This is a genomic window from Mesorhizobium sp. M1006 (genome assembly GCF_040318825.1).
In the GTDB taxonomy this organism is placed as follows: domain Bacteria; phylum Pseudomonadota; class Alphaproteobacteria; order Rhizobiales; family Rhizobiaceae; genus Mesorhizobium.
Window position 1 is genome coordinate 113587 of the sequence record NZ_JAMYMZ010000010.1, and the last position, 57312, is coordinate 170898.

Annotated in this window: 51 protein-coding genes (1 of these 51 only partly in view); 23 read left to right on the plus strand and 28 right to left on the minus strand. The window is 63.2% G+C overall.

Annotated features, from left to right (window positions below; translation table 11 throughout):
• The first annotated feature begins 184 nt into the window (after positions 1-184).
• Both cmk and rpsA read left to right on the plus strand, forming a co-directional pair.
• Positions 185-835 (plus strand): (d)CMP kinase, encoded by a 651-nt coding sequence (gene cmk, locus NKH60_RS12400; RefSeq protein WP_352872264.1) that lies wholly within the window; start codon positions 185-187, stop codon positions 833-835.
• Positions 836-1038: 203 nt separating this feature from the next.
• Positions 1039-2736: a 30S ribosomal protein S1 gene (rpsA, locus tag NKH60_RS12405; RefSeq protein ID WP_023676278.1), complete on the plus strand. Its 1698-nt coding sequence runs from the start codon at positions 1039-1041 to the stop codon at positions 2734-2736.
• A gap of 104 nt (positions 2737-2840) precedes the next feature.
• Here rpsA and NKH60_RS12410 read toward each other — a convergent pair whose 3' ends face one another.
• Genes NKH60_RS12410 through NKH60_RS12420 form a run of 3 tightly spaced genes read right to left on the minus strand, consistent with a single transcriptional unit; the run spans position 2841 to position 6031 of the window.
• Complete coding sequence (locus NKH60_RS12410; RefSeq protein WP_352625129.1) at positions 2841-3548, minus strand: SDR family NAD(P)-dependent oxidoreductase; 708 nt, start codon at positions 3546-3548, stop codon at positions 2841-2843.
• A gap of 57 nt (positions 3549-3605) precedes the next feature.
• Positions 3606-5186 (minus strand): 5-guanidino-2-oxopentanoate decarboxylase, encoded by a 1581-nt coding sequence (locus NKH60_RS12415; protein ID WP_352872266.1) that lies wholly within the window; start codon positions 5184-5186, stop codon positions 3606-3608.
• Entirely contained in the window at positions 5183-6031 is an 849-nt protein-coding gene (locus NKH60_RS12420) for a dimethylarginine dimethylaminohydrolase family protein (protein ID WP_352872343.1), read from the minus strand. The genes NKH60_RS12415 and NKH60_RS12420 overlap by 4 nt, the downstream gene beginning before the upstream one ends.
• Positions 6032-6249: 218 nt before the next feature.
• Here NKH60_RS12420 and NKH60_RS12425 point away from each other — a divergent pair, with 218 nt between their 5' ends.
• From NKH60_RS12425 to NKH60_RS12445, 5 genes are all read left to right on the plus strand, one after another.
• Complete coding sequence (locus tag NKH60_RS12425; RefSeq protein ID WP_023676274.1) at positions 6250-7059, plus strand: ABC transporter ATP-binding protein; 810 nt, start codon at positions 6250-6252, stop codon at positions 7057-7059.
• A gap of 51 nt (positions 7060-7110) precedes the next feature.
• Positions 7111-7905 (plus strand): transporter substrate-binding domain-containing protein, encoded by a 795-nt coding sequence (locus tag NKH60_RS12430; RefSeq protein ID WP_352469896.1) that lies wholly within the window; start codon positions 7111-7113, stop codon positions 7903-7905.
• A 212-nt stretch (positions 7906-8117) separates the two neighbouring features.
• Positions 8118-8783, plus strand: coding sequence for an ABC transporter permease (locus NKH60_RS12435; RefSeq protein WP_352470177.1), 666 nt, complete (start codon positions 8118-8120; stop codon positions 8781-8783).
• Positions 8784-8797: 14 nt separating this feature from the next.
• Complete coding sequence (locus NKH60_RS12440; protein ID WP_352872345.1) at positions 8798-9604, plus strand: ABC transporter permease; 807 nt, start codon at positions 8798-8800, stop codon at positions 9602-9604.
• Positions 9605-9722: 118 nt separating this feature from the next.
• The gene (locus NKH60_RS12445) at positions 9723-10724 is read left to right on the plus strand and encodes an Ldh family oxidoreductase (RefSeq protein ID WP_023676270.1); all 1002 of its coding nucleotides are present in this window, start codon (positions 9723-9725) and stop codon (positions 10722-10724) included.
• A 57-nt stretch (positions 10725-10781) separates the two neighbouring features.
• Here NKH60_RS12445 and NKH60_RS12450 read toward each other — a convergent pair whose 3' ends face one another.
• Positions 10782-11054, minus strand: a complete 273-nt coding sequence (locus NKH60_RS12450; RefSeq protein ID WP_352454720.1) for a hypothetical protein — start codon at positions 11052-11054, stop codon at positions 10782-10784.
• 245 nt (positions 11055-11299) lie between these two features.
• On the opposite strand from NKH60_RS12450, the gene NKH60_RS12455 reads away from it, so the two are divergent.
• Positions 11300-12274 (plus strand): complex I NDUFA9 subunit family protein, encoded by a 975-nt coding sequence (locus tag NKH60_RS12455; RefSeq protein ID WP_352872269.1) that lies wholly within the window; start codon positions 11300-11302, stop codon positions 12272-12274.
• A gap of 20 nt (positions 12275-12294) precedes the next feature.
• Here the strand turns inward: NKH60_RS12455 and NKH60_RS12460 are convergent, their stop codons facing one another.
• Positions 12295-13668 (minus strand): cytochrome P450, encoded by a 1374-nt coding sequence (locus tag NKH60_RS12460; RefSeq protein WP_352872271.1) that lies wholly within the window; start codon positions 13666-13668, stop codon positions 12295-12297.
• 183 nt (positions 13669-13851) lie between these two features.
• On the opposite strand from NKH60_RS12460, the gene NKH60_RS12465 reads away from it, so the two are divergent.
• The 4 genes from NKH60_RS12465 (at position 13852) to NKH60_RS12480 (ending at position 20927) form a co-directional block, all read left to right on the plus strand.
• Entirely contained in the window at positions 13852-14421 is a 570-nt protein-coding gene (locus tag NKH60_RS12465) for an NADPH-dependent FMN reductase (RefSeq protein ID WP_352872273.1), read from the plus strand.
• Positions 14422-14479: 58 nt separating this feature from the next.
• A complete protein-coding gene (locus tag NKH60_RS12470) occupies positions 14480-17146 on the plus strand; it encodes a caspase family protein (protein WP_352872275.1) in 2667 nt (888 codons plus the stop codon).
• 146 nt (positions 17147-17292) lie between these two features.
• Positions 17293-19764 (plus strand): DNA topoisomerase (ATP-hydrolyzing) subunit B, encoded by a 2472-nt coding sequence (gyrB, locus tag NKH60_RS12475; RefSeq protein WP_352453677.1) that lies wholly within the window; start codon positions 17293-17295, stop codon positions 19762-19764.
• Positions 19765-20009: 245 nt separating this feature from the next.
• Positions 20010-20927, plus strand: coding sequence for a hypothetical protein (locus tag NKH60_RS12480; RefSeq protein ID WP_352767297.1), 918 nt, complete (start codon positions 20010-20012; stop codon positions 20925-20927).
• Positions 20928-21015: 88 nt separating this feature from the next.
• Here NKH60_RS12480 and NKH60_RS12485 read toward each other — a convergent pair whose 3' ends face one another.
• From NKH60_RS12485 to NKH60_RS12535, 11 genes are all read right to left on the minus strand, one after another.
• Complete coding sequence (locus tag NKH60_RS12485; RefSeq protein WP_352872279.1) at positions 21016-22536, minus strand: hypothetical protein; 1521 nt, start codon at positions 22534-22536, stop codon at positions 21016-21018.
• A gap of 92 nt (positions 22537-22628) precedes the next feature.
• Positions 22629-24026, minus strand: a complete 1398-nt coding sequence (locus NKH60_RS12490; protein WP_352872281.1) for an NAD(P)(+) transhydrogenase (Re/Si-specific) subunit beta — start codon at positions 24024-24026, stop codon at positions 22629-22631.
• Between the two features lie 6 nt (positions 24027-24032).
• Positions 24033-24455 (minus strand): NAD(P) transhydrogenase subunit alpha part 2, encoded by a 423-nt coding sequence (locus NKH60_RS12495; protein ID WP_036238371.1) that lies wholly within the window; start codon positions 24453-24455, stop codon positions 24033-24035.
• Positions 24455-25729 carry a Re/Si-specific NAD(P)(+) transhydrogenase subunit alpha gene (locus NKH60_RS12500; protein ID WP_352767303.1) on the minus strand — a complete coding sequence of 425 codons (1275 nt, stop codon included), beginning with the start codon at positions 25727-25729 and terminating at the stop codon, positions 24455-24457. Before NKH60_RS12500 ends, NKH60_RS12495 begins: the two co-directional genes overlap by 1 nt.
• An 81-nt stretch (positions 25730-25810) precedes the next feature.
• On the minus strand, positions 25811-26035 hold the full coding sequence (locus tag NKH60_RS12505; RefSeq protein WP_023676259.1) for an aa3-type cytochrome c oxidase subunit IV: 225 nt from the start codon (positions 26033-26035) through the stop codon (positions 25811-25813).
• 173 nt (positions 26036-26208) lie between these two features.
• A complete protein-coding gene (locus tag NKH60_RS12510; protein WP_013528205.1) occupies positions 26209-26358 on the minus strand; it encodes a DUF3096 domain-containing protein in 150 nt (49 codons plus the stop codon).
• Between the two features lie 119 nt (positions 26359-26477).
• Complete coding sequence (locus NKH60_RS12515; protein WP_352469883.1) at positions 26478-27260, minus strand: N-acyl amino acid synthase FeeM domain-containing protein; 783 nt, start codon at positions 27258-27260, stop codon at positions 26478-26480.
• Positions 27261-27410: 150 nt separating this feature from the next.
• Positions 27411-29732, minus strand: coding sequence for a putative bifunctional diguanylate cyclase/phosphodiesterase (locus tag NKH60_RS12520; RefSeq protein WP_352452207.1), 2322 nt, complete (start codon positions 29730-29732; stop codon positions 27411-27413).
• A gap of 152 nt (positions 29733-29884) precedes the next feature.
• Positions 29885-33364: an indolepyruvate ferredoxin oxidoreductase family protein gene (locus NKH60_RS12525; protein ID WP_352872285.1), complete on the minus strand. Its 3480-nt coding sequence runs from the start codon at positions 33362-33364 to the stop codon at positions 29885-29887.
• A gap of 225 nt (positions 33365-33589) precedes the next feature.
• Complete coding sequence (locus NKH60_RS12530; protein ID WP_352452209.1) at positions 33590-34120, minus strand: hypothetical protein; 531 nt, start codon at positions 34118-34120, stop codon at positions 33590-33592.
• Positions 34113-34721, minus strand: a complete 609-nt coding sequence (locus NKH60_RS12535) for a CGNR zinc finger domain-containing protein (protein ID WP_352469881.1) — start codon at positions 34719-34721, stop codon at positions 34113-34115. Before NKH60_RS12535 ends, NKH60_RS12530 begins: the two co-directional genes overlap by 8 nt.
• Positions 34722-34861: 140 nt before the next feature.
• Between NKH60_RS12535 and NKH60_RS12540 the strand changes: the two genes are divergently transcribed.
• From NKH60_RS12540 to NKH60_RS12555, 4 genes are all read left to right on the plus strand, one after another.
• Complete coding sequence (locus tag NKH60_RS12540) at positions 34862-35767, plus strand: branched-chain amino acid ABC transporter permease (RefSeq protein ID WP_352469880.1); 906 nt, start codon at positions 34862-34864, stop codon at positions 35765-35767.
• 204 nt (positions 35768-35971) lie between these two features.
• Positions 35972-36556, plus strand: a complete 585-nt coding sequence (locus NKH60_RS12545; protein ID WP_352452211.1) for a TRAP transporter small permease subunit — start codon at positions 35972-35974, stop codon at positions 36554-36556.
• The gene (locus NKH60_RS12550; protein WP_352470175.1) at positions 36556-38334 is read left to right on the plus strand and encodes a TRAP transporter large permease; all 1779 of its coding nucleotides are present in this window, start codon (positions 36556-36558) and stop codon (positions 38332-38334) included. Before NKH60_RS12545 ends, NKH60_RS12550 begins: the two co-directional genes overlap by 1 nt.
• A 16-nt stretch (positions 38335-38350) precedes the next feature.
• The gene (locus NKH60_RS12555) at positions 38351-39373 is read left to right on the plus strand and encodes a zinc-dependent alcohol dehydrogenase family protein (RefSeq protein WP_352540377.1); all 1023 of its coding nucleotides are present in this window, start codon (positions 38351-38353) and stop codon (positions 39371-39373) included.
• Between the two features lie 65 nt (positions 39374-39438).
• Here NKH60_RS12555 and NKH60_RS12560 read toward each other — a convergent pair whose 3' ends face one another.
• A complete protein-coding gene (locus NKH60_RS12560) occupies positions 39439-40548 on the minus strand; it encodes a TRAP transporter substrate-binding protein (protein ID WP_352540376.1) in 1110 nt (369 codons plus the stop codon).
• Positions 40549-40832: 284 nt separating this feature from the next.
• On the opposite strand from NKH60_RS12560, the gene NKH60_RS12565 reads away from it, so the two are divergent.
• Positions 40833-41606, plus strand: a complete 774-nt coding sequence (locus tag NKH60_RS12565) for a gamma-glutamyl-gamma-aminobutyrate hydrolase family protein (RefSeq protein ID WP_352469877.1) — start codon at positions 40833-40835, stop codon at positions 41604-41606.
• Between the two features lie 14 nt (positions 41607-41620).
• Here the strand turns inward: NKH60_RS12565 and NKH60_RS12570 are convergent, their stop codons facing one another.
• The 5 genes from NKH60_RS12570 to NKH60_RS12590 all read right to left on the minus strand — a co-directional run bounded on the left by NKH60_RS12570 (position 41621) and on the right by NKH60_RS12590 (position 45728).
• On the minus strand, positions 41621-42016 hold the full coding sequence (locus NKH60_RS12570; RefSeq protein ID WP_352469876.1) for a hypothetical protein: 396 nt from the start codon (positions 42014-42016) through the stop codon (positions 41621-41623).
• Positions 42017-42170: 154 nt separating this feature from the next.
• Positions 42171-43151 (minus strand): 2-hydroxyacid dehydrogenase, encoded by a 981-nt coding sequence (locus NKH60_RS12575; protein WP_352872289.1) that lies wholly within the window; start codon positions 43149-43151, stop codon positions 42171-42173.
• Entirely contained in the window at positions 43148-44170 is a 1023-nt protein-coding gene (locus NKH60_RS12580; RefSeq protein ID WP_023676245.1) for a LacI family DNA-binding transcriptional regulator, read from the minus strand. Before NKH60_RS12580 ends, NKH60_RS12575 begins: the two co-directional genes overlap by 4 nt.
• Positions 44171-44238: 68 nt before the next feature.
• Positions 44239-45123, minus strand: a complete 885-nt coding sequence (locus NKH60_RS12585) for a DMT family transporter (protein WP_352872291.1) — start codon at positions 45121-45123, stop codon at positions 44239-44241.
• Between the two features lie 197 nt (positions 45124-45320).
• A complete protein-coding gene (locus NKH60_RS12590; RefSeq protein WP_352818660.1) occupies positions 45321-45728 on the minus strand; it encodes a DUF2000 family protein in 408 nt (135 codons plus the stop codon).
• A 51-nt stretch (positions 45729-45779) separates the two neighbouring features.
• On the opposite strand from NKH60_RS12590, the gene NKH60_RS12595 reads away from it, so the two are divergent.
• On the plus strand, positions 45780-46652 hold the full coding sequence (locus tag NKH60_RS12595; RefSeq protein WP_352872293.1) for an AraC family transcriptional regulator: 873 nt from the start codon (positions 45780-45782) through the stop codon (positions 46650-46652).
• A 1-nt stretch (position 46653) separates the two neighbouring features.
• Here the strand turns inward: NKH60_RS12595 and NKH60_RS12600 are convergent, their stop codons facing one another.
• Both NKH60_RS12600 and NKH60_RS12605 read right to left on the minus strand, forming a co-directional pair.
• Positions 46654-47136 (minus strand): MarR family winged helix-turn-helix transcriptional regulator, encoded by a 483-nt coding sequence (locus tag NKH60_RS12600; RefSeq protein ID WP_352872295.1) that lies wholly within the window; start codon positions 47134-47136, stop codon positions 46654-46656.
• A gap of 202 nt (positions 47137-47338) precedes the next feature.
• Positions 47339-48061 (minus strand): intradiol ring-cleavage dioxygenase, encoded by a 723-nt coding sequence (locus NKH60_RS12605; protein WP_352872297.1) that lies wholly within the window; start codon positions 48059-48061, stop codon positions 47339-47341.
• Between the two features lie 197 nt (positions 48062-48258).
• On the opposite strand from NKH60_RS12605, the gene NKH60_RS12610 reads away from it, so the two are divergent.
• Entirely contained in the window at positions 48259-49332 is a 1074-nt protein-coding gene (locus tag NKH60_RS12610) for a CobW family GTP-binding protein (RefSeq protein ID WP_352872299.1), read from the plus strand.
• 250 nt (positions 49333-49582) lie between these two features.
• Positions 49583-50557, plus strand: coding sequence for a WD40 repeat domain-containing protein (locus NKH60_RS12615; protein ID WP_352872301.1), 975 nt, complete (start codon positions 49583-49585; stop codon positions 50555-50557).
• An 8-nt stretch (positions 50558-50565) separates the two neighbouring features.
• Here NKH60_RS12615 and NKH60_RS12620 read toward each other — a convergent pair whose 3' ends face one another.
• The gene (locus NKH60_RS12620) at positions 50566-51075 is read right to left on the minus strand and encodes a hypothetical protein (protein WP_352872303.1); all 510 of its coding nucleotides are present in this window, start codon (positions 51073-51075) and stop codon (positions 50566-50568) included.
• A gap of 104 nt (positions 51076-51179) precedes the next feature.
• Here NKH60_RS12620 and NKH60_RS12625 point away from each other — a divergent pair, with 104 nt between their 5' ends.
• The 3 genes from NKH60_RS12625 (at position 51180) to NKH60_RS12635 (ending at position 54807) form a co-directional block, all read left to right on the plus strand.
• A complete protein-coding gene (locus tag NKH60_RS12625) occupies positions 51180-52562 on the plus strand; it encodes an aspartate aminotransferase family protein (protein WP_352872305.1) in 1383 nt (460 codons plus the stop codon).
• Positions 52563-52576: 14 nt separating this feature from the next.
• On the plus strand, positions 52577-53998 hold the full coding sequence (locus NKH60_RS12630) for a glutamine synthetase family protein (RefSeq protein WP_352872307.1): 1422 nt from the start codon (positions 52577-52579) through the stop codon (positions 53996-53998).
• Positions 53999-54084: 86 nt separating this feature from the next.
• Entirely contained in the window at positions 54085-54807 is a 723-nt protein-coding gene (locus tag NKH60_RS12635) for a UdgX family uracil-DNA binding protein (RefSeq protein ID WP_352470171.1), read from the plus strand.
• 1 nt (position 54808) lies between these two features.
• Here the strand turns inward: NKH60_RS12635 and NKH60_RS12640 are convergent, their stop codons facing one another.
• From NKH60_RS12640 to guaD, 3 genes are all read right to left on the minus strand, one after another.
• Positions 54809-56074, minus strand: coding sequence for a glycerate kinase type-2 family protein (locus NKH60_RS12640; protein ID WP_352872309.1), 1266 nt, complete (start codon positions 56072-56074; stop codon positions 54809-54811).
• 175 nt (positions 56075-56249) lie between these two features.
• Entirely contained in the window at positions 56250-56756 is a 507-nt protein-coding gene (locus NKH60_RS12645) for a heme-degrading domain-containing protein (protein WP_352872311.1), read from the minus strand.
• 74 nt (positions 56757-56830) lie between these two features.
• Positions 56831-57312 carry the end of a guanine deaminase gene (gene guaD, locus NKH60_RS12650; RefSeq protein ID WP_352830253.1) on the minus strand. Its footprint extends 832 nt past the window's final position, so only the last 482 of its 1314 coding nucleotides appear in the window; its start codon lies off the right edge, out of view; it ends in the stop codon at positions 56831-56833.

Consider the following 57312-nt stretch of genomic DNA (forward strand, 5'->3'; position numbering starts at 1 on the left):
CACAAGGAGGGAGATTGGCAGCTTCGGCGCTCCGCTCAATCCTGCGACGTAGACAATTGGCGAAAGCCGCGATGGCCGCCGATCTCCCCCCGAGTGGGGGAGATGTCCGGCAGGACAGAGGGGGGCGCGAAGGATCGCCACGCCTATCTGGATCATTGCGCTTTTCGATTCCGGTGGGCGGCCAATGACCCCAACCTTCACCATCGCCATCGACGGCCCTGCCGGCGCCGGCAAAGGCACCCTCGCCCGCCGGCTCGCCGACCACTATCACCTGAACCTGCTCGATACCGGCCTCACCTACCGTGCGGTGGCGCATTCGCTGCTCCGGCTCGGCCTGCCGCTCGACAATGTCTCGGCCGCCGAGACTGCCGCCCGCCAGGTCGATCTGGCAAAGCTCGACCGCGCCGTGCTTTCGGCACACGCAGTCGGCGAGGCGGCTTCGAAAGTGGCTGTCATCCCGTCGGTCCGGCGCATACTGGTGGACAAGCAGCGTGCCTTTGCAAAAACCCCGCCGGGTGCGGTGCTCGACGGCCGCGACATCGGCACTGTCGTCTGTCCCGATGCCGACGTAAAACTCTATGTCACGGCCAGCGCCGAGGTGCGGGCAAAGCGGCGGCTGGATGAAATCGAGAGCATCGGCGGCACTGCCAATTTCGATGAAATCCTTGCCGATATCGTGCGCCGCGACGAGCGCGACATGGGCCGCATGGACTCGCCCTTGAAGCCGGCCGCCGATGCGCACTTGCTCGACACGTCGGAAATGGCTATAGAGGCCGCGTTTCTGGCAGCTCAGGCGATCATCGACGACGTCCTGGCTAAGAGAAACGAAGCCTGAGCCGGGTTTTCCTGCCGCCGCCGATTGCCGGCGACAAAAGAATTCCCATATTGGGCGTGAACCAGCCTGCCAGCATTCTTCATGCGCCGGAATTGCCGCTCAAGGGCGGCCAAGGGCTTTTTGCCCGGAACGCCGGCAGGCCAACGCAACGCTAACCCACGGCGCCCGCCCCGCGACAGATGCGGGGCATTCCAGGAGAAACTATGTCAGTTGCAAACCCCACTCGCGATGATTTCGCGAGCCTGCTCGAAGAATCATTTTCCGCCGGCCATTCCGGCGAAGGCCAGGTCGTCAAGGGCATCATCACTGCCATTGAAAAGGACATGGCCATCATCGACGTTGGCCTCAAGGTCGAAGGCCGCGTGCCGCTGAAGGAATTCGGCGTCAAGGGCAAGGACACGACCCTCAAGGTCGGCGACACGGTCGAGGTCTATGTCGAGCGTATCGAGAACGCGCTTGGCGAAGCCATGCTGTCGCGCGAAAAGGCCCGCCGCGAAGAGAGCTGGGTCCGTCTCGAAGAGAAGTTCACCAAGGGCGAACGCGTCGAAGGCGTCATCTTCAACCAGGTCAAGGGCGGCTTCACCGTTGACCTCGACGGTGCCGTGGCCTTCCTGCCGCGCAGCCAGGTCGATATCCGCCCGATCCGCGACGTCTCGCCGCTGATGCACAACCCGCAGCCCTTCGAGATCCTAAAGATGGATCGCCGCCGCGGCAACATCGTGGTGTCGCGCCGCACCGTGCTTGAGGAAAGCCGCGCCGAACAGCGTTCGGAAATCGTGCAGAATCTCGAAGAAGGCCAGGTGGTCGAAGGCGTCGTCAAGAACATCACCGACTATGGTGCGTTCGTCGACCTCGGCGGCATCGATGGCCTGCTGCACGTCACCGACATGGCATGGCGCCGCGTCAATCATCCGACCGAAATCCTCAATATCGGCCAGACGGTCAAGGTGCAGATCATCCGCATCAACCAGGAAACCCACCGCATCTCGCTCGGCATGAAGCAGCTCGAGAGCGATCCGTGGTCCGAGATCGGCACCAAGTTCCCGATCGGTAAGAAGATCAAGGGTACCGTCACCAACATCACCGACTACGGCGCATTCGTCGAGCTGGAGCCGGGCATCGAAGGCCTCATCCACGTTTCGGAAATGTCGTGGACCAAGAAGAACGTGCATCCCGGCAAGATCCTGTCGACAACGCAGGAAGTCGACGTGGTGGTGCTCGAAGTCGATCCGGCCAAGCGCCGCATCTCGCTCGGCCTCAAGCAGACGCTGGAGAACCCGTGGGAGGCCTTCGCGCGCAGCCATCCGGTCGGCAGCCAGGTCGAGGGCGAGGTCAAGAACAAGACCGAGTTCGGCCTGTTCATCGGCCTCGAAGGCGACGTCGACGGCATGGTCCACCTTTCCGACCTCGACTGGACCCGTCCGGGCGAGCAGGTGATCGAGGAGTACAATCGCGGTGACATGGTCAAGGCGCAGGTGCTCGACGTCGACATAGACAAGGAGCGCATCTCGCTCGGCATCAAGCAGCTGGCCAAGGACACGGTCGGCGAAGCAGCGACGTCAGGCGAACTGCGCAAGAACGCAGTCGTCACCTGCGAGGTTATCGGCGTGAAGGATGGCGGTCTGGAAGTGCGGCTGGTCGACAGCGGCATCGAGACCTTCATCAAGCGCTCCGACCTCAGCCGTGACCGCGACGAGCAGCGCCCCGAGCGCTTCACCGTCGGCCAGAAAGTCGACGCCCGCGTCATCGCCTTCGACAAGAAGACCCGCAAGCTGCAGGTCTCGATCAAGGCGCTGGAAATCGCCGAAGAGAAGGAAGCGGTCGCTCAGTACGGCTCAACCGATTCCGGCGCTTCGCTGGGCGATATTTTGGGTGCCGCGCTGAAGAAGCAGGGCAGCTAAGCCAACACCGCGCCTCGCGCGGGTTATAAACGAAACAAAAAGCCCCGCCGGAACGATCCGGCGGGGCTTTTGCTTGTGAGCCTTGCTTGCGACGGACCGCAGGCTCAGGCCCGGCCGTAGAGTGGCACCAGCGTGCCGCTGATCGCCATGTTGGCCGGCGAGGCGAGATAGGCAATGGCCTCGGCGGCCGCTTCAAGGCTGACCCATCTGCTGAAATCTGCGTTCGGCATGTCAGCCCGGTTGGCCGGCGTGTCGAGCGTCGAGGGCGCCACGGCATTGACCAGGATGCCGTTGCCCTTCAGCTCTTCGGCCATCGCCACGGTCATCGCGGCGACTGCCGCCTTGGCGGCGGCGTAGGCCACCTTGCCGGAGCCGCGCCGCGGATCGAGCCCGGCTCGCGCGGTGACATTGACGATGCGGCCCGGCACGGAAGATCCCAGCATCGAGCGTATCGCCGCGCGGCAGCACAGAAAGGTGGTGCGGGCATTGGTGTCCATCATCTCGGCGAAGGAGGCGGGTTCGATCTTCTCGACCGGCGCCGCGGTGAAGCCGCCGGCAAGATGCACCGATGCCCATAGATCTGGAACGCTGGCATAGAAGGCGTCGACCTTGGCAGGGTCGGCAAGGTCGACATTGTGCGCCAGCCTGACGCGGTCATGCGCCGGAAAGGGAAAATGCGCAGGCGCGGCAGCGTGGGCATTGGGCACATGGCAGATCGCGCCCTGCTCCAGCAGTTTTCCTACGACCGCGCCGCCAAGGGCACCGGTGCCGCCGGTCACCACGATATGTCTGCCGTCCAGTGTTTCCGTCATATTCGACCGCTCCGTCATTGCGCGCCGCCGATGCGGAAGGTCGCGCCTTTCGCGCGATCACTCAACCGAAATCTCGATGACGTAAGGTCGTCCAGTCGCCCGCGCGCGCCCAAGCGCGTCCGCCAAGCCGCCGGTGCCGGAAATCCGCTCGGCGGCAATGCCGTACGCTTCGGCCAATTTGCAGAAATCCGGCGGTGCCGGGGAGACGCCGACCGGCTCGACGCCGACGTCGAGCATCGAGGTTTCGATCTCGCGGTAGCCACGATTGTTCCAGACGGCGAAGATCACCGGCGCCGCCGCGTCGAGCGCGGCGCCCAGTTCCGGCAGGGTGAACTGGAAGCCGCCGTCGCCGGTGAGGCAAACGACCGGCGCCTCAGGCCTGGCAAGGACGGCACCGATCGCCGCCGGCGGGCCATAGCCAAGCGCGCCGAAGCCGGTGGCGGCGTTGAACCAGCCGCCCGGCCGGTCGTGATCGTAATAGAGGTTGGCGGCGTAGACCGGCTGGGTCGAATCGCCGACGATGATCGCGCCAGGCAGCGCATCGCGGATCGTCTCGACGGCGCGCAGTTGCGCCTGCATAGCCGGGCCGATCTCGGCAAAGGCCGCTTGCCGCGTCGCGGCGGCGCGAGCGGCGCCGTCGACCGATTGCGCCTGGCCCGTGCCGAGTTCGGCACGCAGCGCCTCGAGCGCTGCACCGCAATCGGCATGGATCGAAATCCGGGCCGGCCGGCGGGCAAGCTGGTCGGCGCCGATGTCGATGCGGATCAGATTGGCAGGCAGGACAAAACCGCCGTCGCCATAGCCATCATAGTCGGTCGGACCGAATTCGGTGCCAGCGGCAATGACCAGGTCGGCGCCGGCCATCAGCGCACGCACCGCCTTCAGGCTGGGGCTGGCCGGCACGCCAAGTGGATGACGATAGAGCAGGCCGCGCGCATTAGCGGTCTGGACGACCGGCGCTCCCAGCCTCTCGGCCAGGTGCTGCAACGGCGCTTCGGCGGCCTTGGCGCCGCCTCCGGCGAGGATAAGCGGCCGGCGGGCAGACGCGCACAGCCTTGCCGCCTCTGCAATCGCCACTACATCCGGCTCGGGCGGCGCTGAATTCCGCAGCAGCGGCACGATGCCGTTGGCCGGCATGGTCATGACATCGGTCGGGATCTCAATATGCACCGGACCCGGACGCGAGGATGAGAACAGCGCAAAGGCGCGGGCGAGCACGCCGGGCAGTTCGCCGGCCTCGGTGACACGGTGCGAAAACAGCGCCACCTTCTCCATCATGCCGCGCTGGTCCGGCAGTTCATGCAGATGGCCAAGGCCTTTGCCCAGCGTCGGCGTGGCGTTGACGCCCGAGATCACCAGCATCGGCACCGAATCGGCGCGCGCCTGACCCATGGCGGTGATGGTGTTGGTCAGCCCCGGCCCGGTGATGACGAAGGCGATACCCGGCCTGCCGCTGGCGCGCGCATAGCCGTCAGCCATGAAGCCGGCGCCCTGCTCGTGGCGCGGCGTGACGTGACGGATCTTCGATCGCGCAAGCCCGCGATAGAGCTCGACCGTGTGTACGCCGGGAATGCCGAAGACGGTGTCGACGCCGTGCGCTTCGAGCAAGGTGATGAGCGCTTCGCCGATGGTCGTCATTGTCTTAACACCGGGCGCGTGAGGCAGGTAGGGCCGCCCTCGCAGGCAATGCACAGCGCATCGGCCTCGAATGTCGAGACCGTACAGCCGGCGGCTTGCATGGCAGCCGCCGTCTTCGGAAAACCGGCAACGGCGATAACCTGGCGCGGCGCGGTCGGCAGCACGTTGAGGCTGAGCCCATTCGAGGCGAAGAATTCGTCGGCGTCGCCCTCGACCAGCCGAATGGCGCGTTCGCGCAGCATCTGGTGGAAGGCGACCGGCAGGAGGGGCGCATAGACCAGCGCCAGATCGTCTGCGAGCGGGCTGATCACCGACATCAGGTGCAGGCAGGCCTCCTCGCCCTGCCAGAGCGGCAGGTCGAAGCCATAGACCTGGATGCCTTTGGGTGAAAGCAGGTTGGAGAGCTGCTGGATGCCGTGCTGATTGGTGCGCACGCCGCGGCCGATGGCCAGCGTGTTTGCATCCACCCACACACAGTCGCCGCCCTCGACCTGGCCGGGAGCCTCGATTCGGCCGAGGACGGGGATGCCCATGCGCCCATAGGCTGCCTCGTGGAGGCTGGGCTCGGGCCGGCGCAGCGCCTTGCCCATGGCAAGGATGACCGCGCCATGATCAGTCATCAGCGAGGGATCGTGGGTAAAAACCGAATCGGCAAGCCCGTCGTCGGCGTCACTCAGCCATTCGATTTTGGCGCCTGAGGCCGAAATCAGCCTGGCCAGCGCATCATGCTGGACCGCCGCTTTTTGCGGATTGAAGCCGGGGCCATAGTGCCACTCCAGCGCTTCGGCCCGACGCATGGCGCCGGCAGCGGAGCGCATCAGCACGCGCTGCAGCGTCCCGGCCATCGACTGCGACCCGTATGCTTTGCCCACTAAATTCTCCTGAAACGCGCCCCTCCTGCCAATAGCCACTCGGCAGGCGGTGATCAATGGTCCAAAAAACTGCGGTTGACGGAGACAAGCGGAACGGTCCATCTTGAGAATCGGAACGCTGTCCAGTGACGGGTAATGGGTAAAAAATTCCAGCAAGGACTGCCTCGGCTGCTCCGCGGGGCACCGCGACGATGACAGCGCCGGCCACTGCCCTGAAGCATACGGCGCAGAACGGCGCTGCCGAAGCCATCCACGTCGAGAACCTGCACAAGAATTTCGGCAAGCTGCATGTATTGAAGGGCGTTTCGCTGTCGGCGCGCGATGGCGAGGTGATCGCCATCATTGGCGGCAGCGGCTCGGGCAAATCGACGCTGCTGCGCTGCATCAACTGCCTGGAGAACCCGACCAGCGGCATTATCCGGGTCAATGGCGAAGAGATAAAGCTGAAGGCCGACAGCTACGGCCACACCGTGCCCGCAGACCGCAAGCAGATCGAACGCATCCGCTCCAAGCTTGGCATGGTCTTCCAGAACTTCAATCTGTGGAGCCACATGACGTTGATCGAGAACGTCATCGAGGTTCCCGTGCATGTGCTCGGCGTCAAGCGCGATGTGGCGATCGGCGAGGCGGAAAAATTGCTCGCCCGCGTTGGCTTGGCCGAAAAACGCGACGTCTATCCTGCCTATCTGTCGGGCGGCCAACAGCAGCGCGCCGCGATCGCCAGGGCGCTGGCCATCAATCCGCGCGTCATGCTGTTCGATGAGCCGACTTCGGCGCTCGACCCGGAACTCGTCGGCGAGGTGCTGAAGGTGATCGGCGACCTGGCGCGCGAAGGCCGCACCATGGTGCTGGTCACCCATGAGATGAAGTTTGCCCGCGAGGTCGCGACGCACGTCGTTTACCTCCATAACGGGCTGGTCGAGGAAGAAGGGCCGCCGGAACAGATCTTCGGCGCACCAAAATCCGAAAGGCTGAAGCAGTTCATCCGCAACATCAGTTAAACTGTGGGCGGACGAAAACCGGGAACAACAACAAAACTGGGAGTCATGACGATGAAGATTATTCTCAAGACCTTTGCCGCAGCGCTGCTGGTTGGCGTTGCCGCCATGGGCGTGGCCAAGGCCGATCCGGTCAAGATCGGTGTCGCTGCCGAGCCCTATCCGCCGTTCACCTCGCCGGATGCTTCCGGCAAATGGGTCGGTTGGGAAATCGAATTCATCGACGCTGTCTGCGCCGAAGAGAAGCTCGACTGCGTCATCACGCCGGTCGCCTGGGACGGCATCATCCCGGCGTTGACGACCAAGAAGATCGACGTCATCGCCAGCTCGATGTCGATCACCGACGAACGCAAGAAGACGATCGACTTCTCCGACAAATATTACAACACCCCGACTGCGATCATCGGGCCGAAGGACCAGAAGTTCGGCTCGACACCGGAGGACCTCAAGGGCAAGATCATCGGCGTCCAGGTCTCGACCGTACACGCCGACTACGCCAAGAAGCACTTCGCCGACGCGGCGGAAATCAAGGAATACCAGACCCAGGACGAGGCCAACCAGGATCTTGCCGCCGGCCGGGTCGACGCGGTGCAGGCCGATTCCATCGCCCTCGACGCCTTCCTGAAATCGGACCAGGGCAAGCAATGCTGCGATCTGAAAGGCATGGTCGCGCCGGATCTGGCCATTCTCGGGCCCGGCGTCGGCGCCGGCGTCCGCAAGGAAGACACCGAGTTGAAGGAAAAGATCAACGCCGGTATCAAGGCCATCCGCGCCAACGGCAAATATGACGAGATTTCGAAGAAATACTTCGACTTTGATATTTACGGCTCCGACACGCAGTCGAACTGACGGCCTCATCCATGAGCGATTAACCACGCGGCCCCGATAGAGCCGCGTGGTTGGTCGAAATCCATCGACGCGAGCTTCCGCGGGCGGAAATCGCCGGCGGTTTTAGCGCCAGCAATTCGAGGGCGACGCTGATCGACGCATTTGTTCCGGCTTGGGCCGCCTCTGCCATCGCGCTTCTCTCGCCCGTGCCGCCGGGCTGGGGTGGAACGCTCATCGTCGGGCTGCTCCATACGATCGAGATTGCGGTCGGCGCCACCTGTCTCGGCCTTTTGATCGGCATCGGCGGCGCCTCCGGCAAGCTGTATGGTGGTCCGGTGGTGCGCGATCTCCTGGCAGTCTATACGACCGTCGTGCGCGCCGTGCCGGAGCTGGTGCTGATCCTTCTGCTCTATTACGCCGGCACCGACCTGATCAATCAGATGCTGACGGCAACGGGCTATCAGCGTATGGACATTAGCGGGCTGGCGGCCGGCATTGCCGTGCTCGGCTTCGTCCAGGGCGCCTATTCGACCGAGGTGATCCGCGGCGCGATCCTCGCCATTCCGCAGGGCCAGATCGAAGCCGCGCGCGCCTATGGCATGTCTCCCGGCCTGCTGCTGCGGCGCATCACGCTGCCGGCGATGCTGCCGTTCGCCATACCCGGCCTTGCCAATCTCTGGCTGATCGCCACCAAGGACACAGCCCTGCTGGCGGTCGTCGGCTTTTTCGAGCTGACATTGGCGACACGGCAGGCGGCCGGCGTGACCAAAGCCTATCTGACATTCTTTATCGCCGCCGGCGCGATCTACCTTCTGTTGACGCTGGTTTCGAACCTGATCATCGGCCGCATCGAGACATGGGCCCGCCGCGGCATGCCGTCGCTCAAGGAGGCCCGGTGATGGCTGGCCCGGCGATGACTGGCGAAGCGGCCGTCGAGATAGCCGCACGCGCTTCGCTGTGGCTGAAGCCGCATCGTATCGCGCTGATCCTGATCGCGCTGGGGCTGGTTTTGGCGGCGGCCGTCTTCATGCGCTGGGACTGGCTGCCGAAATATTACGGGATGGGATTGCTCGGCATCTGGCGCGCGCTGTGGATTCTTGCCGTCACCTGCACGCTGGGCTTCCTGCTCGCCATGCCGCTCGGACTGGCACAAGCCGCAGGCTCTTTCTGGTTCGCGGCGCCCGCCAAGGCCTTCTGCACGGTCATCAGGGGAACGCCGCTGCTGCTGCAGCTCTGGTTGCTCTATTACGGGCTGGGCTCGCTGTTTCCACAATATCCATGGATTCGCGAGTCCTGGATGTGGCCCTATCTGAGGCAGGCATGGCCCTATGGCGTGCTCGGGCTGACGCTGTCCTTCGCCGGCTATGAGGGCGAGGTGATGCGAGGCGCTTTTGCCGGCGTACCGAAAGGCCAATTGGAAGCCGCCCGCGCCTTCGGCATGAGCCGGTGGAGGATTTTCCGGCGAATCTGGCTGCCGCAGGCCTTCTACCGCGCGCTGCCGACACTGACGGGCGAAATCGTGCTGCAGCTGAAATCGACGCCGCTGGTGGCGACCATCAGCGTGATCGACATATTCGCCGTCTCCTCCAAAGTGCGGCAGGATACCTATCTCACCTATGAACCCTTGCTGCTCTTGGCGTTGATCTATATGGCGATCACCGGCATCCTCGTCTTCACCCTGGGCAAGATCGAGGCGCGGATCCCGAACAAGGTTGGTTAGGTGAATAGTGAATGGTGAATAGTCAGTAGTGCGTAGCCCCTATGTTACCGGCTAAGTCCCCACTCACCATTCACTATTCACCATTCACCCATTCCCTCAGATATCCATGGCAATCACAATGCAACTCAGTCTCGACCAGGCGACAGGGCTGTGCCGGATGGCCGCACTTGGCGCTGGCGCCAACGAAGAGGCGGCGCAGTCGCTGGCTGCCTCGATCGTCGCGGCCGAGGCGGAAGGACTGTCGACCGTTGGGCTGTCGCACTTCATCGATTATCTCGAAGCGCTGGAAGCCGGCCGCATCGACGGCAACGCCGATCCGGTGATCACCAGGCCGGCGCTCGCGGTCTATCTCTCCGATGCGCGCGGCGGACTGGCGCATACCGGTTTCGACCGCACGATCGATGACCTCGCCAAGGCGGCGCGGCTGTTCGGCGTCGCGATTTTTTCGCAGAAGAATGCCTATACGTGCGGCGCGCTCGGCTATTTCACCGGAAGGCTGGCCGCGCAGGGATTGGTGTCGTTCGCCGCCACCAACGGCCCGGCCGTGCTTGCCGGCTCGGGCTCGGTCAAGCCGGTCTACTGCACCAACCCGATGTCCTTTGCGGCACCCGCCGCGGACGGGGCGGCGCTGGTCATCGACCAATCGTCGAGCGCCACCGCCTTCGTCAACATCCGCAAGGCGGCCGAGGACGGCAAGAAGATACCCGAAGGCTGGGCACTGGATGCGAGCGGCAATCCGACCACGGACCCGGCAGCTGCAATGAAGGGCGCCATGCTTGCCTTCGGCGGCCAGCGCGGCGCCAACATCGCGCTGATGGTCGAGGTGCTGGCTGCGGGCCTGTCGGGCGCCAACTGGTCGCTCGATGCGCCATGGTTCAGCGGCGGGCCGGACAGTCCGGGGACCGGCCTGTTCGTGCTTGCCGTCGAGCCCAAGCTGCTCGATCCGGACTTCGAAAAGCGGATGAAGGATCAACTCGACCGGCTGCGGCGGCGCTATGGCGTGCATGTGCCGGGGCGTGCCCGGGCCGAGGCCGCGGAGAAGGCGGCGGCGCGCGGCATAAGCGCGCCGAAAGCCGTGGTGCAGCGCATTTCCGAATTCGCCGCCCGCTATTCGTCCTGAAGAAATTCGTTTGTCCGATGAGCGGCTGAGAACGCCTGCCGATCCGGCAGCGCGAGCCTACTTCCCGCAATAATGATCGTTGATGACGTTCGCCGCATTCGCGTCCGGCCCTACCCTGTTGTAGGAGCAGGGTTCGGCGGCCGTCGTGAACAGGTGGTTGTCATAGTAGCGCGGGCCACCGAACAGAATGTCGATGATGTTGCCGTTGGCCGGAACGTAGCGTTCGGGTTGAGCTTGGTGGTGATGCCGGTTTGCCGCGAATGCCGAGGCACCAATGCTGCAGCCTGTTGCGAAAGCCAGAGCGAAGATCGCAACGCGTTTTGTCGTCATCGGCAATATCCTCCATTCGGAATCAAACCATACATCCTAAAATCGCCGGCCGGAACAAAGGTTCCTGTCCCGAATGGAGTTACCCTAAAGCCCGGCGTCGGCGGGTTTTCTGCCGTTTCCAACGGATACTGGAAATCATGCTTCAACAATGCCGGGCGACCGATGGTCACCCTTTGCCTTTGGCGCGAAACCGACTATGAAACGGCTTCAAACCAAACCATCTGGATAGCCCGCCGGAGCCAGCCATGACCGAAATCCTGCAGACCCCAAAGCTCGTCGTCGTGTTCGGCGGCTCCGGCTTTGTCGGTCGTCATGTCGTGCGGGCGCTGGCCAAGCGCGGCTACCGCATCCGGGTTGCCTGCCGTCGGCCCGATCTCGCCGGCCACCTGCAGCCGCTCGGCAATGTCGGGCAGATCCAGCCGGTGCAGGCCAATGTCCGGGTGCGCTGGTCGGTCGACCGCGCCGTGCAAGGCGCGGACCATGTCGTCAATCTGGTTGCGATCGCGCATGAGGCCGGCCGGCAGAAATTCACTGCCGTCCACGAATTCGGCGCGCGCGCTGTCGCTGAAGCGGCGCGCGCCGTCGGCGCCGGCCTCACCCACATCTCGGCTCTGGGAGCGGATCTCCACGCGCAATCGGACTACGCGCGTACCAAGGCGCTCGGCGAAAAGGCTGTTCTGGAGACGGTCCAAGACGCCGTGATCTTGCGGCCATCGATCAATTTCGGGCCGGAGGACGGTTTCTTCAACCGCTTTGCCAACATGGCCCGCTTTTCCCCGGTGCTGCCGCTGATCGGCGGCGGGCAGACGAGATTCCAGCCGGTCTATGTCGGCGACGTCGCCGAAGCGGTGGCGCATTCGGTCGACGGCAAGGTCCAGGGCGGCCGGATATATGAACTCGGCGGGCCGCAAGTGCTTACCTTCAAGGAATGCATGCAACAGCTGCTTATCATCATCGGACGCAAGCGGTTTTTGCTGCCCGTGCCATGGTGGCTGGCGAACCTCCAGGCATCAATTCTCGGGCTGTTGCCCAATCCGTTGTTGACCAAGGACCAGGTCCTGCTGTTGCGCCAGCACAATGTCGTGTCGGAAGCCGCCGTCAAGGACAACCGGACGCTCGCCGGCCTCGGGATCCAGCCACGGTCGATCGGAACCATCCTGCCCAGCTATCTCTGGCGCTACCGCGCCGCCGGCCAGTTCCAACGCAAGTCCGCCGCATAATACAAACGGACGTCGGTTGCCTACGAGGCGCGCCGGGTGACCTGCATCGGCAGGCCGCCTTGCGGCTGCGTCGTCAGCTTCTGCACCGGCCAGGGGCGGGTTTCCGCGGTGGCGTCGAAACGGTAGCGCGACAGCATGATCGCCAACGCGATGATTGCCTCCTGCATGGCAAAGCTGGCGCCGATGCAGACGCGAGGCCCGGCGCCGAACGGCAAATACTGGAAACGGTCGATCTTCTCGCGGTTTCCCGGATGGAAGCGTTCCGGCATGAAGGCGTCGGGCCTGTCCCACAGCTTGCGATGGCGGTGGACGACCCACGGCATCACCAGCACCGCGGCACGTCGCGGTATGTAGAGGCCGTTCCAGGTTTCGGGCTCGATCGGTTCGCGGTTGATCGATGGCGCCGGCGGATAGAGCCTGAGCGCCTCTTCGAAGGCGGCACGGGTGAGCGGCATGGCGTCGAGCCATTTCGTCGGGTCGGGCTCACGCGCCAGCACGGCATCGATCTCGTGCTCGATCTTTTCGCGCTCCCACGGCGCTTCGGCAAGGCAGTAGAGCGTCCAGCCGAGCGCCCTGGCCGTAGTCTCGTGGCCGGCGCCGATAAAGGTGATGATGTTGTCCTCGACCTCGGCCCGGGTCAGCCCGCCCGGTCCCTCCGCTTTCAACAGCAGCGTGAGAAAATCCTGCGGCACCGTGTCCGGATCACGCTTCAACCGCGCCTCGCGCATCTGCACCGTGTCGGTGACGATCTTGCGGAAGTAGGCCATTGTCTTGCGGCCGCGGATGCGGGTCAGACGCGGCAGCCAATCGGGTGCCCGCAACAGGTCGAGCGGATCGACCCGACCCATGGTCTCGAACAGGCGGTCGATCTCCTTGGCAAAGCTGCCCGGCTCGCCTGAAATCTCACCGGAAAACAGCGTCTCGGCCAGGATGTCAAAGGTAAGCAGCGTCATGTCGTGAGCGATGTCGAACGTGCCGCCGCCCTCGTAGCGCGTGACGAACTCCCGCGTGCGCCTCAGCATCGGCTCGGCAAAACCGAAGATATGGCGCGGCGTGAACACCGGCGCCATGGCCTTGCGTGAACGCCTCCACACCTCGCCCTCGGCGGTCAGCAAGCCGTCGCGCAGGATCGGCCGCAGGATCAGCTGGCGAACCGTCGCCATCTTGTAGTTCTTGGCGTTATCGACCAGCACGTGGCGAATGAGACCGGGGTCGTTGGCGATGACCAGCGGCCCGCCGATGCCGGTCACCGAAATCCAGGGCTCGTTGTAGGTCGGCTCGCCCCACAGTTCGAGCGGATTGCGGTAGACGATGCGGATCATCTCCAGCGTCGAGGGCGGCGCGGTGCGCGGCTTCGGCGCCGGCGGGACGAAGGGGACGGGCTGACTGTCCATGACTTGCTCCGCTGACACCTCAATGTAGTGGCGGGCAAGGCAGGCGTCCATGTGAGCGGACGACAAGGTGATGCATCCGCTGTCTGGAATGTGACCCGGGCACCGGAAAGTGCCTGCTTGCTGTGTCCGGCTGCGTGTCTTAGGTGGCAGCACCACAGATGTCAGAACCGGCGGGAGCCTGCCTTGAAGCACCAGTTGAACGTCATCATCGGCAGCACGCGGCCGGGCCGCGCCGGGCCCGCTTTCGCAAAGTGGCTGGAGAGCTTTGCGCGCGAGCATGGCAAATTCGAGCCGGTGCTCACTGACATCGCCGCATTCAACCTGCCGGTGCTGGACGAGCCGCATCATCCGAGACTCGGCAAATACGAAAACAGCCACACGAAAGCCTGGTCGAAAGCAATCGACGCAGCCGACGCATTCGTCTTCGTAGCGCCGGAATACAATTATTTCACCGCTCCCGCGATCGTCAACGCGGTCGACTACCTGCTCAGGGAATGGCGATACAAGCCGGCCGCCATCCTCAGCTACGGCGGTGTCTCCGGCGGTTTGCGAGCGGCGCAGGCGGTCAAACCGTTGCTGACCGCCGTCGGTGTCATGACGATTCCGGAAGGCGTGGCGCTGCCGATGTACCAGAAGCTGCTCGACGAGACCGGCGCCTTCCTGCCCAGCGAGCAGGTGCTCGGCGGGGCCAGGACCATGCTGGACGAGCTGTTCCGCTGGAGCGAAGCGCTGAGGCCGATGCGCGCCAGCTAACAACGCGAACGGCCGAACTGGCCGATGCCATAACTTGCTCATGCCATAAAGAGATGGAATGCTCCGGCAAATGACCGGGCCGGGGCGGTTCGATTTGCGTTTTCTGTTTGCCTTGCTGCTGATCCTCTCGACGGCCTCCGCTGCAATGGCGGAACGGCGCGCTGCGCTGGTCATCGCCGAGAACGACTACCGGCTGATCCGGCCGCTCGCCAATCCCGTCAATGACGGCGAGATCATGGAAACGGTGCTGAGGAAGCTCGGTTTCGAGGTCTTCCTCGAAACCAACCGCGACCTGCGGCGCATGCGCCGGGCGCTTGACGATTTCCGCGAGGATGCCAAAGGCGCCGACGTGGCACTGGTGTTCTTCTCCGGCCACGGCGTCGAGATAGCCGGCGAGAATCGGCTCCTGCCGGTCGATGCAGACGCGTCGTCGCTCGCTACGCTGGAACGGACCAGCCTGCCGCTGGAGGAGATCCGCGCGACCGTCGCCGCCACCAGCAAGGTCGGACTGATCGTGCTCGATGCCTGCCGCAGCGATCCGTTTGCGGCTACGGGCGGCGAAGGCCGCGGCGCAACGGCGCTGGTAAAAGAGGTCAGCGACAAGGTCCGGCCGGGTCTTGGCCGCATCGGGCGGGCAGAAAACATCCTGTTTGCCTTCTCGGCGGCGCCCGGCGAGACCGCCGCGGATGGGACGGACCAGAATTCGCCGTTTACCGCGGCGCTGACGAAATACCTCGGCACCGAAGGTCTCGAGATCCGCTCCGTGCTGACGCTCGTGCAGCAGGAGGTTTACGACCTCTCGCGTGGCAAGCAATTGCCCTATGTCGAGAGCGGCCTGCCGCAGCTGTTCTTTGCCGCCTCGGCCAAGGAGAAATTGCCGGAACGCGAACGCCTGTTGCTGGCCATGGCCGAGGTGACGCCTCAGATGCGCGGCGAAGTGGAGAAGATCGCCAGCGACGCCGACATGCCGCTGGCACCGCTCTATGGCGCGTTGATCAGTTCCGATGCCGGCCACCTCTCCGCGGACAGTCTGAACGCCAGGCTGCGTGAGGCAGCCGACGCCTTCGTCAAGGTGCGGAGCGAAATGCAGACGCTTGGATCCGACGATCTCAGAGTGTCGGCGTTGCGCCGGCAGGCCGAAGAGCAGCTTTCGCTGGGAGCGTTCGATGTGGCGCGGAAAAAGCTCGCCGAGGCAGCCGAGATCGACAGTGTCTCTCGCAACGCTTTGAAGGCCAATTTCGTCAGCCGCACGCTCTCCGAGGCCGCAACGCGCTATTTGTCCGGCGGGGCGGCGCGCGCCGACCTCGACTACGCCGCAGCCATCAAGGACTATGAGTCCGTGCTCGCGCTTTATGGCGAAGCCGGACAGGTGGTGCTGTCGCTCGACGATGCCGACCGCTTGATCCGCACGCTGGACGAGCTCGGCAAGCTCTATACCACGATCGGCAATATCGATGCGGCCGGCCGCGCCTTCGAGGCGCTGCAAGCCGATCTTGAGCGGCGGTCGCATCATGAAACCGATCCCAACGTGAAGCGCGACTTCGCCGTCAGCCACGTCAAGCTCGGCAACGTGCGAATGGCGCAAGGCAATCTGCCGACAGCGCTGCAGAATTATGAGACGGCCAAGACCATTCTGCAGGGCCTGACCGAGGCAGAACCGGCTAATCTGGAGTGGTTCGGCGACCTCGCCATGACCGACGACAAGATCGGCAACGTATTGGCGACACAAGGCGACCTGGCCGGCGCCGCAGAGGTCTACCAGGAAAGCCTGTCGATCAAGAAACAGCTCGCCGCCGGAGAGCCAGACCGTGCCGAACTGCAGCGCGACCTGACCATCACCTACGATGAGATCGGTCACCTTGCCCATATCGCAGGCCAACTGGACAACGCACAGGCGGCCTATGAAGAGAGCCTGAAGGTGCGGCTGGCGCTGGCGGCGGACAGACCGGGAGACGCCGACCGGCAGCGTGACGTCTCGGTCAGCCACGATACGATAGGCGACCTGCTGCGCGAACGCGGCGACGCCGCCGGGGCGCTGGCGGCCTACAAGGAAGGTCTGGCGATCGTCAAGCAACTGGCGAAACGCGATCCGGACGACACCGAGTTGAAGCGCGACCTGTCGGTCGGCAACGCCAAGATCGGCAATGCGCTGAGCGACCAGCAGAATTGGCCGGCGGCACTTTCGGCTTATCGTGAGGCACTTTCGCAGGCCAGCGCGCTCGCCGCCGGCGACCCGAACAACACCGAATGGCAGCGTGACCTGTCCGTGTGCATCGAGAAAGTCGCCGGCATCCTGGCCATACAGGGCGACCACAAAGGCGCGCTGAAAGCCTATCTGGACAGCTACGCGATTGCGCAGAGGCTGGCCAAGCTCGATCCCGCCAATTCCGACTGGCAGCGGGACTTGTCGATAACGCTGTCCGAAGTCGCCACGCTGCGCCTCAGGCAGCGCGACGTCAGGGGCGCCCGGCAAGCCCTTCAGGACAGCCTGGCCATTCGCGAGAAACTTGCCCGGTCCGATCCGGACAACGCCACCTGGCAGCGCGACCTGGTGGTCGCCTATATCGACTACGCCCAAGTCGCAAAGGACCCGAAGGCTGTGCTTTCCAAGGCGCTCGACATGACGCTCGAGCTCGACCGGAGCGGGCGGTTGGCACCGCGCCACAAGTTCATGATCAAGTTTTTACGTGAGCGGCTGGCCAGGATCGAAGCCAGGCGCCGATAGCCTGCTCACGCGATGGTCATTCCGTTCCGAAATGCCTGCAAACCTTGGAAAAACCGCCTTTTGCGCCTATATCTACGACATTAGGAATGCGCGATTCGAAGCCGATTTTTCGCGCTCTGCACACGGCATCAATCAGACAGGTTTTCATGAGCGACCAGACCGACATCGCCAACGGCGTTGAAGCCGAATACGGCGCCGATTCCATCAAGGTTTTGAAGGGCTTGGATGCCGTTCGCAAGCGGCCGGGCATGTATATCGGCGATACCGACGACGGCTCGGGCCTGCACCACATGGTCTATGAGGTGGTCGACAACGCCATCGACGAAGCACTGGCCGGCCATGCCGACCTGGTGACGGTGACGCTCAATCCGGACGGATCGGTGACGGTCATCGACAATGGCCGCGGCATTCCGACCGATATCCACACCGGCGAAGGCATTTCAGCGGCCGAAGTGATCATGACGCAGCTGCATGCCGGCGGCAAGTTCGACCAGAACTCCTACAAGGTCTCAGGCGGCCTGCACGGCGTCGGCGTGTCGGTCGTCAACGCCCTGTCGGCCTGGCTGAAACTGAAGATCCGCCGCAACGGCCAGATCTACGAGATGAGTTTCACGCATGGCAATGCCGACGCGCCGCTGCGGATCACCGGCAGTTATGAACAAGACAAGGTCCCCGGCACCTATGAAGGGCGCAGCGGCAGCGAAATCACGTTTTTGCCGTCGTCCGAGACGTTCACCATGGTCGAATTCGACTACGGTACGCTGGAGCATCGGCTGCGCGAGCTCGCCTTCCTGAACTCCGGCGTGCGCATCGTTTTGACCGATGCCCGCCATGCCGACATCGTGCGCCATGAACTGCACTACGATGGCGGGCTGGAAGAGTTCGTCCGATATCTCGACCGGACGAAGAAGCCGTTGCTCGACAAGCCGATCTCGATCCGCGCCGAGCGCGACGGCATCACGGTTGAAGTCGCCATGTGGTGGAATGACAGCTACCACGAGAACGTGCTGGCCTTCACCAACAACATCCCGCAACGCGACGGCGGCACGCATCTGGCAGGCTTCCGCGGTGCGCTGACGCGCCAGATAACCGGCTATGGCGACTCCTCGGGCCTGACCAAGAAGGAAAAAGTGGCGCTGATCGGCGATGATTGCCGCGAAGGGCTGACCGCGGTGCTGTCGGTCAAGGTTCCCGACCCGAAATTCTCCTCGCAGACCAAGGACAAGCTGGTGTCGTCCGAGGTCCGCCCGGTGGTCGAAGGGCTTGTCAACGAAGCGCTCGGCACCTGGCTCGAGGAGCACCCGACCGAGGGCAAGGCGGTCATCGAGAAGGTCATCCAGGCCGCTGCCGCGCGCGAAGCCGCGCGCAAGGCACGCGACATCACCCGCAAGAGTTCGCTCGGCGTCACCTCGCTGCCCGGCAAGCTGGCCGATTGCCAGGAGCGCGATCCGGCGAAATCCGAGATCTTTATCGTCGAGGGCGACAGCGCCGGCGGCTCGGCCAAGGGCGGCCGTTCGCGCCAGAACCAGGCCATTCTTCCGCTGCGCGGCAAGATCCTCAATGTCGAGCGCGCCCGCTTCGACCGCATGCTCGGCTCCGACATGATCGGCACGCTGATCACCGCGCTCGGCACCTCGATCGGCAAGGACGAGTTCAACGCCGACAAGCTGCGCTACCACAAGATCATCCTGATGACCGACGCCGATGTCGACGGCGCCCACATCCGCACCTTGCTGCTGACCTTCTTCTTCCGGCAGATGCCGGAACTGATCGAACGCGGGCATCTCTACATCGCGCAGCCGCCGCTCTACAAGGTGACGCGCGGGAAGAGCTCGCAATACATCAAGGACGAAGCCGCCTTCGAGGAATTCCTGATCGGCTCCGGGCTGGAAGAAGCGTCGCTTGCGCTCAGCACAGGCGAGGTGCGGGCTGGACAGGACCTGCGCAGCGCCATCGACGACGCCTTGGCTGTCCGCCAGCTCATCAACGGATTGCACACGCGCTATAACAGAGGCGTGGTCGAGCAGGCAGCGATTGCCGGCGCGCTCAACCCGGAGATCTTCACCGACCTCCGCCGCGCCAACGAAACGGCCGAGCGTGTTGCCCGTCGTCTCGACATTATCGCCGAGGACACCGAGCGCGGCTGGATCGGCCGCATGTCGACCTCGAACGAGGGCATTGGCGGCTATGTCTTCGAGCGAACGGTGCGCAGCGTCAAGGAGTTCGCGCATCTCGACCTGGCATTGATCAATTCCGCCGACGCACGCCAGCTCGACCGCTATGCGCCGCGCCTGGCGGAAATCTACGGCGAGCCGCCGGTGCTGCGCCGCAAGGATGTCTCGGAAACCATTTCGGGGCCGCTGGCACTGCTCAATGCCGTGTTTGCCACCGGCCGCAAGGGCCTGACCATGCAGCGCTACAAGGGCCTTGGCGAAATGAACGCCGAGCAGCTCTGGGAAACGACGCTCGACCCGAATGTGCGCTCGCTGTTACAGGTCAAGGTCAATGACGCGACTGATGCGGACAGCTTGTTTTCACGGCTGATGGGCGACGAGGTCGAGCCAAGGCGCGAATTCATCCAGGAAAACGCGCTGTCGGTTGCCAATCTGGACATCTGAGCCGCCATCCAGATACCCAGCCAGCAGGCATGAAGTGTATTGGTGCGCCTTGGCGCACCAATACGACTGCTGCAACGCAACAAAGATCACCAGGACCGCCGGAACGGAAAGGCTTTCAAGGCATTGTAGTTGATCACAATCGCCGCAGGAGGCATCCATGGGACGTGGCATTTTGCTCTGGCTTCTCGGAGTCCCAATTCCGATCATTATTCTGATCATGCTGTTCGCACGGTAGGGAGGCTTCGATGCAGTCCACCGTAACAGCTGTCGACGTTTCCGCCCCGACGGAATCCGCTTCCACTGCTGTCAGCTGGGGGCCAATCGTCGCCGGCGCCTTTGCTGCGTCAACGCTTACCTTCATCTTGATGCTGCTCGGCTCCGGGCTTGGGCTGAGCATGGTGTCGCCATGGTCCGGCTCGGGTGCGTCAGTCACCACTTTCGCCGTTTCCACCGCCGTCTGGCTGATCGTCGTGCAGTGGCTGTCGTCGGCCCTGGGCGGCTACCTCGCCGGACGCCTGCGCACCAAATGGGTCGGCATCCACACCGATGAAGTCTTCTTCCGCGATACCGCTCACGGCTTCCTGGCCTGGGCGCTGGCGACGCTGCTCGTCGCCGGCGTGCTCGGCACGGCGCTTTCGGCCGCGATAGGTACCGGTGTCCAGGCTGCTTCGACTGTGGCATCGGGCGCGGCAATGGGCGCTTCGGCAGGCGCTGCTGCAAACGCGGGTAGCGCCTCGACCGACAACGCCACATGGTATTTCGTCGATACGCTGTTCCGCCCGGCCGATCCGGCAAGGCTCGCTGCCGCCAACCCGGAGAGCGACGCCGCGGCAACGGCGCAGGCATCGCGCATTCTAGTCGCGAGTGCCGCAGCAGGCGAAATATCGGCCGACGACAAGACCTATCTGTCGCGGCTGGTGGCCGCCCGCACAGGCCTGTCCGAAGCGGATGCCACCGCTCGCGTCGATGCGGTAATCGCCAGAGCGCAGGACGCCAAGGTCAAGGCCCAGCAGGCGGCCGACACCGCCAGAAAGGCAGGCGCGACCTTCTCGTTGATTGGCGCGCTGTCGCTGGTCGTCGGGGCCTTCATTGCCAGCGCGGCTGCAGCACTTGGCGGCAGGCAGCGCGACGACGAGGAAGCGATTTTCCTGACCAATCGTTGATCGGTGACTAAGCGAACTCGGTCCGCTTCGGGAAGATTACGCCCGAAGGGGACCTTGCTTTGAACTGCCGCCGCGCATTGCTTGCCGCCTACAGCTCAGCTTCCAGTTTGCGGCCGAGATCGACCGCATCGCGCAGCACGGCAAGGTGCGAGCGCGGCTGTACGCCGGCCGGCGCGTTGACCTCGACGCCGCTCGCCGTCAGCGACCAGTAGAGCCTGTGCGTGAAGACGCGGCCGCCCGAGCCGCGCAGCTCGACCTGGATGTTTTCCACGCCGGGACCAAAATTTTCCGTCATCCGCCCTGAAATCGGGTCGCCGGTCAGCCAGCCATTGCCCCTGTCGAAAATATTGGTCCAGCGTGTCGCGGCAAACACCGCGCCATGATGCACCGCCCGCTGCGGCTTGCCGGAATGGCTGCGCCCTTCCTGGTAGAGCATGGTCCCGCTCGCCGCCCTGTCGGCGATCGGCGGGCATGCCGAAAACAGGCGCTCGGCGATGCCGCGCCTGAATTCGGCGAGGTTGTAGGTCACCAGAAACTCGCTGTGGGTCAGCGGACTGCCGAGCGTGACGAAATCGCTGATCTTCCACGGCAGCGGATGATCGGCGTCGCCGACGCGAAGCTGCCGGTAGAGCTCCCATTGGCTGCGCCGGAATGCGGGGAGGTCATCGAGGCTGTCGGGCCAAGCGGAGGCATCGGCGGCCAGCGTCGCCTTGTCGACGGCGTGGATCGCCTTCAGCCTCGCTTTGTCGCGAATGGCTTCCAACTTTCTAGGCCTGAAATCGGCCCACAATATCTGCAAGAGATCATAGGCGATGATCGACCCGAGGCTGTGCGAGACCAGCACGATGCGGTCATAGGCATCGTCCATCATGAGACGCTTCAGCAGCTTGAGGCCACGCTCGCGGACCAGCGCCCGCTTCTCGACCGTTGCCGCTTCGGCCCGCACATAGGCGGCGACGTCGCCGAAATAAGGCAAGCCAAACTGGTCCACCGACCAGATGACGAACGACGCCAGAACCGTGACAAGCACACCGGTCGTCCAGGAGATGTAGCCTTGCCAGGTCGACGTTGCGAGCGCCAGCGCCGCGCCGAGGACGACGATGGTGGCCAAAAGCGTGACGACATAGAGTTTGAGCACATCGCGCGGAATATCGGCCGGCTTGCGCCAGAGCAGGGTCGTCACCCAGGCAGCAAGGCGGCTTCGGGTCGTGCCCTGGGTGATGTCGGCCCAGTAAAGCTCGTAGAAATCGGTGCGGCGGCCATCGACATCATAGGGCGTGGTGATCCGGCGGAGTTCGTGCGAATTGGTCCGGCTGTCGGGCGTGATCCAGCTCTGGTTGATCTTCGCACCCATCGGGTCGGCCGGATCGGGGACATGGGCATAGAACGGTGCACGGGCCGGATCGTGGCTCCATACGGCCTGGACAAACTCCCTCAACGTGTCCATGGGACGCTGCTCGCCCATGCCGTGCACGACCACTACCGCCTGGCTGCGCTTGCGTGGCGCCTTCTCTGCTGCGGTCAGATCGGCGGCCGGCAATGCAGCAGAACCAGGGTCGGGCACCAGCACCTCCACGATGACGCCGTTAGCAAGACGACGGGTCGGCATCGTAGCTTCAGAACCGGTAGCAGCCAAGAAAAAGCCCGGTGCGGAGCCGGGCTGTATTCGACGATCGGCAGTGAGTTGGCAGCGACGCCGTTTCAGTGATCTATCGCTTTGACGATCTCCTCGGTCATCTTCTTGGCGTCGCCGAGCAGCATCATGGTGCCGTCCTTGTAGAACAGCGTGTTGTCGATGCCGGCATAGCCGGAGCCGAGCGAGCGCTTGACGAACAGGCAGGTGCGGGCCTTGTCGACATCGAGGATCGGCATGCCGTAGATCGGTGACGACTTGTCGTCACGGGCCGAGGGATTGGTGACGTCGTTGGCGCCGATGACATAGGCGACGTCGGCCTGCGCGAACTCAGAGTTGACGTCCTCCAGCTCGAACACTTCGTCATAAGGCACGTTGGCTTCGGCCAAGAGCACGTTCATGTGGCCGGGCATGCGGCCGGCAACCGGGTGGATGGCGTATTTGACGTCGACGCCGTTGGCCTTGAGCTTGTCGGCCATCTCGCGCAGCGCGTGCTGCGCCTGGGCGACGGCCATGCCGTAGCCCGGCACGATGATGACCTTTTGCGCATTCATCATCAGATAGGCGGCGTCCTCGGCCGAGCCCTGCTTGACCGTGCGCTCGATGCCGTCATTGGCAATGGCTGATGTCTCGCCGCCGAAGCCGCCGAGGATGACCGAGATGAAGCTCCGGTTCATGCCTTTGCACATGATGTAAGACAGGATGGCGCCCGACGAGCCGACCAGCGCGCCGGTGATGATCAGCGCCAGATTGCCGAGCGTGAAGCCCAGGGCGGCGGCGGCCCAGCCCGAATAGGAATTCAGCATCGATACGACCACCGGCATATCGGCGCCACCAATCGGGATGATGAGAAGCACACCCAGCACCAGCGAGGCGGCAACGATCAGCCAGAACACCACCTTGGACTCGGCGGTGACGAGCAGGACGATCAGCACGATCAGCGCAATGCCCAGGGCCGCGTTGATGAAGTGGCGGCCACCGATCATGATCGGCTTGCCCGACATGCGGCCGTCGAGCTTCAAAAAGGCGATGACCGAGCCGGTGAAGGTGATGGCACCTATGGCAACGCCGAGGCTCATCTCGATCAGTGCCTGGGCATGAATATCGGCGACGGTGCCGATGCCGAAGCTTTCCGGTGCGTAGATGGCGGCGGCCGCCACCATGACCGCGGCAAGACCGACCAGCGAGTGGAAGGCGGCGACCAGCTGCGGCATCGAGGTCATGGCAATGCGCCGTGCCGTGACCGCACCGGCCGAGCCGCCTATCAGCAGCCCGAGCACTATGAGGCCGAAGCGCCCGGCCGAAGGGGTCGCCAGCGCCAGCGTCGTGGCGATGGCGATGCCCATGCCGATCATGCCGTACATGTTGCCCTGGCGGCTGGTGGTCGGATGCGACAGGCCGCGCAATGCGAGGATGAACAGGATGCCGGAGACCAGATAGAGAAAGGAGGCGAAGTTGGCGTTCATAGCGGCCTACTTTTCCTTCTTCTTGTACATGGCCAGCATGCGCTGGGTGACGAGGAAGCCGCCGAAGATGTTGACCGATACCAGCATCAGCGCAACGAAGCCGAAGCCGGTGGCAAGCCCTGAGGCCGAGATGCCGACGGCCAGCAGCGCGCCGACGACGATGACGGAGGAAATGGCGTTGGTGACCGCCATCAGCGGCGTGTGCAGTGCCGGCGTGACGGACCACACGACGTAGTAGCCGACGAAGATCGCCAGGACAAAGATGGCGAAGCGAAAGACGAAGGGATCGATGGCACCGCCGGACAGCGCGTGAGCGGCGTCACCCGCCGCCTCGGTGCCGGGCGCGGCCGCCAGGTTCTGCACCGCGAGCCGCACGGCAGCTGTCGCCTGGTCGAGCTGGTCGAGGGCTTTCTGCAGGGTCTGGTCCATCACGCGATCCCTCCGGTGGTCTTGGGCTTCCTCGAAGCGGCCGTTTTCTTCGCAGCCGGCTTCGCCGAAGCCTCGGCAACCATCGTCCTGGCCGGAATGGCCGGTGGCTCGACATATTGGCCCTTTGGCGGCTCCTGCTCAGCCTTTGCGAAAGCCGGATGCACGATCTTGCCAGCATCGGTCAGCATCGTCGCCTTGACCAGTTCGTCATCGTGATTGATGGCAAGCGTCTTCGCCGCCTTGTCGACCAGCGTCTCGAGGAAGGCATAGAGGTTCCTGGCATAGAGAAGCGAAGCGGAGGCGGCGACGCGACCGGGAACATTGAGATGGCCGACGATCTTTACCCCGTTGGCGGTGGTCACCACCTTGCCGGCTTCGGCGCCCTCGACATTGCCGCCGCGCTCGACCGCGAGGTCGACGATCACAGAGCCGGGTTTCATCGAGGCGACCATCGCCGCCGAGACCAGCTTCGGCGCCGGACGGCCGGGGATCAGCGCCGTGGTGATGACGATGTCCTGCTTGGCGATGTGCTCGGCGGTCAGCGCCGCCTGCTTGGCCTGGTATTCCTTCGACATTTCCTTGGCGTAGCCGCCGGCCGTCTCGGCCGCCTTGAACTCCTCGTCCTCGACGGCCAGGAATTTTGCGCCGAGCGAGGCGACCTGCTCCTTGGCGGCCGGGCGCACGTCGGTGGCGGTGACCACGGCGCCGAGGCGGCGCGCGGTGGCGATGGCCTGCAGACCGGCGACGCCGACGCCCATGACGAACGCCTTCGCTGCCGGTACGGTGCCGGCCGCCGTCATCATCATCGGTAACGCCCGGTCATATTCGGCAGCCGCGTCGATCACCGCCTGATAGCCGGCGAGGTTGGCCTGGCTGGATAGAACGTCCATCGACTGGGCGCGGGTGATGCGCGGCATGAACTCCATGGAGAAGGCAGTAACACCGGCCCTGGCAAGGGCTGCGACGGCAGCGTCGTTGCCGTAGGGATCCATGATCGCGATGACAGCGGCGCCGGACTTGTAACCCTTCAGCTCGGCGTCCGTGGGCCGGCGCACCTTCAGCACGACATCGGCCCTGGCTGCATCGCCGGCCTTGCCGATCGCGGCGCCCACCCGGGCGAACTCCTCGTCGGGAATGCGCGACGCAGTGCCGGCGCCGGTTTCGACAATCACGTCGAAACCCAGTGCCGCCAGCCGCTTCACCGTGTCGGGGGAGGCCCCGACGCGCGGCTCGTTTGCGTCGAGCTCACGAGGGATGAAAACCGTCTGTCCCACCGCATGATCCTTTCGGCCGGAACCCTGTTACCGCAAGACATCGACCGACCCCGGCGGCGCCTTCGACAAAGGTTGGAGGAGTTATCGGAGAATAAAGGCGCCGATGGCCAGGATCAGCACGAATAGGATAGTCCCCGAGAAGAAGCCGCCCACAAAGAAGCCGAACGCCATGGCAAGAAGCACGGCGGCGCAAAATAGCGACCCATATTTGGCCAGCATCACAAAGCCGGCATAGGTGCGGTCGTGCTCGGCATAGTCCATCTTCGCGCCTAGTTCGACAGGACCGGTCGGCGTGTGTTCAGCCATTGGAATACCCCTTCGAAGACATCTTTCAGGCACATAGCGAAAAGCCGCGTTAAGGGCAATGGCGCTATTGCCGCATCGCCGCAGCCAACAATCTCAAGCAAAACTTGAAATCGCTGCGCGAAGCGCGGCGATACCAATCACAATGGATGGCAGGTCCGCTATTGCCTATATCGTTAGCCGGCGAGATGCGGGAACAGACCGAGCAGGCCGACAACGATCAGATAAAGGGCGACGATATAATTGAGCAGCCGCGGCATCACCAGGATCAGCACGCCTGCAATCAGCGAGATAAGCGGGGTAAGGGCGAGCGTGGAAATGGTCATGTCGGTTCCTTTGATCGGATGGCTATCGAAGCGATGCTTGGTGGATGCCGGCCATGCCGACCTACCACCAGCACCCTTGCCCAGAACGCCGAAGCGACCGGAAGGCTCCATGGGCTCGTTCAGGCGGCTTCGCGAAAATACTTGGCGGTGGGCAGGATGGTCAGCGGGGCGAGTTCGCCGGCACCGGGCGTATCGAACAACATGCGCTGCTCCATTGGCGTCGAACGGAAGAACGGAAAGCGAGCGTAGGTTTCATTCTTGATCGCCAGGACATCGGCTTGATAAAGCAGCGCGAAACAGTTGATCACGCCGGCATAGGGCCGCGCATCGCCAATCGGTCGCGCCCGATAGATGCGCTTGTAGAAAGCCGCATGGTCCTCGCGGATCATGGATATGCAATAAGGCGCGCCGAAATGGAAGCAAGCCATGCCCGCAAGGCGCAGCGTCACATACGGGATCTGCGGGTAAAGCCGTGACCATTCGGCGTCCACGGCAAAACGGCTCGGGTCGATAAAGACTTCGCCGGCCGCCAGACGCGGCATCAACAAGTCCTTGTAGACGCTGAGCGCTGGTGATGTGGCGTTATCAGCAGACACGTTATGCAGGCGCATTGTGCTGACCAGCCGCCCCTCGATATAGATTCCGAACGTATGGCAATTGGGCAGTTCGTCAAACTCGTCATGGACCTGACGAGACGCATTCTCGGGCACCAGATCGTTCATCCGATAGGAATTGTAGCGCAGCCTGTAAATGTTTTCGAAGTCCTCGCCGCTTTCACAGCGTCGGTACTCCGTCCGGTCAAGCAGCGCATAAACATGTTGCGCGAAGCTGGACATGGTCTCGGACGCATCTTTCCCACCAGCGCCCGCCGCATGGCCGAGCGAACTCAACTGGGCACACATGAACTCTATTCCCCGCGATTACCGCCACCAGCCGACACTACGGACGGGTCATGAGATGTAAAGATGAAAATAAGTAGGAGCTCGTTTACCGCTCGTTAAGGTTAACAATTAATAAAATTATACTAAAATACGCGGGTTTTCAGCGCGAAGTCAGCGCCGCGGCGCCTTCCTTGCCGTCTGGATGTCCTTGGCAAAGGGCCAGACGGTGCTCGACATCGTCTCGATGCCGGACGCGCTGAGTGCCGACCCGAACAGAAAGCCCTGGACCAGGTCCGGCTTGACCTGCAATGCCAGGATCTTGAGCTGTTCGAAGGTCTCGACACCTTCGACGGTAACCGAAAGTCCCAGCGGCCGTGACAGGTTGACGATGCCCTTGAGCAATTCGAGCGACCGGCTGTTCTGAGTGACATCCATCAGGAACGAGCGGTCGATCTTGATTTTGTCGAGCGGCAGTTTGTGGAGATAGCTGAGGCTCGAATACCCGGTACCGAAATCGTCGAGCGCAATGCGCACGCCGAGCCGCTTCAACTCCTCGATATATTGGCGTGTCAGCGACTTGTCGTCGAGCAGCGCCGTCTCGGTGACCTCAATCTCCAGACGTCCGGCGGAGAGACCGGATTCAGCCAGCGCGTCGCGAACCTTCTGGATGACATCACGGTTGCGGAAATCCTTGGCCGAGAGATTGACCGACACGCTGGTCTGGGCCGGCCATTTGGCGCATTCCGTGCAGGCCGCATGCAGGACGAAGGTGCTGATGTCGGAAATAATCCCCATTTCCTCCGCCAGCGGAATAAAGATACCGGGGGAAATCGGCCCGAGATCGGGATGATCCCAGCGGCACAGCGCTTCGCAACTGGCGATACGCATCGTGCTCATCGCGACGATCGGCTGATAGACCACCCGCAATTCGTTGTTTTCCACGGCGCTGCGCAGGTCCGCCTTCATCAGCTGACGGCTGCGGAAGGCAGCATCCATGGAGGCCTCGAACAGCCGCCAACCGTTCTTGCCAAGCTCCTTGGCCTTGTAGAGTGCAAGGTCGGCTTTGACGATCATGGCGTCAACGTCGGTATCCTTGACCCGCGACAGCACCGCGCCGCCGGAGGCCTGGATGCGTAATCCGTGGCCGGCGACATCGACCTCGCCCTGTAGATTGACAAAGATCTCGTCAACCTGGCCGGTCAGGTGGCTTTCATCCTCGATGCGCTCGAAGAAGATCATGAACTCGTCGCCGCCGAAGCGGCTGACGGTGATGCCTGGCCCAGCGACTGCCGCCAGCCGCTCGGCAACGGCGTAGATCAATCCGTCGCCGACCGGATGGCCGAGCGTGTCGTTGACGCTCTTGAAATCATCGAGATCGAGCACCACCAGCCCGCAGAGACGCTCGGGATCCCCTGAGGCCATGGCTTCCACCACCAACTCGTGGAAGTAGGCGCGGTTGGGCAGGCCGGTGAGACTGTCGTAGCGCGCCATGAAGCGGATCTTGTCTTCCGCCTCGACCCGGGCGGTCACATCCTCGAAAGTGACGACGCCCAGTTCCTGGCTGCCTTCGCGCGCCGAAAATTCATAGTGCTGGCCGTTGGTGAGCGAGACCAGGACCTTGCGGTCGCGGCCCTCGCGCAACGCACGCGTCAGCTGGGCTTCGATGTAACGGCAATCTTTCGGCGCCAGCATGCCGCCTGCAGCGCCGCGCATCAGCAGACCGTGGATCGAGCGGCCTAGCAGCGCATCGGCCGATTTGAGCGACATCAGGTGCGCGGCTTCGGCATTGGCCACCGCCACCCGGCCGTCGGGACCAAGCATGACAAGGCCATGCGACATGGTGTTGAGCGCGCGGTTGAAACGCTGCGCGATGCGGTTCGCCTTCTTTTCCTCCGACAGGGCGGTAAACAGGACTTCGCGGACGATGTCGGCGAACCGCTTGATCGCAAACAGAAAAGGGGCCGACATCAGACCGAGGATGATGTGGTAGATATCGCCGCGCAGGATAAAGCCAAGCGATATGGGCCATGTGGTGGTTATGATAAAAATCATGACCATCCGCGGCGACCCATAATTGCGGCCGGCAATCGACGTGACCGATGCCAGAGTGACGCAGACAGAGGCTATTTCGGCATAATTGTCGTGGCTGTCATTTGCCAGATAGATACTGACGAAACAGAACGCGCCAAGCATGAAACCATGCATCGAACCGAAAATTATGTAATCGTTTTCGCGATCATGGGCTTCTTCCCACGTCGTCGGGGAAGGAAGTCGCCCGTATTTTCGGATGTTGCGAAGGCGCAGAGTACCGACAATGATGAGCCCAGCGGCAACTAGAAGATACGCCAAGTCCATGGTCTTCCAATAGACCAGAATGACGAGGAGTGTCTGCGCAACAAGGCCGATCGACAGCGTGAACCCGTCGCGAAACAGCGTTTCCACGAACGGAATGTAAACGTCGACCGGAATCTCGTTTTTTCGTCTCAGATTCACGCCTGGATCCCAACCCTGGGGAACCCAGCAGTGTCACATTGGCCTTAAGAAAGGTTTAGAGCGGCGTTTCGAACCCTGCCAGCATCCATTGGTGACGCGGCGGAAGCAGGGAAACTACCGTTCAGGTAAACAAGGCGTATCACAGCGCTGAATTATTCGGCGGCTTGAAGTTGCGGCCGCAGCGGCGCCGTTGAGAGGCGGTCGAGCAGTCGCTGGCGTTCGCCGGCGGCTTTTTCGGCACTGGCCTGCTTGACGTAGCCAAAGCCGCGGATGAGCGCCGGTACCGAAACAAGCGCGGCAGCAACCTCGATCTTGCCCGGCGCCAGCGCGCCGGCGACAAGTTCCAGGTCGGCTTCATAGAGGGCAAGAAGCTGCCGCTCCATACGCCTCTCGGCGCTGTAGCCGAACAGGTCGAAAGCGGTGCCGCGCAGGCCCTTCATCGCCGCCAGCAGGCGGAACCCGTTCATTATCCACGGGCCAAAGCTCGATTTCTTCGGCTTCCCGTCACTGCCGCGCCTGCCCATGATCGGCGGTGCGAGATGGAATTCAAGCTTGCCGTAGCTCTGGAACTGCTTTGCGAGCTCTGCGGCAAAGGAGCCGTCCGTATAAAGCCGCGCCACCTCGTATTCGTCCTTGATCGCCATCAGCTTGAACAGGTTCTTTGCGGCAGCCTCGGTCACCACGGTCGACCCGGGCACAGCATTGGTTTCGGCCTTGCGCAGCGCCGCCAGTCTGTCGGCATAGCGCTTGCCATAGGCGGCGTTCTGGTAGGCGGTCAGGAAGCCGACGCGGCGAGCAATGATATCGTCCAGCGTCTCGGCAATGGCGGCATGCTGCGTGGCCTTGCCCGGCTGGGCGAGAAGGCTGCGGACGAAATCCGGCTGGTGGGCGGCGCGGCGGCCCCAGCGAAATGCCGCGACATTCATCGCTACCGCCTCGCCGTTGAGCTCGATCGCCTTCTCGACCGCCTCCGCCGACAGCGGCAAGCCGCCATGCTGGAAGGCGAATCCGAGCATGAACATGTTGGCACCAAGCGAGCTGCCGAACAGGGCAGTGGCGGTGCGGGTAGCGTCGAAGAAATGCGTCCTGTCGTCGCCCGCGGCCGTTCTTATCGCCTTCTTCAGCCGCTCGACGGGCAGCGAGAAATCGGCCGAACGGGCGAACTCGCCCGGCATGATCTCGGCAGTGTTGGCGAGGAAGATGGTATGGCCTTCGCGCACCGCGGCCAACACCTTCTTGGCACCTGAAACGACGAGATCGCAGCCGAGCACGAGATCGGCCTTGCCGGCCGATACCCGAATGGCGTGGATGTCGTCCGGCGTGCGGGCGATGCGGACATGGGTGAACACCGAGCCGCCCTTCTGGGCGAGGCCGGCCATGTCGATCATGCCGCAGCCCTTGCCTTCCAGGTGCGCGGCCATGCCCAGCACCGCGCCTATGGTGACGACGCCGGTGCCGCCGACACCGTCGATGATCGCCGCCCAGCCTTGTTCACCGAGCGCAAATTGCGCCGGCGCCGGCACCCCCGCGAGCGGGTCGGCCGCGCCGGCTATGCCTTCGGCTTTCCTGATTTTGGCGCCGTGAACGGTGACGAAGGAGGGGCAGAAACCGTTGACGCAAGAGAAGTCCTTGTTGCAGCTCGACTGGTCGATCTTGCGCTTGCGGCCGAATTCGGTCTCGACCGGCTGGATCGAGACGCAATTCGACTGCACGCCGCAATCGCCGCAGCCTTCGCAGACCAGCTCGTTGATGAAGATACGCTTGTCCGGATCGGGGAAGGTGCCGCGCTTGCGGCGGCGACGCTTCTCGGCGGCGCAGGTCTGGTCGTAGAGCAGCACCGAGACGCCTTTGACCGAACGCAACTCGCGCTGGACGAGATCGAGGTCGTCGCGGTGATGGATGGTGGCGCCGGCGGGAAATTCCACCTTGCCGGTATACTTGTCCGGCTCGTCGGTGACGATGGCGATGCGCTCCACGCCCTCGGCGCGCACCTGCCTTGCGATCATGTCCACCGTCAGGCCGCCCTCGTGCGGCTGCCCACCGGTCATCGCGACGGCGTCATTGTAGAGGATCTTGTAGGTGATGTTGGCGTCGGTCGACAGCGCGAAGCGTATCGCCAGCACACCCGAGTGGTTGTAAGTGCCATCGCCCAGATTCTGGAAGATGTGCTCGCGCTTCGAGAACGGCGCCTGGCCGACCCACTGCGCGCCCTCGCCGCCCATGGCGGTGAAGCCGACGGTGTTGCGGTCCATCCACAGCGCCATGAAATGACAGCCGATTCCGGCGGCGGCGAGCGAGCCGTCCGGCACCTTGGTCGAGGAATTGTGTGGGCAGCCGGAGCAGAAGAAGGGCGTGCGCGAGGCGATGTCTGACGTGTCGGCCAGCATCGCCTGGAACTGGCGCAACTTCGCCACCCGCGCGGCGATTTCTTCCGACGGGCCGATCGTTCGCAAAATCCTCTCGCCGAGCGCGATGGCAATATCGTTGGGGTCGAGTGCGCCCTTGGCCGGGAACAGCCAGTCGCCGCGCTCGTCCTTCTTGCCGACGATGACCGGCTGCGTCGCGGTGCCGTAAAGGTTCTCGCGCAGTTGCACCTCGATCAGCGAGCGTTTCTCCTCGACGACGACGATGGTATCGAGGCCGCGAGCAAAGTCGGCGATGTGCTGCAGGTCGAGCGGCCACGGGCAGCCGACCTTGAACAGCCTGATACCGATGCGACTGGCGGCCGCTTCGTCGATGCCGATATCCTCCAATGCCTGGCGAACATCGAGATAACTCTTGCCGATGGTGACGATGCCAAGCTTGGCGCTGCTGCCGCCCGAATAGACGATCCGGTTCAGCCCATTGGCGTGGATGAAGGCCGAAGCGGCGGCGCGCTTGTGTTCATGCAGCCGCTCCTCCTGGCCGAGCATGTCGATCTCGTTACGGATATTGAGGCCGCCGGGCGGCATGTCGAAGTCCGGCACGATGATGTTCAGCCGTTCGAGCGCGGCATCGACCGAGGCCGTCGATTCGATGTTGTCCTTGACGCATTTGATCGCCGCCCAGGTGCCGGCAAAACGCGACATGGCAAAGCCGTAGAGGCCGTAGTCGATGATCTCCTGGACGCCGGCCGGATTAAGGATCGGCACCATGGTGTCGACGAACAGGAACTCGGTGGCATGCGCGTTGGTCGAGGATTCGGCCATGTGGTCGTCACCCATCAGAGCCAGCACGCCGCCATGTTTCGACGACCCGGCGAGATTGGCGTGGCGGAACACGTCGCCGGAGCGGTCGACGCCCGGACCCTTGCCGTACCAGACCGAAAAAACGCCGTCATGGGTACCCTCGCCCAGCAATTCGGCCTGCTGCGAGCCCCAGCAGGCGGTGGCGGCGAGCTCCTCGTTGAGACCGGGCTGGAAGACGATGTCCGACTGCGCGAGCTGGTTCCTGGCCTTCCACAGCTGCATGTCGAGGCCGCCGAGCGGCGAGCCGCGATAGCCGGAGACGAAACCGGCGGTGTTCAGGCCAGCCCGGCGGTCGCGCTCGCGCTGCATCAGAAGGATGCGGATGACTGCCTGGGCACCCGACAGGAAGATCCGCTCCTTTACCAGGTCGAACTTGTCGTCGAGCGCGACATTGTGCAGCGTCATCAGGCATTTCCTGTGCGGAGGCCGCGCCTGGAGGTGCGCGGCCAACGTCGGAGTCGAGTGCCCACAGTCTTTCTTCCCTTGCCGGGGAGGTCAAACAAAATCGAAGGTGCCAGGCGGTCCGCAACAAACGATCCGTGCGCGGCCGTGTGGCGCCACGAAACGCCTGTCGGGGAGGATGGCCGGGCATGAAAAATTCCGGCGGCGGTCAGTGCCGCTGGTGATGCATCATGCAGCCTTTGGGCAACTGGGCTTCGGTTCACCGGGCAGCTTGCCGTCGACATGGCCGGCCAGGTCCTTGTTGAGCTCGTAGACTGGCCCGACCACCAGAGGCCGGTCGGGCAGGACCGACTGGTCGAGTGAGGACGTCAGAGTGGTCGCGAAACTCTGCAGCAACTTGCCGCTGGAATCCTCGATGCGGATCGACACCGCATAGGGCTTGTCCTTGACAACGCAGGTAAGCGGCGGGCTGGTGAGCGTCACATGCGGCAGCTTCGGCCATATTTTCTGGGTGACGATGATCGGATCACCGCCGGCCGGGTTCTGGAAGGAGACCACAGCGACCTGCCCCTCACCCACCGGCCGCAGCGGATTGAGAGTGATGACATAGGTGGCGATACCCAGCCGGTAGTTGAACTCGAACAGCTTCCCGGAAATGGCGAACAACTGGTCCTTGCCGGAATCACGGCAGGCGCCGAGCGCGGCCGCCGCGAACAACGCCGCGACGACAATCATCGCGCGTGAGAATCTTCTAGACATTGGTGACCTCCCTGGCCGCGGTCCGGCGGCGATAGTGTCGGTTTGCCTTCTGGCGGTTGCCGCACACCGCCATGTCGCACCAGAGGCGGCTGGAATTCCGGCTTTTGTCGACAAACAGCCAGCTGCAGTTCGGACATATCCTCAGCCTGGCAATGGTGTCGCTACGCAGCAGCGACAACGCCGAGACCGCAAGCGCGGCCTCGAAGGCAATCGGCGTCGCCGGATCACCGAACGGTTTTCCAGGCGTGCCGATTTCGGTGCGGCTATGAGCGAGGCCATCGGCGCAGGCTTCCAAGAATTTCGGCATATCGCCGGTCGCGATCGCACCTTTCGATACCGCGCCGCGAAACAGCCGATCGGTCGTCTCCCGGATCGACAGCACCACCGGTGCGATCTTTTCAGGCGCCGGCGCTACGAGCCGCCTGCCACCGAGCTCGGCGGCGCGAAAGGCACTCGCGGCTTCGGCAAAGCGGGCGATCTCGGCCGGATCGTCGAAACGGTCGAAAGTTTTCTCCGGATCGTTCCGCAAAACGACGGTGTTCGCCGTATCGAGCGCCAGCATGCCACCGGTAAAGCGGTGCGGAGTCCAGGATACTGTCATATGGCGAATCTAACTGATAACTCGCGTTTGACAAGTTAGATTCCGGGTGCAACGCTTGTCACTGAGGCGATCGCCGTACTGAGAATATCGTTCGTCCCAAACCTCTGCCCCGATTGCGGGGCATGCATAGAGGGTCTTGCATGCTCTATTTCTTCCAGCAGGTTCTGAACGGGCTGCATTCGGGCGCGCTCTACGCATTGCTTGCATTCGGCTACGTGCTGACCAACGGCATCCTGCACCGTACCAATCTTGCCTATGGCGCGCTGTTCGCCTTTTGCGGGCATACGATGATCCTCACTGCGGCGTTCGGCTATCAGGCGCTGTGGTTAACGCTGTTTGCATCGGTCGCGCTCGGCGTAGCTGCGGCATTCCTTTATGCGGCGCTGCTCAGCCATGTCCTGTCGCGAAGTATCTTCGAACCGCTGGCCGACCGCTCGCCCAACGCCATCGTGGTGACGACGCTCGGCATATTGCTGGTCTTGTCGGAAGCCAGCCGCATCGCCGCCGATACCCATGACCTATGGTTGCCGCCAATGCTGGCCCAGACCATCGTCTTCGCGCAGAATGCCAGCTTCAAGGCGACGTTGACGCTGATCCAATTGCTCGATTGCGCCGCCGTACTGGCGGCCATAGCGCTGGCTGCCTGGGGCTTCGCATATTCGAGCTTCGGCCGGAGCTGGCGCGCCGTATCCGACGATCCCAAGGCGGCTGCGATGTGCGGCGTCGATGTTCGTGCGGTGTTTCGGCACGCGGTGCTTTTCGGCGGCCTTTGCGCGGCACTGGCCGGCGTGCTCGCCGCCTTCTACTACGGTAACATCAGCTTCGGCACAGGGTTGGTCTACGGGTTGAAGATCCTGTTCGTGACCGCAGTGGGCGGCTATCTCTCGCCTTTGCGGGCGGCACTGGGTGCCGCCGCTTTCGGCATGGCCGAATCGCTATGGGCCGGCTATTTCCCGCTCGAATGGCGGGACGGCTGGATGTACCTGTTCCTCGTCGCCATGCTTGTGCTGATCGGCGCCGGCCGCGACCAACAGAAGATCGCCTGAGCCGCACCCGACTTTGCTTGGATGAAAGCGCCGCATGTCCTTGGACATGCAAAGGACGCGGCAGCATTTTGCCGCCCGTCATCTCACAACTGTGTTTATGCGGGCTATCCCGTGTTGACCAGCCGGACCACGCACTGCATACCGTTGGTCCACAGCGACACGACGGACAGGGAACCGCCGCGCTCTGACACAAGGGAGGAATGCATGGCAGGGCTTCTCGCTCTTTCCAGAACCATTGACCGTTTGAACGAATTCATCGGCAAATGGGTTTCGTGGCTGATCCTGCTGGCGATCCTGGTAAGCGCCGCCAACGCCGTCATCCGCAAGGTGTTCGACATGTCCTCGAACGCCTGGCTGGAATTGCAATGGTATCTGTTCGGCGCCGCCTTCATGCTGGCCGCCGCCTACACGCTGAAGCAGAACGACCATATCCGCATCGATATCGTCTACGGCATGTTCTCGCGCCGCGTGCAGCACTGGATCGACCTTTTCGGTCACGTCTTCTTCCTGATGCCGTTCGTGACGTTGATGGTGGTCTATTTCGTTCCCTATGTGTCGCTGTCGTATCGCAGCGGGGAGATGTCGAACAATTCCGGCGGGCTGATCATCTGGCCGGCGAAGGCGATTTTGCTGGTCGGCTTTTTTCTGCTCGCGCTGCAGGGCATTTCCGAAATCATCAAGAAAATCGCCATCATGCGCGGTCAGATGGACGATCCCACTCCGTTCATATCGGCGCATGAGCAGGCCGAACTCGAAGCCAAGGCGCTCGCCGAAGAGGTGCGCTCGTGATCGAGTTCATCGCCCAGAACATGGCGCCGATCATGTTCGCCTCGCTGGTCGTCTTCCTGCTGATCGGCTACCCCGTCGCCTTCTCGCTCGCCGCCAACGGCCTGATGTTCTTCTTCATCGGCGTGCTTCTGTCGCCCTATTCGGGCGGTTCGATCAATCTCGCCTGGCCGTTGCTGCATGCGTTGCCGGATAATTTCTATGGCAGCCGGGTGATGTCGAACGACACGCTGCTGGCGATCCCGTTCTTCACCTTCATGGGCATCGTGCTCGAACGATCCGGCATGGCCGAAGACCTGCTCGACACGATCGGCCAGTTGTTCGGACCGGTCCGTGGTGGCCTCGCTTATGCCGTGATTTTCGTCGGCGCGCTGCTCGCCGCGACGACCGGCGTGGTGGCGGCCTCCGTCATTGCCATGGGCCTGATTTCGCTGCCGATCATGCTGCGCTACGGCTACGACCGGCGGCTGGCATCCGGCGTCATTGCCGCGTCCGGGACGCTCGCCCAGATCATCCCGCCGTCACTGGTGCTGATCGTCCTGGCCGACCAGCTCGGCCGCTCGGTCGGCGATATGTATAAGGGAGCGCTGATCCCCGGGCTCATTTTGACCGGCATCTACATGCTCTACATCCTGCTCATGTCGATCTTCCGGCCGAAGTCGATGCCGGCCCTGCCGCTGGAGGCCCGCACGCTCGGCCACGGCGTGCTGTCGCTGCTGGCAGCGCTGCTGGCGGCGGTGGTGGTTTCCTATGCGGCGTATCGCTACCTTGCGCCGAACCACGGCGGCAACGCCGATATCCTCGGCGCCACCATCGGCGTCATCTTCATCTATGTCGTGGCGATCGTCGACCAGCGCCTGAAGATCAACCTGATGTCCAGACTGGCACAGCAGGTGATCATCGTGCTGATCCCGCCGCTGGCGCTGATCTTCCTGGTGCTGGGCACCATCTTCCTTGGCATCGCCACGCCGACGGAAGGCGGCGCCATGGGCGCCGTCGGCGCGCTTGCAATGGCGGCGGTGAAGGGGCGGCTGTCGCTCGACGTGGTCAAGCAGGCGCTGGCCTCGACGACCAGGCTGTCGTCCTTCGTTCTGTTCATCCTGATCGGCGCGCGGGTGTTCTCGCTGACCTTCTACGGCGTCAATGGCCACATCTGGGTCGAGCACCTGTTGACGTCGCTGCCGGGCGGTGAAGTCGGTTTCCTGATTGGCGTCAACATCCTCGTCTTCGTGCTCGCCTTCTTCCTCGACTTTTTCGAGCTTGCCTTCATCATCGTGCCGCTTTTGGCGCCAGCGGCTGACAAACTCGGCATCGACCTGATCTGGTTTGGCGTGCTTTTGGGCGTCAACATGCAGACCTCCTTCATGCATCCGCCCTTCGGCTTCGCGCTGTTTTATCTGCGCTCGGTCGCCGCGCGCGTGCCCTATCTCGACCGACTCACCGGCAAGCAGATCGCGCCCGTCACCACAGGGCAGATCTATTGGGGCGCAGTGCCCTTCGTCTGCATCCAGGTGATCATGATCGGCCTGACCATCGCCTTCCCGCAGATGGTGATGCACTACAAAGGCACTGTCGTCGATCCTGGCACCATCAACTACCAGGTGCCGGAAACGCCTGGCATCGGCTTGTCGCCGCTTGGCACGCCGCCGGCCAACGGCGGCACTGCCCCGGCCTCACCTTCCCCACCGGATTTGTCGCAGCCGCCGAGCTTCGACGAAAAGCCGCCCGCGAAACCGGCGGCGCCGGCAATCGATCTGTCGCAACCACCGAGTTTCAACTGAGGAAGGCCCGGCAGCCATGAAGGCGGTTCGGTTGGAGCGAGTGGGCAGCCTCGCCGTGTGCGAGGTCGAGAAACCGACCGCCGGGCCGAACGATCTGCTGGTGCGCATCGAGGCGTGCGGCGTCTGCGGCACCGACAGGCATCTTTTCCATGGTGAATTCCCGTGCACGCCGCCGGTGACGCTCGGGCATGAATTCTCCGGCATCGTCGAGGCGGTCGGACCTGCCGTATCCGGCTTTTCCGTCGGCGACCGCGTCACCGGCGATCCCAACATTGCCTGTGGCCGATGCGAGCATTGTCAGGCCGGCCGGGTCAATCTCTGCGGCAATCTACGCGCCATCGGCATCCATCGCGATGGCGGCTTTGCCGAATATCTTGTCCTGCCCCAGAAACAGGCCTTCGTCTTGCCAGGCGATCTGAAGCCTACGCATGGTGCTTTCTGCGAGCCGCTCGGCTGCTGCCTGCATGGCGTGGACCTTGCCGCGATCAAACCAGGCTCGTCGGTCGCGGTGCTCGGCGGCGGCGTGATCGGCCTGCTCACCGTTCAACTGGCAAAGCTCGCCGGTGCGACGACCATTATCTTGTCGACCCGTCAGGCCTCGCGGCGGGCTCTTGCCGAGCAATTTGGCGCAACGGCGACGCTCGATCCCAGCGCCTTCGATGTCATCGATGCGATCGTCGGCCGGTCGGGTTTGATGCCGGGCGGCGTCGACGTGGTGTTCGAATGCGCCGGCGTGAAAGACACTGTTGAGCAGGCGATGCGGCTGGCCAAAGCGGGCGGCACCGTCGTCGTCGTCGGCGTGATGCCGCAAGGCATGAAAGTGGCGTTCGAACCGTTCGATCTGCTGTTCCGTGAGTTGAAGGTCCTGGGTTCCTTCCTCAACCCCTTTACCCATCGCCGGGCCGCCAATCTTATCGCCTCGGGGACGATCGAAGTAGATCGGCTGATATCACGACAGGTCAGCCTCGACGAGGCGGTGGCGATCATTGCCAACCCGCCGGCGCCAGGCGAGGTCAAGGTCGTGGTGGTGCCCGACTGATCGCAAATGAATGCGCTACGGCGCCAGTGTTCCGAAAGGAACACTGGCGCCGCGAAGCAACAGGATCAGAGCTTGGCATTGCGCTGCTGGACCATCATGAAGGTGTCATAGTTGTACTCGGCCACCTGCGCCCAGAGATAATGCTCCTTGCGGAACGCCTTGATCGAATCCCAGATCTTCTTGAACGGCGCATTCGAGGCTTCCATCTCGGCATAGACTTCGTTGGCCTTTTCGAAACAGGCTGCCATGATCTCCTGGCTGAACGGGCTCAACTTGGCACCGCCGGCAACCAGCCGCTTAACCGCCGCCGGATTGAGATAGTCGTATTTCTGCAGCATGTTGGCGTCGGCCGCTTGAGCGGCAGTATGCACCAGCGACTTGTAAGCCGGCGAAAGTTCGTCGTATTTCGCCTTGTTGAACATCAGATGGACGGTCGGTCCACCTTCCCACCAGCCGGGATAGTAGTAATAGGGCGCAACCTTGTAGAAGCCGAGCTTCTCGTCGTCGTAAGGGCCGACCCATTCGGCGGCGTCGATCGTGCCTTTTTCCAACGCCGGATAAATGTCGCCACCGGCGATCTGCTGCGGAACCACCCCGAGCCTTTGCACCACTTTGCCGGCAAAACCACCGATACGCATCTTGAGGCCGGAAAGGTCGGCGACCGTTTTGATCTCCTTGCGGAACCAGCCACCCATCTGCACGCCGGTATTGCCGCCCGGCAGCCCGAACAGACCTTGCGTCGCCAGGAACTCGTTGAACAGATCGATGCCGCCGCCATGATAGTGCCAGGCGTTGATGCCGCGCGCGTTGAGCGAAAACGGAACCGCCGCTCCCAGCGCCCACGTCGGGTCCTTGCCCCAGTAATAGTATGCCACGGTATGGCAGGCCTCGACCGTGCCGGCTGTGGTGGCATCGGCGGCCTGCAGGCCGGGAACGAGTTCGCCGGAGGCGAAGACCTGGACCTGGAAGTTGCCGTCAGTCGCCTCCGACAGCATCTTGGAAAACACTTCGGCGCCGCCATAGATCGTATCGAGCGACTTCGGGAAGGACGACGCCAGTCGCCAGGTCACTTTCGGATTGGACTGGGCGATGGCCGGCGCAGCAAGTGTCGCGGCAGCGGCCGCAGCGCCGAAACCGGTGGTGCCGGCCTTGCGGATGAACGAACGACGATCCATGAAGTTCCTCCCTTTTGGATCCACTGACCGACATTCGGGACACTTCGGCGCCCGGATCGGCTTCGAGCCGACAATACACAGGCAAGGAGTCGAGTCCAGCACGGCAGCCCGGTTTGAGTGGCGCATTTCGGGGAAATTCACGGCGTTGGGGCAGATCTTGCAACTATAGTCTAAGGTCGATTAACTGGCCTACGCGACACGCCGAAACTTGCCATGGAAATGCGCCTTCGGATCGCCTATTTTGCAGGCAGATAATTCGTTGCACCCGATGGGATCCGGACCAAATGCACCAGCCGCTCGTCGCCGTATCGACCGATGTCCGCCAGTTCGACAATTACACCTGGCATGCCGCGCCACAGCAATATCTCGAAGCGGCGCTTTCGGGTGCAGGCGTGTTCCCGCTGCTGGTACCGTCCTTCGGCGACCGGCTCGACTTCGACGAACTGCTTTCCGCCGTCGACGGCGTCATGGTCACCGGCTCCAAATCGAACGTTCATCCCTCGCTCTATGGCGGTGACGCCAGCGAAGCCAATGGTCCTTACGACTCCGCCCGCGACGCGACGACGTTGCCGCTGATCCGCCGGGCGGTGGAGCGCGGGGTGCCATTGCTCGCCATCTGCCGCGGCATCCAGGAGATGAATGTGGCGCTGGGTGGCACGTTGGCCACCGAAATCCAGGAACGCGCCGGTTCGCTCGATCATCGTGCGCCGGCAAGCGACAATCAGGACGAACGCTTCGCCATCCGCCAGAGCGTGGCGATAAAACCCGGCAGCTGCCTGGCCGGGGTCTTCGGCGCCGGCGACATCATGGTCAATTCGGTGCATCGCCAGGCCATCGACCGGCTTGGCCCAAAGCTGCAGGTCGAAGCGGTCGCCGCCGACGGCACTGTCGAGGCGGTTTCGGTGCGCGATGCACGGGCTTTCGCTGTCGGCGTCCAGTGGCATCCCGAATACTGGGTCAAATCGGACAGTATCTCGGTAAAGATATTTCGCGCATTCGGCGATGCGGTGCGCCTGCATCAGGCGGCGAAATCGGGTGCGCGCGCAGCCGCGGAATAGTCCTGCCGCGCTCGCTAGTTGCCGGCTGACGCCAGCGTCAGCAGCGGCAGCGCCGGCGCGTAGGATTCGTAACCATCGCCGTCGGCGACTGAGAACATGACGATCGGATCGGTGCCGTTGGCGCTGAAGGTGACCGTGCCGTCATCCTGCTCTCGCCAGAACTTCGCCTGCTCGACGCCGGGCAACACCCGGCGGCAATTTGCTGCGACCGTCAACAGCGACAGGCCTTGCGAAATCTCGGCGCCGCGGCTGACCGCACAAGACCCCTCGTTGCCATGGGCTACCAGCCTGTAGTTGCCGGATGAAAGCGGTGACTCACTGGCCGCACGGCTTTCACCGCTACCGGCGTAAAACAGCTGGGCGCTGCCGAACAGCACAGCGACTGCCATCAATGCAGGAAGCGTCTTCATCCTGGTTCTCCGCGCATTTCAAGCGCGCCGGTTCGAAGAGATCAGGGAGGCGCGCTTCATCTTGCTGTCATGTCCTGTCAGGCGGACATACACTGCGAGGGGACCAGAATGATTCCGAAGGGTTAAGCTGAAGTTAATAGATATGGCAGCCCGCTTACGGCCTTGCCTTGACATTTGCCGTCTCCGGCACCGGCGTCAGCGCCTTGCGCTGCGAAAACCACGAGACCAGATTGTCGACGCAAAGGTCGGCCATGGCGCGGCGCGTATGCTCGGACGCCGAGCCGACATGCGGCAAAAGCGAGGTGTTGGGCGCGGCAAGCAACGCCGCTGGCACATTCGGCTCGTCGGCAAAGACGTCTAGCCCGGCAGCGGCGATGCTGCCGCTGGCAAGTGCGGCGGCAAGGGCTGGTTCGTCGACCGTGCTGCCCCGGCCGATATTGACGAAGACGCCGTTCGGCCCAAGAGCCGAGAGAATTTCGGCATTGACGGCCTTTTCCGTCGAGGCCCCGCCGGGCGCCACCGAGATCAGCGTGTCGACCGCCTCGGCGAGACCTTTCAGCGTCGGGTGATAGTCATAGGACAGGCCTTCGACACGGCGCCGGTTGTGATAGGCAATGGGCAGCCCAAAAGCGTCGAGCCGGCGGGCAATGGCGAGGCCGATGCGGCCCATGCCAAAGATACCGACATGGCGCCCGCGCAAGGTCAGCCGGCTCAGCGGATAGTTGCCGTTGCGCAGCCAGCTTCCGTCGCGTAGCCAGGCCTCGGCGCGCGGCAGTTCGCGGATGGTATTGATCAACAGGCCGAGCGCCGTATCGGCGACCTCTTCGGTCAGCACATCCGGTGTGTTGGTGACAATGATGCCGCGCTGTGCGGCGTGGCGGACATCGACCGAATCATAGCCGACACCGAAATTGGCGATGATCTCGAGCTTTGGCAGCGCGTCCATCAACGCGGAGCTTATGCCGCCAAAGGCGGCGATGCCGCGCACCGTATGACGCATCTCGTCGGTGACCAGCGACGGATCGGCGCGTTCGATCCGGACGCGGCTGAACGCCCCGTCGATACGGCCGACCGCATGATCGTTGAACTGGCCCGGCACCAGAATGGCGACAGTCTGCTGTTTGGTTTTTGTCATGCACGTTCCACCGGTTTGCCGGTCGACTGGCGCACATGCAGTTCCGGCTTGATCAGTTCCTGCGACGGCCGCACCGTCTGTCCGTTGAGTTTGTCGAGCAGCGCGCTGGCGGCGCGGCGGCCAACCTCGCGCTGGCCGTTCCAGACGGTGGTTAGCGCAGGCGTCGCGATCGCCGCCTCCTCGAGGTCGTCATAGCCGGTAACGGAGATGTCGATGCCCGGCACCAGCCCGGCGCGCGCGATGCCGTTCATCAGGCCGATGGCGACGAGGTCGTTCCAGCAGCAGGCCGCGGTCGGCCTGTCCTTCAGCGCCAGGAACTGCCCGGCAGCCTCGAACCCGGCCTGCTTGGTGCGCGGGCCGGCGATACGCCAGGACGGCCTGACCTCAAGCCCCGCCGCCTCCATGGCATTGACATATCCCTGATAGCGGTCGCGGCCGGTCGACGTCTGATCGGTACCGCCGATCATTGCGATGCGCTTGTGGCCAAGCGAGATCAGATGGTTGGTGGCAAGCCCGGTGCCGTAGGCATCGTCGCCGCGAAACACCGGCACGTCGGCACCTTCGACGGTGCGTGCAATCAGCACTGCCGGGAGACCGTTCTCCTCGGCCATGATTATGTCTTCGGGCGGCGTGCCGATGGCCGGCGACATGATGACGCCGTCGGCGCCGAGTTGCAGAAGGGTGTCGATGAAGGTGCGTTGTTTCTCGAGTTGGTCGTAGTGGTTCGACAGGATGAAGGTTTGCCGGCTGCGGTCGAGTTCGCTCTCGATCGAACGCAATATCTCGGCAAAGAACGGGTTCATGATGTCGTGGACGACGACGCCGACAATGCCCGAGCGCGAGGTGCGCAAGCTGGCGGCGCGGCGGTTGTAGATATAGCCGATGGCGCGGGCATGTTCCTTGATGCGATCCCGGGTGCCGCCGGCGACCAGCGGGCTGTCGCGCAAGGCCAGCGAGACCGTGGCCGTGGACACGCCGAGCGCATCCGCGATGGTGGAAAGCTTGATCTTCTGTGCCAGCTCCCTGCGCTCCCGAAGCAATTTAAACTGTTTAAAGGCCGGCTCTTATGCCATCGATCCCGCGCAAATCAAAGTTTTTTTGCCAGCGCTTCCGCCTCCGCGTCCAGCGTCGCGCGGTTGCGCACACGAAGCCGGTGCTCGCGGTGAACGATGTAGAGGCCGCTGGCGACGATGACTGTGGCACCGACCAGCGTCCAGCGATCGGGAAACTGGTTGAAGACGATCAGGCCGGAGATGATCATCCAGATCATCTGCGAATAGGGATAGGGAGCCAGGGCCGTGGTGGTGGCAAGGCGATAGGCCTGCACAAGAAGCCAATGACCGATGGCGCCGAAGACGCCAAGCATCAGCAATATGAACCAGTGCCAGCCATCCTGCGGCAGCGAAGGCGAAAACGGCAGTGTCGGCAGCAGCAGCACGGCCGGCGCCAGCGCCGAAAACAGGATCAGGCTTTCCGAGGTTTCCGTAGCCGACATGCGGCGCGTCATGATGACGTAGAAACTGTTCGATAGCATCGAGCCGAGCGCAAAGAGATGGCCGACGCCAAAAACGCCGACGCCCGGCCGGGTGATGATGAGGACGCCGACAAAGCCGCTCATGATGGCCAGCCAGCGCCGCCAGCCAGCCCATTCGCCGAGCAACGGACCGGCAAGCGCGGTGATCACCATCGGGCCGAAGAAGTAGATCGAGGTGGTTTCCGACAGTTGCAGCGTCCGCAGCGCGAGAATGTTGCATATCGTCGATCCGAACAGGAGCAGACCGCGCGTGAGATGCGCCGGCAGGTTGGCGGGACGAAAGCGCAGCGGCTCACGCCATCCGCGCAGAAAGACGCCGACGATCAGCACATGGACCGCGAAGCGGGTCCAGGCGACGATCAGCGCCGAGACGCCGGCCAGCACAAGGTACTTGCTGCTGGTGTCGAGGAAGGTGAAAAACACATAGACGGAAAGCATGCACAGGATCGCCGCCGGCGATGTCGCGCTTTCGTCTTGTCTTGGGGGAGCATTCAATTTCAGGCCGGACGGGAAGCAAGGCAGTCCCTCACCAATGCGGCAATTGTCGCCTGCGGGCAAGCCAAAACAGGCTGGCACAACGACAGCCGCCGGCAGGCTCAGTTTGTTTCCCAGTGGCCGACCTAGTGGCCGACGACTCAGGCGTGCATGCGGGCGCCCTTGGTGATCTTGTCGACGAGCTTCTTTTCGGCGCGAAGCGCGATGCCGACCACCTTGGCATGCTCCGGCGCAAATTCGGCAAAGACGGCGCGGTTGGCCAGATCATACCCGGTCGAAAACATTTCCTCGACATAGAGCGAAACCGTCACACCACGCTCCAGCGCCCGCCGCTGGATCGCGCCGAGCGTCTGGCCGTCCGCCGAAAGCACGATAACCGGCTGGATCGACAGCGGGTTGTAGATATTGCCGGCGCGATCACGGTAGGGGTCGCCGATAATGTCGGGAAATTGCGCGACGATGCCGCTGGTCAGAAAGGCGGTGACATTGAGCTTTTGCCAGACGGGAAGATCATCCTTGAGCACGATTGCAAATTTCGTATCGAACATGCGACAGTTTCCATCCGAAAAGGGGGCCAATCCGAGGCTGCGAGTGAAGCGATGGCGCACGATCTGGACCGGGAAGCCTTTCAGGGTCTTGGACGTTTGTGCGTGGATGCAGCCGAGAACTGCATCGTACCGGCACCCGGTGCTGCCGGGATGGAACGCATCGAGGCCCGGTTCCACGGCAATGCCTTCGATCTCCATCGCCACGACACCTATGCGATCGGGGTGACGCTTTATGGCGTGCAGCGCTTCCGCTATCGCGGCCAAACGCATCAGAGCCTGCCTGGCCAGATCATTATCCTTCATCCCGACGAACTGCACGATGGCGGTGCCGGCACCGAAGACGGCTTGCGATACAGAATGCTCTATTTGGAGCCGTCCCTGATGCTCGATTGTCTCGGCGGCGGATCACTGCCATTCGTCGGGAATGCCGTGGTGACAGACCGCGATCTCCGGGCGACGCTGCTTTCCGCGCTCGGGCCGTTGAATCAGGAACTGGACGAGCTGTTTGTCGTCGATTTCATGACGCAGCTTATGCAAAGCTTGGCCCGGCACGCCGGTCAGCCGGCGAAACCGGTAGCGAAAACTGCGTGGCGCGCCGCCAGCCTGGCGCGCGACTATCTGGAGGAAAATGTCGCGCGGATTGTACGTTCAGACGAATTGGAGGCGATAACCGGATTGGACCGTTATGCCCTTTCGCGGCATTTCCGCGCCACCTTCTCCACCAGCCCGCACCGGTTCCTGGTGATGCGCCGGCTTCAGCGGGCCCGTCGGATGATCGAAGCCGACGAGCCGCTGGCGCAAATCGCCATCGCAGCCGGCTTCAGTGATCAAAGCCATTTCAATCGGCATTTCAAGAAGGCGTTCGGCGTCACACCGGGACGTTGGTCGGCACTGACGCGGCGGCCGTCAGCGGCGAACGCGTGAGCTATTCAAGCATCTTGTCTTCGATATCCAGTTCGTCATCCGGGAGCACCAGTTCGCCGTTCGACAGGTTCGCCTCGACGCGGGCAAGCAGCTTGAACAGCGCTTTTTGGTCCTTCTTGTCGAGACCCTTCAATGCCTGCTTTTCGGTCTTCTTCACCGACTTCTCGATGGCGTGGATGATTTCGCGGCCGGTGTCGGTGAGGAAAATATGCGCCTGGCGGGCATCGGCGGACGAGGCCCGCTTCTCCAGAAAGCCCTGCGCCTGCAGCCGGTTGATGGTCTTGGTGATGGTTGGCGGACGCACGCCGAGGCGGCCGGCAAGCTTGCCGGGCGTCTGCCCGTCCTCGCGGTCGAGCGCCAGCATGATCTGGTCCTGACCGGCATAGAAACCATGCGCCAGAAGCCGGGCGGCGAGCGCCGTGCGCGCCAGCCGCGCCGCCGAATGCAGCCGGCTCATTGTTGCAGTCTTGTCCGCCTTGGCCATGCTCATCCCTCCTCGGCCGAACCGGAACGGGCAGCATAGAAGCAGGCCGCCGATTGGCAATGACGATCGAAACATTCCGGCTCGGAAAATAGCTTTGCCGGCAAGCTTCGCGGTGTTCGCCGTGGCTAATGCCAGATGTTTATTTCAGTTAGATGACAAACGACTTTCCGCAATGGCTGGATGGGGACGTGACGAGGTGTTCTCAACCAGGTTTCACCGCGACCACCATCAACGCCTGATAGGCGTCCGCCATTTCCCGCAGCGCTGCCTGCGACAGCGGCCCGGCCTGCCGCGCAATGCCGTCCCGCGCGTTCGATGTATCGCGTTTGCCGGGGCGATCTTTATAGGGCGCGACGGTGGTGAATATCTGCTCGCTGAGGCTGTCGGGGAAGAACATCTGGCCGGTCATCACCGAGCGGTCGTCGGGGAAGATCTTGAAATGGATGTGGGTGGTGCGGCCGCGATACCAGCCGGGATAGATGGTGGCGAAAGAAGCGATGCCGCTTTCATCGGTTCTCTGCCAGCCGCGGAGAAAGCTCTGGCCGGACGTGTCGATATCCTGCCCGTCGCCCTGTCCGGGATATCCGGAATAGGTGCCCTGGGCATCGCAATGCCAGATATCGACGCGTGCGCCGGGAAGCGGCCGGCAGGCGGCGTCGACGATTTGCAGCCGCACATTGAGGGCGATGCCCTTCTTGCCCTCGGTGATGTCGGCGCGTTCGAGCTTCGGGTCGAAATAGAACGGCCCTTCTGTGACCTCGGGCGTGATGGTGCAGACACCGGCACCGGCTTCAAACAAAGCAAGCCCGGCATAGGGCGAAACCTGCCCGGCCCTTGCACCGGCGGGCAGGAATATGCCGCCAGCGGTAACCGCAACGAGACCGAGCGCCTGCCGACGGCTCAGTGGCAAGGACTTGTCGGACATCTGGCGCCTCTTCAACGCGAACAGCTCCGTAAATGACCCCGCCTGTCTAGGGCCCGCTGTCAGGCGGCGCCAATGAGAGTTCGGTAATGTGAGGAAAGTTCGGCAATACCAGCCCCTCTTTGGCCCACCGGTTTGCCTCGTGCAAAAGCCGAGCACACATCCTATATGGAGCCGACAATCCCTATTCGAGGCACAATATGAGCGACGCACAGACGCAGATCCCCGTAACCGTCCTCACCGGCTATCTCGGCGCCGGCAAGACGACACTGCTCAACCGCATCCTTTCGGAAAACCATGGCAAGCGCTACGCCGTCATCGTCAATGAATTCGGCGAGATCGGCATCGACAACGAGCTGATTGTGGAATCCGACGAGGAAATATACGAGATGAACAATGGCTGCGTCTGCTGCACCGTGCGCGGCGACCTGATCCGCGTCGTCGAAGGCCTGATGCGCAGGCCTGGCCGCTTCGACGCCATCGTCGTCGAGACCACAGGCCTCGCCGATCCCGTGCCGGTGGCGCAAACCTTCTTCATGGACGACGACGTGCGTTCCAAGACCAGGCTCGATGCGGTGGTGGCGCTGGTCGACGCCAAGCACTTGCCGCTGCGCCTCAAGGATTCCCGCGAGGCCGAGGACCAGATCGCCTTTGCCGATGTCGTCGTGCTCAACAAGACCGATCTGGTCACCCCCGAAGAGCTGAGCAAGGTGGAGGCGACGATCCGCGCCATCAACCCGGCGGCACGAATCCACCGCACCACACGCGCCAGCGTGGCGCTGTCCGAGGTGCTCGATCGCGGTGCGTTCGACCTGTCCCGGGCGCTGGAGAACGATCCGCACTTCCTCGAGGCGCATGACGATCACGACCATCATGATCATGATCATGATCATGACCACCATCACCATGATCGCGACGGCCATGATCACCACGATCATGACGGGCATCATCATGCGCACCCTTCCGACATCCATGACGTGACTGTGCAGTCGGTGTCGCTGCGCGGCGGCGAGATGGACCCGAAAAAGTTCTTCCCGTGGATCGAGAAGGTCACCCAAATGGAAGGCCCGAACATCCTGCGGCTGAAAGGGATCATTGCGCTGAAAGGCGATGACGAGCGCTATGTCATCCAGGGTGTGCACATGATCATCGAGGGCGACCACCAGCGCGCCTGGAAGGACGACGAGAAGCACGAGAGCCGGCTGGTGTTCATCGGCCGCGAACTCGACGCCGAGCGACTGAAGACAAGCTTCGAGGCCTGCCAGGCCGCTTGATTTCCGGACTTTATAGCGCTAGCGCTGCCCCTTCTCTCCTTCTCCCCTTGTGGGAGAAGGTGGCCGAGCGAAAGCTCGGTCGGATGAGGGGTGTTCCAGCTTGGCAAGGACGGCACTCCGTCCAGCACCCCTCATCCGTCTTGGCGCTGCGCGCCAATCCACCTTCTCCCACAAGGGGAGAAGGCGGAGCCTCGCCGACAGCCCGGCGGGGTTAGATGACAAGCAGAAATCTCGAACGGAATGATCTCTCATGCCGACAGTCGCCCCGCTCGATCTCGAAGGCCACTGCCTCGCCGCCGTGTTTCTCGGCGACGTGCCGCATTTTGCGCTGGCCGACGGCACAATCCATCGGCTCGACCACGGCCACAAGACGGTGCAGGCCAATGACGGAATGCTCGCCGCCTTCCATGATGCGGCAAACGATCGACTGATCACCGGTGGTGAGGACGGCAGGATCTTTGCCGTGACCCCAGGCGGCAATACAATGGAATTGGCGACCGCAGGCAAAAAATGGATAACCAGCGTCGCCGCCGGGCCGCAAGGCGCTGTTGCCTATGCTTCGGGCAAGATTGCCTATGTGCGCTTTGCCGACGGTAAAACCAGGGAATTCTCGCATTCGCGCTCGGTCGAGGGGCTTGCCTTCTCGCCCAAGGGCATGCGCTTCGGCGTTGCCCGCTATAATGGCGCGACGCTGCATTTCCCGGCCGCCGACGGCAAGCCGGTCGAACTCGAGTGGGCCGGCGCCCACACCGGCATCACCTTCTCGCCGGACGGCGGCTTCGTCGTCACCTCCATGCAGGAAAACGCGCTGCATGGCTGGAAGCTCGCCGACGGCAAGCACATGCGCATGTCCGGCTACCCCGGCAAGGTGAAAAGCCTGTCGTGGAGCGCCAAGGGCAAATGGCTGGCGAGTTCCGGCGCGCCGGCGGCGATCGTCTGGCCGTTTTCCGGCAAAGACGGGCCGATGGGCAAGGCGCCGCTGGAACTCGGCACGCGCGGCAATGCGATGGTCACCTCCGTCGCCTGTCACCCGAGCCAGGACGTCGTTGCTATCGGCTATGATGACGGGATGGTGATGGCGGTGCGCTTCGCCGACGCCAAGGAAGTGCTGTTGCGCCGGCCGGGCAAAGGCGCCGTCACCTCGATGATGTGGGACAAGGAAGAGCGCCGCGTCGCCTTCGGCAGCGCCGCCGGCGATTGCGGCGTCATCGATATTTCGGCGTAGCCTGTTACTTACTCGGCTCCGCAGGATACTTTGCCGGTCAATTCAGCCTGCTTGCCGTCCTTTTCGGCATCGGCCGTTACATCATAGATTGAGAGCAAATAGCGACCGTCATAGACGCCTTCGTCGCTGGCCTTGGTCAGGATCGCCAGTTCGACATAGCCGTAGGCGTTTTCGACCTGCCGTTCGTGGTAGACGAGCAGCCGCAATTCCTTGTTGTCGAGCCAATATTGCGTGAGGTTCTGATCCTCGAACACCGTCTTGCGCAGACTGTCGGCAGCCGGCCTGCCCAGAATCTCGAGCTCACCGCTAAAATTGAAGGTCGGCCCGCCCATGCCTCTGGTGACCCCGGCACCGACCTGAAATTTGACGGCTGCATCCTCGGCGGAACACCAGATGCCGCCCGACCCCAGAGCCGCACCAACCGACGACAGCAGCGTTGCTGCGCAGACGATCGCCCGCACCATCTTGTCCCCTCCGGCCGAAGTACCATTCGGCGCCCGAAGGCGGCTCGCGGTCAAGCGCCTGTTTCCATTTAAATGACCGCTGACCCAACACAGGGCAGCCGCCCGGCCAATTGCGGTGGCGGATGCCGATTGTCTAAAGTGCGACTGAGAGGGACGCCATGAACGTCATGAACCATGCAAAGACTTCCATCGGCGGCATCGGCCCGACTCGGATCGCCGAGTTGCGCGCGACCGAGGCAGAAGTCTTTCGCCGGGCGCGGCCAAAATCGATGGCGAAAATCGGCAATGGCCTGCCCGGCTTCTTCGGCGGCGTGCCGATGCATTGGATGAACGACTGGCGGACGCCGTTCCCGATCCTTGTCGATAGTGCCAGGGGCGCCATCATCAGAGATATCGACGGCAACCGGCTCGACGATTTCTGCCTTGGCGACACCGGTTCGATGTTCGGTCATTCGCCGCCGCCGGTCGCACGCGCCATTCGCAGGCAGGCCGGACGCGGCCTGACCTACATGCTGCCTGCCGAGAACGCGCTCGCCATCGGGCCGCTGCTGCAGCAGCGTTTCGGCTTGCCGTTCTGGCAGATCGCGACGACGGCCACCGATGCCAACCGCTTCGCGCTGCGGGTTGCCCGCGCCGTTACCGGCCGGGAGAAGATACTGGTCTTCAACGGCTGCTATCATGGCTCGGTCGACGAGACGATGGTGCGGCTGGTCGCCGGGAAAGCGGTGAATCGACCGGGACTGGCCGGCGAGTTCCGCGACCTGACGCGGGCGACTGATGTCGTCGAGTTCAACGATCTGCCGGCGCTCGACGCGGCACTCCGGGGCAACGATGTCGCCTGCGTCATCGCCGAGCCGGTGCTGACCAATTCCTGCATGGTGCTGCCCGAAGCCGGCTTTCATGATGGCTTGCGGCGTCTCACCCGTGCGACCGGCACGCTGCTTCTAATCGACGAGACGCATACAATCTCGACCGGTCCCGGCGGCTATACAAGCAAATACGGGCTGGAGCCGGACCTGTTCGTGCTAGGCAAGCCGATTGCCGGCGGCGTACCGGCGAGCGTCTGGGGCATGAGCGAAGACGTTGCGGCCCGCTATGCCGCTTATATCAGCCGGAAAGAGCCCGGCTACTCCGGCATGGGGACAACGCTGTCGGCCAATCCGCTGCAATTCGCAGCGATGCGCGCCACGCTCGAATACGTCATGACCGACGAGAACTACAGCCATATGGACAATCTGGCGCGGCGGCTCGACGCCGGGCTGACCGCCGTCATCGATCGCTATCGTCTGCCCTGGCATGTTGCTCGCGTCGGTGCCCGTGTCGAGTTCATCTGCGCGCCGGGCCCGCTGAGGAACGGCGGCGAAGCGGAGGCTGCGCACGTGCCGGAGCTCGAGGCGGCAATCCATGTCGCGCTGGTCAATCGCGGCGTGCTGATCGCACCCTTCCACAACATGATGCTGATCTCTCCTGCGACCAGCGCCGCCCAGGTGAACCGGCTGATCACTGCCTTCGGCGCGGTTGCGGCAAAGCTTACGGCGTGAGACAAGCTTGCGGCATGAAACAAGCGCCCAAGCAAAGTTTGAACCTGGTCACGGCATCCCCTTCGGGCTCGACGCCCGCCGAGGCGCAGGCCTTTCTCGACGCTCATCCCGAGATCGAAGCGTTCGACATCGTGCTGACCGACGCCAATGGCGTCGGGCGCGGCAAGATCGTGCGCCGGCATGAGTTGATGAGCATCTTCGATGGGGGCCGGCACATGCCGATCTCGATCCTCGGCCTCGACATCACCGGCGAGGATGTTCACGAGACCGGGCTGATCTGGACGACGGGCGACGGCGACCTGCGGGCGTGGCCGATCCCCGGCACACTGGTGCCGCTGTTCGGCACCCAGCCGCCGCGCGGTCAGGTGCTGATGGCGATGTACCATCTCGATGGCCAGCCGATGTCGTCCGACCCGCGGCTGGCACTCGCCCGCCAGGTAGACATCCTCGCGGCCCAGGGCCTGCATCCGGCCGGCGCCTTCGAGCTCGAATTCTTCCTGCTCGCCAACGAGCGCGACGCCGAAGGCAAGGTGCAGCCGGCGCACGCGGTGCTTGACGGACGCCGCTCGGCCAAGACTGAGGTCTATTCCGTCGACCATCTGCACGGCATGGAGCCGCTGTTTTCCGACATCTACGCCGCAGCCAAGGTGCAAGGCATCCCGGCCGAGACGGTCATCTCGGAATATGCGCCCGGCCAGTACGAGTTGACGCTCAACTACCGCAAGGATGTGATGCGGGCGGCCGACGATCTCGTGATGCTCAAGCGACTCGTGCGGGCGCAGGCGCGCCGTCATGGTGTCACCGCTTGCTTCATGGCCAAGCCGATCGAGAAATATGCCGGCTCGGGCATGCATTTTCATGTCTCGCTGCTGGACGATGCCGGCAAGAATGTCTTTGCCGAAACCGGCGGCGAAAGCTGGTCGCTGCCGCTGCTGCGCGGCCTCGGCGGACTGATCCAGACGATGGCGGAATCGATGCTGGTCTTCGCGCCGCATGCCAATTCATGGCGGCGCTTCGTCTCGCAATCCTATGCGCCGGTGGCGCCGACCTGGGGCGTCAACAACCGTTCGGTGGCACTGCGTGTGCCGGCCGGCGATGCCAAGAACCGCCGCATCGAGCACCGGCCATCGGGCGTCGACGCGAATCCTTACCTAGTGGCAGCAACGGTGCTGGCCGGTGTCGTCAAGGGCCTCGACGAAGGCCTCGATCCCGGTCCCGAAACCACCGGCAATGGCTACGAATCGGCCGTCACGCGCACGACGATGCCGGTGGACTGGCGTGCCGCGATCGAGGCGGCAAGGGCGTCGACCTTCCTCAAGGGCGCATTAGGCGAAGACCTGCACCGGACGTTCGTGGCGATCAAGCAGTCGGAATATCTGCGGGTGGCGCGCACGGTCAGCGAACTGGATTATCACCTCTATCTGCACGAGGTGTAGGGCATCACATCGTCAGCCGTCCGCCGGTGAAGGCCCATGCGGAATAATTTCAACGGAACCTTCGGCGGGCTTTGCTCATTGCGTGTCTGATTGCAGGAGCGAGCAAGGCCGCCTTAGTTATGATCGCCAGGATGCAGACAACCCCGACGCCGCACCATGCCAAAGTGCAGGCAAGACGCTTGCCTGCAAGCAAGTCTCCGGAAACGACAGAAATCGACGCCAGGACGATTCCTGAACTGCGCGAAACGGCCAAGATCTGCCGCCGCTGTCCGCTATGGCACGACGCCACGCAGACCGTGTTCGGTGAGGGCCCTGATAAAGCCAAGGTGATCTTCGTCGGCGAACAGCCGGGCGACCAGGAGGACCTGGCGGGCAAGCCCTTCGTCGGTCCGGCGGGCAAGGTGTTCGACGCGATCCTGGACGATGCCGGCGTCGATCGGCTGAAAGTCTACGTCACCAACGCGGTCAAGCATTTCAAGTTCGAGCCGCGCGGCAAGCGGCGCATCCACTCCAAGCCGAACGCCGGCGAGGTGCAGGCTTGTCGCTGGTGGCTCGACAAGGAAATCGATCTGATCAAGCCCAATCTGGCGGTGGCGCTCGGCGCAACGGCGGCGCAGGCGCTGCTCGGCAAGGTGGTGCCGATCATGAAGATGCGCGGGGCCGTCGTGGAGCGTGACGATGGCTTGCGTGTCTTCGTCACCATCCACCCGTCCTTCATCCTGCGCATTCGCGAGCCGGCGGACAGGCAGGCAGAACGCGACCGGTTCCTGCAGGATATGAGAGCGGTGAAAAAGCTGATGGCCGCCTGAGCTATTTGATCAATATCGCCCGGAGATCGTTGACGTTTGTGCCGGTCGGACCGGGTACGAAAAGGTCATCTACGGCATTGAATGCCGTCCAGGCGTTGTTGCCGGCAAGCATGGCCTTGGCATCGATGCCCGCCTTATGCATCCGCGACACTGTCGAGCCGTCGGCGAAGGCGCCGGCATTGTCTTCCGAACCGTCTATGCCGTCGGTGTCGGCGGCCAGTGCGTGGACGCCCGCCATGCCGCTGATCCCAATGGCGAAGGCGAGCAGGAATTCCGAGTTGCGGCCGCCTTTGCCTTGCGCACGCAAGGTCACGGTCGTCTCGCCGCCCGACAGGATCAGCACCGGTTTTGCGAATGGCCGGTTGCGCGTCGCCACTTCGCGCGCGATTGCAGCGTGGACGCCGCCGACCTCACGCGCCTCGCCCTCGATGGAATCGGAGAGAATGACCGCTTCGATACCTTGGTACCTGGCTTCGGCCGCAGCCGCTTCCAGCGATACGCCGGCCGAGGCGATCAGATGTACCTCGTTGCGCGAAAAACGCGGATCATCGACGCGCGGTGCATCGGCGGCCGGCGAATTGATGTGCGCCATCACTGAAGCCGGTAGTTTCATGTCATAGGCGGCGATCGACGCTAATGCATCTTCGCGGCTGCCGGAATCGGGAACGGTCGGGCCGGAAGCGACCAGCGCCGGGTTATCGCCCGGAATGTCGGAGACCACGAGCGACACCACCTTGGCTGGATAGGCAGCGGCCGCCAGCCTGCCGCCCTTGATCGTGGAAACATGTTTACGGATGGTGTTCATCGCGGCGATCGGCGCGCCGGAGGCGAGCAGCGCCTCGTTGACGGCGATCTCATTGGCCAGCGTCAGACCTTCGGCAGGTGACGGCAGCAGCGCCGAGCCGCCGCCCGAAATGAGCGCCACGACGAGGTCGTCCGCAGTCAGTCCCTGGACCTTTTCGAGCAGCCGCCGGGAAGCTTCTAGCCCCGCGGCATCCGGCACCGGATGCGCCGCCTCGATGATCTCGATGCGCCGGCAGGCCGCGCCATAGCCGTAGCGGGTGACGACCAGCCCTTCGATCGGCCCGTCCCACACTTTCTCGAAAGCCGCCGCCATCTGCGCCGAGCCTTTTCCTGCACCGATGACGATCGTCCGTCCCTTCGGCCTTGCCGGCAAATGATCCTTGATCGTCCTCTGGGGATCGGCGGCGGCAACGGCGGCGTTGAAGATCGAAATGAGAAAGGACTTGGGATCGAGCGCGGTCATACTGAGCTACCACGGACGCTGTGCGAGCTTCTGCGGCGTTTGCGCTGCCCCTCACCCTTACCCTCTCCCCGTATAGAGACGGGGAGAGGGGATCGCCAGCGTTGGAGCGTTGCCCTTCTCCCCGTCACTACGCGGGGAGAAGGTGCCGGCAGGCGGATGAGGGGCAGCGCCAACGTCACGATGTTGCTTCCGGCGGCAGGACCAACTCCTGGCTATCGACGCCCAAGTAGCTACACAGCGTATGGACGACAACTCCGTGGTCCTCGCGCTCCGGTAGACCGGAGACGGCGATCACGCCGATGACGCCAGCGCCCTTGACAGTGATGGGAAAGCCGCCACCGGCCAGCACATAGTCGGCAACGTCCAGCCCTTCGCCGGGCTTGAAGCTGCGGTCGGGGCGCTGCTGCTCCAGCACAATGCGGTAGGTGCTTTTCAGGAACCGCCGCACGACGTTGATCTTGCGCCGCGCCCAGTCCGGATTGGAGGCGTTCGAGCCGGGCATTGCCGCATAGAACAGCGGCCGGTCGAAAGTTCTGATATCGACGATGATTGGCAGGTTTTCCTTGAGAGCCCGGTCGCGGATCGCCGAGCCGATGTCGAAAGCGACGGCTTCGTCGAAGGCCGAAAAGACAAGCGTGGCTTCCTGTTTCTTGATCAGAGCGATGTCGTCCGCAACGGCCATGTCGTTCCCCTGTCGATCTCGCCTGTTGCTTTGGCGGATGGCTGCCGCCCGGTCAAGCCGGCCGCATACGACGGCTAAACCGCTATATCCGCCTTGGCCGCCCGGCCGGCGACATAGACCTCGCGCACGGCGCGGTCGTCGCCGAGTGTCTGCAGCAGAAACAATTCCTCGGCAAGCGTGTCCGCCGTCTCCACCCGCAGCCGCATCGCCGGCGTGGCGCGGGCGTCGAGCACGATGATATCGGCGTCGCTGCCTTCCTCCAGGGTGCCGATCTTTTCCGCAAGCGACAGCGCCTCGGCATTGCCGCGGGTCAGCTGCCAGAAGGACTGGAACGGATTGAGCTTCTCGCCGTTCAGCGCGATCACCTTGTAGCCCTCGTCCATGGTGCGCAGCATCGAATAGTTGGTGCCACCGCCGACATCGGTGGCTGCGGCGATGCGAAGCGGCTTCTCGCGGCGGCTATAGCGCTGATAATCGAACAGGCCCGAGCCGAGAAACAGGTTGGAGGTCGGGCAGAACACCGCCACCGAGCCGCTATCCGAAAGCGCATCCGCCT

What these genes read in the sequence shown, in the direction of transcription:
- cmk (WP_352872264.1), top strand. Translation starts at nt 185, where the DNA reads ATGACCCCAACCTTCACCATCGCCATCGACGGCCCTGCCGGCGCCGGC.
- rpsA (WP_023676278.1), top strand. Translation starts at nt 1,039, where the DNA reads ATGTCAGTTGCAAACCCCACTCGCGATGATTTCGCGAGCCTGCTCGAA.
- NKH60_RS12410 (WP_352625129.1), bottom strand. Translation starts at nt 3,548, where the DNA reads ATGACGGAAACACTGGACGGCAGACATATCGTGGTGACCGGCGGCACC.
- NKH60_RS12415 (WP_352872266.1), bottom strand. Translation starts at nt 5,186, where the DNA reads ATGACGACCATCGGCGAAGCGCTCATCACCTTGCTCGAAGCGCACGGC.
- NKH60_RS12420 (WP_352872343.1), bottom strand. Translation starts at nt 6,031, where the DNA reads ATGGCCGGGACGCTGCAGCGCGTGCTGATGCGCTCCGCTGCCGGCGCC.
- NKH60_RS12425 (WP_023676274.1), top strand. Translation starts at nt 6,250, where the DNA reads ATGACAGCGCCGGCCACTGCCCTGAAGCATACGGCGCAGAACGGCGCT.
- NKH60_RS12430 (WP_352469896.1), top strand. Translation starts at nt 7,111, where the DNA reads ATGAAGATTATTCTCAAGACCTTTGCCGCAGCGCTGCTGGTTGGCGTT.
- NKH60_RS12440 (WP_352872345.1), top strand. Translation starts at nt 8,798, where the DNA reads ATGACTGGCGAAGCGGCCGTCGAGATAGCCGCACGCGCTTCGCTGTGG.
- NKH60_RS12445 (WP_023676270.1), top strand. Translation starts at nt 9,723, where the DNA reads ATGCAACTCAGTCTCGACCAGGCGACAGGGCTGTGCCGGATGGCCGCA.
- NKH60_RS12450 (WP_352454720.1), bottom strand. Translation starts at nt 11,054, where the DNA reads ATGACGACAAAACGCGTTGCGATCTTCGCTCTGGCTTTCGCAACAGGC.
- NKH60_RS12455 (WP_352872269.1), top strand. Translation starts at nt 11,300, where the DNA reads ATGACCGAAATCCTGCAGACCCCAAAGCTCGTCGTCGTGTTCGGCGGC.
- NKH60_RS12460 (WP_352872271.1), bottom strand. Translation starts at nt 13,668, where the DNA reads ATGGACAGTCAGCCCGTCCCCTTCGTCCCGCCGGCGCCGAAGCCGCGC.
- NKH60_RS12470 (WP_352872275.1), top strand. Translation starts at nt 14,480, where the DNA reads ATGCTCCGGCAAATGACCGGGCCGGGGCGGTTCGATTTGCGTTTTCTG.
- gyrB (WP_352453677.1), top strand. Translation starts at nt 17,293, where the DNA reads ATGAGCGACCAGACCGACATCGCCAACGGCGTTGAAGCCGAATACGGC.
- NKH60_RS12480 (WP_352767297.1), top strand. Translation starts at nt 20,010, where the DNA reads ATGCAGTCCACCGTAACAGCTGTCGACGTTTCCGCCCCGACGGAATCC.
- NKH60_RS12485 (WP_352872279.1), bottom strand. Translation starts at nt 22,536, where the DNA reads ATGCCGACCCGTCGTCTTGCTAACGGCGTCATCGTGGAGGTGCTGGTG.
- NKH60_RS12490 (WP_352872281.1), bottom strand. Translation starts at nt 24,026, where the DNA reads ATGAACGCCAACTTCGCCTCCTTTCTCTATCTGGTCTCCGGCATCCTG.
- NKH60_RS12495 (WP_036238371.1), bottom strand. Translation starts at nt 24,455, where the DNA reads ATGGACCAGACCCTGCAGAAAGCCCTCGACCAGCTCGACCAGGCGACA.
- NKH60_RS12505 (WP_023676259.1), bottom strand. Translation starts at nt 26,035, where the DNA reads ATGGCTGAACACACGCCGACCGGTCCTGTCGAACTAGGCGCGAAGATG.
- NKH60_RS12510 (WP_013528205.1), bottom strand. Translation starts at nt 26,358, where the DNA reads ATGACCATTTCCACGCTCGCCCTTACCCCGCTTATCTCGCTGATTGCA.
- NKH60_RS12515 (WP_352469883.1), bottom strand. Translation starts at nt 27,260, where the DNA reads ATGTGTGCCCAGTTGAGTTCGCTCGGCCATGCGGCGGGCGCTGGTGGG.
- NKH60_RS12525 (WP_352872285.1), bottom strand. Translation starts at nt 33,364, where the DNA reads ATGACGCTGCACAATGTCGCGCTCGACGACAAGTTCGACCTGGTAAAG.
- NKH60_RS12530 (WP_352452209.1), bottom strand. Translation starts at nt 34,120, where the DNA reads ATGTCTAGAAGATTCTCACGCGCGATGATTGTCGTCGCGGCGTTGTTC.
- NKH60_RS12535 (WP_352469881.1), bottom strand. Translation starts at nt 34,721, where the DNA reads ATGACAGTATCCTGGACTCCGCACCGCTTTACCGGTGGCATGCTGGCG.
- NKH60_RS12540 (WP_352469880.1), top strand. Translation starts at nt 34,862, where the DNA reads ATGCTCTATTTCTTCCAGCAGGTTCTGAACGGGCTGCATTCGGGCGCG.
- NKH60_RS12545 (WP_352452211.1), top strand. Translation starts at nt 35,972, where the DNA reads ATGGCAGGGCTTCTCGCTCTTTCCAGAACCATTGACCGTTTGAACGAA.
- NKH60_RS12555 (WP_352540377.1), top strand. Translation starts at nt 38,351, where the DNA reads ATGAAGGCGGTTCGGTTGGAGCGAGTGGGCAGCCTCGCCGTGTGCGAG.
- NKH60_RS12560 (WP_352540376.1), bottom strand. Translation starts at nt 40,548, where the DNA reads ATGGATCGTCGTTCGTTCATCCGCAAGGCCGGCACCACCGGTTTCGGC.
- NKH60_RS12565 (WP_352469877.1), top strand. Translation starts at nt 40,833, where the DNA reads ATGCACCAGCCGCTCGTCGCCGTATCGACCGATGTCCGCCAGTTCGAC.
- NKH60_RS12570 (WP_352469876.1), bottom strand. Translation starts at nt 42,016, where the DNA reads ATGAAGACGCTTCCTGCATTGATGGCAGTCGCTGTGCTGTTCGGCAGC.
- NKH60_RS12575 (WP_352872289.1), bottom strand. Translation starts at nt 43,151, where the DNA reads ATGACAAAAACCAAACAGCAGACTGTCGCCATTCTGGTGCCGGGCCAG.
- NKH60_RS12585 (WP_352872291.1), bottom strand. Translation starts at nt 45,123, where the DNA reads ATGCTTTCCGTCTATGTGTTTTTCACCTTCCTCGACACCAGCAGCAAG.
- NKH60_RS12590 (WP_352818660.1), bottom strand. Translation starts at nt 45,728, where the DNA reads ATGTTCGATACGAAATTTGCAATCGTGCTCAAGGATGATCTTCCCGTC.
- NKH60_RS12595 (WP_352872293.1), top strand. Translation starts at nt 45,780, where the DNA reads ATGGCGCACGATCTGGACCGGGAAGCCTTTCAGGGTCTTGGACGTTTG.
- NKH60_RS12600 (WP_352872295.1), bottom strand. Translation starts at nt 47,136, where the DNA reads ATGGCCAAGGCGGACAAGACTGCAACAATGAGCCGGCTGCATTCGGCG.
- NKH60_RS12605 (WP_352872297.1), bottom strand. Translation starts at nt 48,061, where the DNA reads ATGTCCGACAAGTCCTTGCCACTGAGCCGTCGGCAGGCGCTCGGTCTC.
- NKH60_RS12610 (WP_352872299.1), top strand. Translation starts at nt 48,259, where the DNA reads ATGAGCGACGCACAGACGCAGATCCCCGTAACCGTCCTCACCGGCTAT.
- NKH60_RS12615 (WP_352872301.1), top strand. Translation starts at nt 49,583, where the DNA reads ATGCCGACAGTCGCCCCGCTCGATCTCGAAGGCCACTGCCTCGCCGCC.
- NKH60_RS12625 (WP_352872305.1), top strand. Translation starts at nt 51,180, where the DNA reads ATGAACGTCATGAACCATGCAAAGACTTCCATCGGCGGCATCGGCCCG.
- NKH60_RS12630 (WP_352872307.1), top strand. Translation starts at nt 52,577, where the DNA reads ATGAAACAAGCGCCCAAGCAAAGTTTGAACCTGGTCACGGCATCCCCT.
- NKH60_RS12640 (WP_352872309.1), bottom strand. Translation starts at nt 56,074, where the DNA reads ATGACCGCGCTCGATCCCAAGTCCTTTCTCATTTCGATCTTCAACGCC.
- NKH60_RS12645 (WP_352872311.1), bottom strand. Translation starts at nt 56,756, where the DNA reads ATGGCCGTTGCGGACGACATCGCTCTGATCAAGAAACAGGAAGCCACG.